The 55,303-nt window shown below is 69.6% G+C and carries 57 protein-coding genes; 23 read left to right on the forward strand and 34 right to left on the reverse strand.

All coding sequences use genetic code 11. The features are described from left to right. Positions 1 to 123: 123 nt before the first annotated feature. The gene (locus tag AU196_RS12700) at positions 124 to 1,200 is read right to left on the reverse strand and encodes an NAD-dependent epimerase/dehydratase family protein (protein ID WP_059095435.1); all 1,077 of its coding nucleotides are present in this window, start codon (positions 1,198 to 1,200) and stop codon (positions 124 to 126) included. Positions 1,201 to 1,292: 92 nt separating this feature from the next. Here AU196_RS12700 and AU196_RS12705 point away from each other — a divergent pair, with 92 nt between their 5' ends. Continuing rightward, positions 1,293 to 2,249, forward strand: coding sequence for an Acg family FMN-binding oxidoreductase (locus AU196_RS12705; protein WP_059095436.1), 957 nt, complete (start codon positions 1,293 to 1,295; stop codon positions 2,247 to 2,249). Here AU196_RS12705 and AU196_RS12710 read toward each other — a convergent pair whose 3' ends face one another. The 6 genes from AU196_RS12710 to AU196_RS12735 all read right to left on the reverse strand — a co-directional run bounded on the left by AU196_RS12710 (position 2,250) and on the right by AU196_RS12735 (position 9,855). Further along, on the reverse strand, positions 2,250 to 3,956 hold the full coding sequence (locus AU196_RS12710; RefSeq protein WP_059095437.1) for a sensor histidine kinase: 1,707 nt from the start codon (positions 3,954 to 3,956) through the stop codon (positions 2,250 to 2,252). A 9-nt stretch (positions 3,957 to 3,965) separates the two neighbouring features. Further along, positions 3,966 to 4,613 carry a hypoxia response regulator transcription factor DosR/DevR gene (gene dosR / locus AU196_RS12715; protein WP_059095438.1) on the reverse strand — a complete coding sequence of 216 codons (648 nt, stop codon included), beginning with the start codon at positions 4,611 to 4,613 and terminating at the stop codon, positions 3,966 to 3,968. Between the two features lie 92 nt (positions 4,614 to 4,705). Then, positions 4,706 to 6,019: an RNA 5'-3' helicase PhoH2 gene (phoH2, locus tag AU196_RS12720; protein WP_059095506.1), complete on the reverse strand. Its 1,314-nt coding sequence runs from the start codon at positions 6,017 to 6,019 to the stop codon at positions 4,706 to 4,708. Between the two features lie 200 nt (positions 6,020 to 6,219). Next, the gene (locus AU196_RS12725) at positions 6,220 to 7,047 is read right to left on the reverse strand and encodes an acyl-ACP desaturase (protein WP_059095439.1); all 828 of its coding nucleotides are present in this window, start codon (positions 7,045 to 7,047) and stop codon (positions 6,220 to 6,222) included. 56 nt (positions 7,048 to 7,103) lie between these two features. Next, a complete protein-coding gene (locus AU196_RS12730; RefSeq protein ID WP_059095440.1) occupies positions 7,104 to 8,582 on the reverse strand; it encodes a glycine hydroxymethyltransferase in 1,479 nt (492 codons plus the stop codon). A gap of 61 nt (positions 8,583 to 8,643) precedes the next feature. Continuing rightward, complete coding sequence (locus tag AU196_RS12735) at positions 8,644 to 9,855, reverse strand: hypothetical protein (protein ID WP_059095441.1); 1,212 nt, start codon at positions 9,853 to 9,855, stop codon at positions 8,644 to 8,646. Positions 9,856 to 9,920: 65 nt separating this feature from the next. Between AU196_RS12735 and coaA the strand changes: the two genes are divergently transcribed. Next, positions 9,921 to 10,859, forward strand: a complete 939-nt coding sequence (coaA, locus tag AU196_RS12740) for a type I pantothenate kinase (protein WP_059095442.1) — start codon at positions 9,921 to 9,923, stop codon at positions 10,857 to 10,859. 78 nt (positions 10,860 to 10,937) lie between these two features. Here coaA and AU196_RS12745 read toward each other — a convergent pair whose 3' ends face one another. The 4 genes from AU196_RS12745 to AU196_RS12760 form a co-directional block, all read right to left on the reverse strand. After that, positions 10,938 to 11,336, reverse strand: a complete 399-nt coding sequence (locus tag AU196_RS12745; RefSeq protein WP_059095443.1) for a hypothetical protein — start codon at positions 11,334 to 11,336, stop codon at positions 10,938 to 10,940. Between the two features lie 95 nt (positions 11,337 to 11,431). Beyond that, positions 11,432 to 11,839, reverse strand: a complete 408-nt coding sequence (locus AU196_RS12750) for a hypothetical protein (RefSeq protein WP_059095444.1) — start codon at positions 11,837 to 11,839, stop codon at positions 11,432 to 11,434. Between the two features lie 125 nt (positions 11,840 to 11,964). Beyond that, the gene (locus tag AU196_RS12755) at positions 11,965 to 13,317 is read right to left on the reverse strand and encodes a hypothetical protein (protein WP_059095445.1); all 1,353 of its coding nucleotides are present in this window, start codon (positions 13,315 to 13,317) and stop codon (positions 11,965 to 11,967) included. Positions 13,318 to 13,338: 21 nt separating this feature from the next. Continuing rightward, on the reverse strand, positions 13,339 to 14,136 hold the full coding sequence (locus AU196_RS12760) for a (2Z,6E)-farnesyl diphosphate synthase (protein WP_059095446.1): 798 nt from the start codon (positions 14,134 to 14,136) through the stop codon (positions 13,339 to 13,341). Between the two features lie 55 nt (positions 14,137 to 14,191). Between AU196_RS12760 and trhA the strand changes: the two genes are divergently transcribed. Further along, positions 14,192 to 14,935, forward strand: a complete 744-nt coding sequence (trhA, locus tag AU196_RS12765) for a PAQR family membrane homeostasis protein TrhA (protein WP_059095447.1) — start codon at positions 14,192 to 14,194, stop codon at positions 14,933 to 14,935. 48 nt (positions 14,936 to 14,983) lie between these two features. Here trhA and AU196_RS12770 read toward each other — a convergent pair whose 3' ends face one another. Together AU196_RS12770 and AU196_RS12775 are read right to left on the reverse strand one after the other, a co-directional pair. Next, complete coding sequence (locus AU196_RS12770) at positions 14,984 to 15,343, reverse strand: nuclear transport factor 2 family protein (protein WP_059095448.1); 360 nt, start codon at positions 15,341 to 15,343, stop codon at positions 14,984 to 14,986. 39 nt (positions 15,344 to 15,382) lie between these two features. Continuing rightward, positions 15,383 to 15,988: a TetR family transcriptional regulator gene (locus AU196_RS12775; protein ID WP_059095449.1), complete on the reverse strand. Its 606-nt coding sequence runs from the start codon at positions 15,986 to 15,988 to the stop codon at positions 15,383 to 15,385. 229 nt (positions 15,989 to 16,217) lie between these two features. Here AU196_RS12775 and AU196_RS12780 point away from each other — a divergent pair, with 229 nt between their 5' ends. Genes AU196_RS12780 through AU196_RS12795 form a run of 4 tightly spaced genes read left to right on the forward strand, consistent with a single transcriptional unit; the run spans position 16,218 to position 18,581 of the window. Next, the gene (locus AU196_RS12780; protein ID WP_059095450.1) at positions 16,218 to 16,961 is read left to right on the forward strand and encodes a hypothetical protein; all 744 of its coding nucleotides are present in this window, start codon (positions 16,218 to 16,220) and stop codon (positions 16,959 to 16,961) included. Beyond that, positions 16,958 to 17,704, forward strand: coding sequence for a hypothetical protein (locus tag AU196_RS12785; protein WP_059095451.1), 747 nt, complete (start codon positions 16,958 to 16,960; stop codon positions 17,702 to 17,704). The genes AU196_RS12780 and AU196_RS12785 overlap by 4 nt, the downstream gene beginning before the upstream one ends. Before the next feature lie 59 nt (positions 17,705 to 17,763). Beyond that, complete coding sequence (locus AU196_RS12790) at positions 17,764 to 18,282, forward strand: cytochrome c oxidase subunit 3 (protein ID WP_082695708.1); 519 nt, start codon at positions 17,764 to 17,766, stop codon at positions 18,280 to 18,282. Then, the gene (locus AU196_RS12795) at positions 18,279 to 18,581 is read left to right on the forward strand and encodes a cytochrome C oxidase subunit IV family protein (RefSeq protein ID WP_082695704.1); all 303 of its coding nucleotides are present in this window, start codon (positions 18,279 to 18,281) and stop codon (positions 18,579 to 18,581) included. The genes AU196_RS12790 and AU196_RS12795 overlap by 4 nt, the downstream gene beginning before the upstream one ends. Here AU196_RS12795 and AU196_RS12800 read toward each other — a convergent pair. From AU196_RS12800 to mca, 3 genes are read right to left on the reverse strand one after another with little or no spacing between them, the layout of a single operon-like run. Beyond that, positions 18,569 to 20,575, reverse strand: coding sequence for a thioredoxin domain-containing protein (locus AU196_RS12800; RefSeq protein ID WP_059095453.1), 2,007 nt, complete (start codon positions 20,573 to 20,575; stop codon positions 18,569 to 18,571). The two genes, AU196_RS12795 and AU196_RS12800, sit on opposite strands and share 13 nt — an antisense overlap. Continuing rightward, entirely contained in the window at positions 20,559 to 20,864 is a 306-nt protein-coding gene (locus tag AU196_RS12805; RefSeq protein ID WP_059095454.1) for a hypothetical protein, read from the reverse strand. The genes AU196_RS12800 and AU196_RS12805 overlap by 17 nt, the downstream gene beginning before the upstream one ends. Further along, positions 20,861 to 21,733 (reverse strand): mycothiol conjugate amidase Mca, encoded by an 873-nt coding sequence (gene mca / locus AU196_RS12810; RefSeq protein WP_059095455.1) that lies wholly within the window; start codon positions 21,731 to 21,733, stop codon positions 20,861 to 20,863. Before mca ends, AU196_RS12805 begins: the two co-directional genes overlap by 4 nt. Before the next feature lie 150 nt (positions 21,734 to 21,883). On the opposite strand from mca, the gene AU196_RS12815 reads away from it, so the two are divergent. The 3 genes from AU196_RS12815 to AU196_RS12825 all read left to right on the forward strand — a co-directional run bounded on the left by AU196_RS12815 (position 21,884) and on the right by AU196_RS12825 (position 23,706). Next, positions 21,884 to 22,306, forward strand: a complete 423-nt coding sequence (locus AU196_RS12815; RefSeq protein WP_059095456.1) for a DUF4307 domain-containing protein — start codon at positions 21,884 to 21,886, stop codon at positions 22,304 to 22,306. 236 nt (positions 22,307 to 22,542) lie between these two features. Then, on the forward strand, positions 22,543 to 23,037 hold the full coding sequence (gene greA, locus AU196_RS12820; RefSeq protein ID WP_011561522.1) for a transcription elongation factor GreA: 495 nt from the start codon (positions 22,543 to 22,545) through the stop codon (positions 23,035 to 23,037). Positions 23,038 to 23,043: 6 nt separating this feature from the next. Next, positions 23,044 to 23,706 carry a GOLPH3/VPS74 family protein gene (locus AU196_RS12825; RefSeq protein ID WP_059095457.1) on the forward strand — a complete coding sequence of 221 codons (663 nt, stop codon included), beginning with the start codon at positions 23,044 to 23,046 and terminating at the stop codon, positions 23,704 to 23,706. Here AU196_RS12825 and AU196_RS12830 read toward each other — a convergent pair. Next, positions 23,698 to 24,864: a cystathionine gamma-synthase gene (locus AU196_RS12830; protein WP_059095458.1), complete on the reverse strand. Its 1,167-nt coding sequence runs from the start codon at positions 24,862 to 24,864 to the stop codon at positions 23,698 to 23,700. The two genes, AU196_RS12825 and AU196_RS12830, sit on opposite strands and share 9 nt — an antisense overlap. 42 nt (positions 24,865 to 24,906) lie before the next feature. Between AU196_RS12830 and AU196_RS12835 the strand changes: the two genes are divergently transcribed. Then, a complete protein-coding gene (locus tag AU196_RS12835) occupies positions 24,907 to 26,076 on the forward strand; it encodes an acyl-CoA dehydrogenase family protein (protein WP_157546290.1) in 1,170 nt (389 codons plus the stop codon). A gap of 6 nt (positions 26,077 to 26,082) precedes the next feature. Here AU196_RS12835 and AU196_RS12840 read toward each other — a convergent pair whose 3' ends face one another. The 3 genes from AU196_RS12840 to AU196_RS12850 form a co-directional block, all read right to left on the reverse strand. After that, on the reverse strand, positions 26,083 to 27,042 hold the full coding sequence (locus AU196_RS12840) for a DUF2189 domain-containing protein (protein ID WP_059095459.1): 960 nt from the start codon (positions 27,040 to 27,042) through the stop codon (positions 26,083 to 26,085). Positions 27,043 to 27,157: 115 nt separating this feature from the next. Next, positions 27,158 to 28,552 (reverse strand): cystathionine beta-synthase, encoded by a 1,395-nt coding sequence (locus AU196_RS12845; protein WP_059095460.1) that lies wholly within the window; start codon positions 28,550 to 28,552, stop codon positions 27,158 to 27,160. 57 nt (positions 28,553 to 28,609) lie between these two features. Further along, positions 28,610 to 29,662: an alpha/beta hydrolase gene (locus tag AU196_RS12850; protein ID WP_059095509.1), complete on the reverse strand. Its 1,053-nt coding sequence runs from the start codon at positions 29,660 to 29,662 to the stop codon at positions 28,610 to 28,612. Positions 29,663 to 29,843: 181 nt separating this feature from the next. Here AU196_RS12850 and AU196_RS12855 point away from each other — a divergent pair, with 181 nt between their 5' ends. Further along, positions 29,844 to 30,794 (forward strand): SGNH/GDSL hydrolase family protein, encoded by a 951-nt coding sequence (locus AU196_RS12855; RefSeq protein WP_059095461.1) that lies wholly within the window; start codon positions 29,844 to 29,846, stop codon positions 30,792 to 30,794. 31 nt (positions 30,795 to 30,825) lie between these two features. Next, positions 30,826 to 32,043 carry an acetyl-CoA C-acetyltransferase gene (locus AU196_RS12860; RefSeq protein WP_059095462.1) on the forward strand — a complete coding sequence of 406 codons (1,218 nt, stop codon included), beginning with the start codon at positions 30,826 to 30,828 and terminating at the stop codon, positions 32,041 to 32,043. Positions 32,044 to 32,106: 63 nt separating this feature from the next. On the opposite strand, the gene AU196_RS12865 is transcribed toward AU196_RS12860, so the two are convergent. Together AU196_RS12865 and AU196_RS12870 are read right to left on the reverse strand one after the other, a co-directional pair. Continuing rightward, entirely contained in the window at positions 32,107 to 32,952 is an 846-nt protein-coding gene (locus AU196_RS12865) for a DUF559 domain-containing protein (protein WP_059095463.1), read from the reverse strand. A 156-nt stretch (positions 32,953 to 33,108) separates the two neighbouring features. After that, the gene (locus tag AU196_RS12870) at positions 33,109 to 33,957 is read right to left on the reverse strand and encodes a Bax inhibitor-1/YccA family protein (RefSeq protein ID WP_059095464.1); all 849 of its coding nucleotides are present in this window, start codon (positions 33,955 to 33,957) and stop codon (positions 33,109 to 33,111) included. Between the two features lie 168 nt (positions 33,958 to 34,125). Between AU196_RS12870 and AU196_RS12875 the strand changes: the two genes are divergently transcribed. From AU196_RS12875 to AU196_RS12885, 3 genes are read left to right on the forward strand one after another with little or no spacing between them, the layout of a single operon-like run. Further along, positions 34,126 to 35,163, forward strand: a complete 1,038-nt coding sequence (locus tag AU196_RS12875; RefSeq protein WP_059095465.1) for an enoyl-CoA hydratase/isomerase family protein — start codon at positions 34,126 to 34,128, stop codon at positions 35,161 to 35,163. A gap of 10 nt (positions 35,164 to 35,173) precedes the next feature. Next, positions 35,174 to 35,947, forward strand: a complete 774-nt coding sequence (locus AU196_RS12880) for an enoyl-CoA hydratase (RefSeq protein WP_059095466.1) — start codon at positions 35,174 to 35,176, stop codon at positions 35,945 to 35,947. 9 nt (positions 35,948 to 35,956) lie between these two features. Next, positions 35,957 to 37,642, forward strand: coding sequence for an alpha/beta hydrolase (locus AU196_RS12885; protein ID WP_059095467.1), 1,686 nt, complete (start codon positions 35,957 to 35,959; stop codon positions 37,640 to 37,642). Here the strand turns inward: AU196_RS12885 and AU196_RS12890 are convergent. Continuing rightward, entirely contained in the window at positions 37,639 to 38,013 is a 375-nt protein-coding gene (locus AU196_RS12890; RefSeq protein WP_059095468.1) for a rhodanese-like domain-containing protein, read from the reverse strand. The two genes, AU196_RS12885 and AU196_RS12890, sit on opposite strands and share 4 nt — an antisense overlap. Before the next feature lies 1 nt (position 38,014). Beyond that, entirely contained in the window at positions 38,015 to 38,545 is a 531-nt protein-coding gene (locus AU196_RS12895; protein WP_059095469.1) for a cysteine dioxygenase, read from the reverse strand. Between the two features lie 110 nt (positions 38,546 to 38,655). Here AU196_RS12895 and AU196_RS12900 point away from each other — a divergent pair, with 110 nt between their 5' ends. Together AU196_RS12900 and AU196_RS12905 are read left to right on the forward strand one after the other, a co-directional pair. Further along, the gene (locus tag AU196_RS12900) at positions 38,656 to 39,093 is read left to right on the forward strand and encodes a lipoprotein LpqV (RefSeq protein ID WP_059095470.1); all 438 of its coding nucleotides are present in this window, start codon (positions 38,656 to 38,658) and stop codon (positions 39,091 to 39,093) included. Between the two features lie 40 nt (positions 39,094 to 39,133). Further along, positions 39,134 to 40,171 (forward strand): patatin-like phospholipase family protein, encoded by a 1,038-nt coding sequence (locus AU196_RS12905; RefSeq protein ID WP_059095471.1) that lies wholly within the window; start codon positions 39,134 to 39,136, stop codon positions 40,169 to 40,171. Here the strand turns inward: AU196_RS12905 and AU196_RS12910 are convergent. Next, positions 40,162 to 41,028: a patatin-like phospholipase family protein gene (locus AU196_RS12910; protein WP_197415778.1), complete on the reverse strand. Its 867-nt coding sequence runs from the start codon at positions 41,026 to 41,028 to the stop codon at positions 40,162 to 40,164. The genes AU196_RS12905 and AU196_RS12910 overlap by 10 nt on opposite strands. A 56-nt stretch (positions 41,029 to 41,084) precedes the next feature. On the opposite strand from AU196_RS12910, the gene AU196_RS12915 reads away from it, so the two are divergent. Beyond that, positions 41,085 to 41,735 (forward strand): MOSC domain-containing protein, encoded by a 651-nt coding sequence (locus AU196_RS12915; RefSeq protein WP_059095473.1) that lies wholly within the window; start codon positions 41,085 to 41,087, stop codon positions 41,733 to 41,735. Position 41,736: 1 nt separating this feature from the next. Here AU196_RS12915 and AU196_RS12920 read toward each other — a convergent pair whose 3' ends face one another. Next, a complete protein-coding gene (locus AU196_RS12920; protein ID WP_059095474.1) occupies positions 41,737 to 42,792 on the reverse strand; it encodes an NAD(P)H-dependent amine dehydrogenase family protein in 1,056 nt (351 codons plus the stop codon). Between the two features lie 83 nt (positions 42,793 to 42,875). On the opposite strand from AU196_RS12920, the gene AU196_RS12925 reads away from it, so the two are divergent. Next, entirely contained in the window at positions 42,876 to 44,066 is a 1,191-nt protein-coding gene (locus AU196_RS12925) for a lipid-transfer protein (protein ID WP_059095475.1), read from the forward strand. A gap of 136 nt (positions 44,067 to 44,202) precedes the next feature. Continuing rightward, entirely contained in the window at positions 44,203 to 44,517 is a 315-nt protein-coding gene (locus AU196_RS12930; RefSeq protein ID WP_059095476.1) for a hypothetical protein, read from the forward strand. A gap of 55 nt (positions 44,518 to 44,572) precedes the next feature. Here AU196_RS12930 and AU196_RS12935 read toward each other — a convergent pair whose 3' ends face one another. Then, on the reverse strand, positions 44,573 to 45,946 hold the full coding sequence (locus AU196_RS12935; protein WP_059095477.1) for a cation:dicarboxylate symporter family transporter: 1,374 nt from the start codon (positions 45,944 to 45,946) through the stop codon (positions 44,573 to 44,575). A gap of 100 nt (positions 45,947 to 46,046) precedes the next feature. Between AU196_RS12935 and AU196_RS12940 the strand changes: the two genes are divergently transcribed. Both AU196_RS12940 and AU196_RS12945 read left to right on the forward strand, forming a co-directional pair. Beyond that, on the forward strand, positions 46,047 to 47,603 hold the full coding sequence (locus AU196_RS12940) for a sensor histidine kinase (RefSeq protein WP_231737542.1): 1,557 nt from the start codon (positions 46,047 to 46,049) through the stop codon (positions 47,601 to 47,603). Further along, positions 47,600 to 48,301, forward strand: coding sequence for a response regulator (locus AU196_RS12945; protein WP_059095479.1), 702 nt, complete (start codon positions 47,600 to 47,602; stop codon positions 48,299 to 48,301). The genes AU196_RS12940 and AU196_RS12945 overlap by 4 nt, the downstream gene beginning before the upstream one ends. Before the next feature lie 3 nt (positions 48,302 to 48,304). Here the strand turns inward: AU196_RS12945 and AU196_RS12950 are convergent, their stop codons facing one another. The 7 genes from AU196_RS12950 to AU196_RS12980 all read right to left on the reverse strand — a co-directional run bounded on the left by AU196_RS12950 (position 48,305) and on the right by AU196_RS12980 (position 55,284). Beyond that, positions 48,305 to 49,369 carry an MmpL3/TtfA transport complex stabilizer gene (locus AU196_RS12950; protein WP_059095480.1) on the reverse strand — a complete coding sequence of 355 codons (1,065 nt, stop codon included), beginning with the start codon at positions 49,367 to 49,369 and terminating at the stop codon, positions 48,305 to 48,307. Between the two features lie 455 nt (positions 49,370 to 49,824). Further along, the gene (locus tag AU196_RS12955; protein ID WP_197415774.1) at positions 49,825 to 50,646 is read right to left on the reverse strand and encodes a peptidoglycan recognition protein family protein; all 822 of its coding nucleotides are present in this window, start codon (positions 50,644 to 50,646) and stop codon (positions 49,825 to 49,827) included. Next, positions 50,634 to 51,089, reverse strand: a complete 456-nt coding sequence (locus AU196_RS12960; RefSeq protein WP_059095481.1) for a cupin domain-containing protein — start codon at positions 51,087 to 51,089, stop codon at positions 50,634 to 50,636. The genes AU196_RS12955 and AU196_RS12960 overlap by 13 nt, the downstream gene beginning before the upstream one ends. 18 nt (positions 51,090 to 51,107) lie before the next feature. Further along, entirely contained in the window at positions 51,108 to 52,187 is a 1,080-nt protein-coding gene (locus AU196_RS12965) for an esterase family protein (RefSeq protein ID WP_059095482.1), read from the reverse strand. 91 nt (positions 52,188 to 52,278) lie between these two features. Then, positions 52,279 to 53,634 (reverse strand): hypothetical protein, encoded by a 1,356-nt coding sequence (locus tag AU196_RS12970; RefSeq protein WP_231737546.1) that lies wholly within the window; start codon positions 53,632 to 53,634, stop codon positions 52,279 to 52,281. Between the two features lie 60 nt (positions 53,635 to 53,694). After that, on the reverse strand, positions 53,695 to 54,423 hold the full coding sequence (locus AU196_RS12975; protein ID WP_231737548.1) for a helix-turn-helix domain-containing protein: 729 nt from the start codon (positions 54,421 to 54,423) through the stop codon (positions 53,695 to 53,697). Positions 54,424 to 54,462: 39 nt separating this feature from the next. Continuing rightward, positions 54,463 to 55,284 carry a class I SAM-dependent methyltransferase gene (locus tag AU196_RS12980; protein WP_059095484.1) on the reverse strand — a complete coding sequence of 274 codons (822 nt, stop codon included), beginning with the start codon at positions 55,282 to 55,284 and terminating at the stop codon, positions 54,463 to 54,465. Positions 55,285 to 55,303: the final 19 nt, after the last annotated feature.

Here is a 55,303-nt window from a genome sequence, read left to right on the forward strand (position 1 = left end):
AACCCTCCCCCCCCCCCCCACCCCCCCCCCCCCCCCCCCGCGCCCGTCTGGCTTCGTTAACCCCCCGGCCACTTGTGTTTGCGCTTCTGCCGCCCCCCCCCCCCCCCCCCCACTACACCGAAATCACGGGACTTTGCGGTCGGTGATCGGCCCGGCGCGCAGATCCCGCAGCATGCTGGTCAGCGGGCCCCGGTAGGACAGCACCGGGCTCTCGGTGTCGGCGCAGTGCTTGAACCCCTCGCCCATGTCCGCCATGGCGTCGAGCGACGTGCGGGCCGGCTTCCACCCGAGTTCGGACTGGGCCCGGCCGGTGTCGAGCAGCGGCACGGTGAACGCCATGTCGAGCCAGCCCTCGTCGATCGGTTGCAGCCGCGCCCGCCACGACAGTGCCACCGCCGGTCGCAGCACGCTCGACGGCACGTGCACCGGATACGCGCCCAGCGCATCGGCCAGGTCGGCACGGCGCACCGGGGGTTCGGCCATCAGGTTGAACGGGCCTGCGGCGCGCTGTTCGACGGTCCGGGCGATCGCGTCGGCGACGTCGTCGGCGTGGACGATCGGCACGACGAGGCTGCGGTCCAGCGGCAGCACCGGCAGGAACCGGAGCCACCGCGGCTCGATGAATGCGGGCAGCGTGTACCGGCGCAATCCCCCTGCGGCACTGCGCTGGACGATGAACCCGGGCCGCATCCGCGCGATGGTGAGACCGTCGTGGTGGCTGCGCTCGTAATCGTCGAGCAGTGACTCGGCGGCGGATTTGGCGCGACTGTAGGCCGAGGTGTCCACACCGGCGGTCGACCAGCTCTCGTCGACGTACTGCCCGTATCGGCCGGGCGCGTACGTGCCCACCGACGACATGTGGACCAGCTGACCGACGCCGGCGACGTCGGCCGCCCGCAGCACCGCCCGGGTTCCCCCGACACCGACCGCGTCCAGGTACTGCACGTTGCGGGTCGGCTGAAATCCCCAGGCCAGGTGGACGACCGCGTCGGCGTCACGCATGACGGCCTGCAGCACGGTGGTGGCCTCGTGATCGGCCAGGTCGAGCTGACGCCACTGCGCGGAGCGGTAGATCCCGGTCTCCGGGGGTCGACGGCGCGTCACCCCGGTCACGGTGTAACCGCCTGCCTCGGCGAGCCGGTGCAGCAGGGCGGTTCCGACGTTTCCGCTGGCTCCGGTGATCACGACGCGTGTGGACATACTCGGTCAGTACCCGGACCGCACGGGTCCAATCAACGCGTTCGGGCCTTTGTGCCCTACCGCCCGGCGGGCCGGCGCGTGAACCTGGCAGGGTGACCACGTTTCCCGACGCCGAGACGCTGCGCGCCGCGCTGGCGTCGGCCGTGCGGGCCCCGTCGGTGCACAACAGCCAGCCGTGGCGCTGGCAGGTCGGCCCCGACCGGCTGGACCTGTTCGCCGAGCCCGACCTGCATCTGCACCACATCGACCCCGACGGACGCGATTTCCTGCTCAGCTGCGGCGCGACGCTGCACCACGCCGTCGTCGCGCTCGCGGCGCGGGGCTGGCAGGCTCGCGTGCACCGATTCCCGGATTCGTCGGATCCGAACAAGGTTGCCACGCTTGCGCTCTCGCCGCACCGGCCGACGGATCTCGACCTGGCGCTCGCGGCGGCGATACCGCGACGGCGCACCGACCGCAGGCGCTACAGCGATCGCGAGGTCTCCCCCGCCGACATCGCGGTGATGGGCGCCCGCGCGGCGCGGGGCGGTGTGTCGCTGCGACGGGTGGAATCGCTGACCGGGCTGCGGGCCGCGGTGGACCGGGCGGTGCGCGAACACCTGCACGACGACGCCTACTTGCGTGAACTCACCACGTGGAGCGGCCGGTACGGATCGGTGGCCGGCGTCCCGGCGGCCAACGTCCCGCCCGCCGACGGCGCCGCCGCCATCCCCGCACGGGTGTTCGCCGGCACCGCGACGGCTGCTCCGTCGGCGGTCGGCGACGGCAAGGACAACGCGGCGGTCCTGGCCCTGGGCACCCGGAACGACGACGCACTGGCCCGGTTGCGCGCCGGCGAGGCCACCAGCGTCGTGCTGCTCACGGCGACGTCGATCGGCCTGGCCAGCTGCCCGGTCACCGAACCGCTGGAGGTCGCCGACACCCGGGCGGCGTTGCGCGAGGAGATCTTCGAGTCGCAGGCCCACCCGCAGATGCTGCTGCGCATCGGGTGGGCGCCCCCCGACGCGGCCGAACTGCCCGCCACACCGCGACGCCCGCTACCGGGCTGATCAGGGCAGCGGCGCACGCCACCGCAGCAGCGTTCCGCCGCCCGCCTGCGCGCCGACGGTGAACGTGCCGCCGGCGTCCTCCGCCCTGGCGCGTAGATTGCGCAGTCCGCTCTCGGTGATCGACCCGTCGATGCCGCGGCCGTTGTCGGCCACCTCGACGCACAGGTCGTCGGCGACGGTGACCCGCACCGTCAACTCGGTGGCACGGGCGTGGCGGACGGCGTTGCTGACCGCTTCGCGCACCACCGCCTCGGCGTGGTCGGCCAGCGTCGCGTCGACCACCGACAGGGGTCCGACGAACTGCGTGGTGGTGTGCAGCCCGGCGCCGGCGAACTGGCCGATCGCCTCGTCGAGGCGCTGACGCAGGCGGGTGGCTCCCGGCGCGCCCCCGTGCAGGTCGAAGATCGCGGTGCGGATCTCCTGGATCACCGCCTGGAGGTCGTCGACGTTGCCCGCCAACCGCTGCTGGACGTCGCCGTCGCGCACCCGGGCCAGCGTCCCCTGCAGTGACAGGCCGACGGCGAACAATCGTTGGATGACGTGGTCGTGCAGGTCGCGCGCGATGCGGTCGCGGTCGGTGAGGATCTCGAGTTCCTGCATCCGGCGCTGTGAGCTGGCCAGCTGCCAGGCCAGCGCCATCTGGTCTGCGAACGCGGCCGTCACGTCGAGTTGTTCCGCGGTGAACACCCGCGCACCAGGCGGCCGCGCGGCCACCAGGACACCGGCCACCGTATCGGCGGCACGCAGCGGAAGCACAAGGGCCGCACCGTATTCCGATGGCCCCAGGGTGAGTCGATCGAGCCGCATGGGTGTGCGGTTGCGGAACGCGAGCCCGATCGGCGAGTCGTCGAGCGCGATGGTGCGGCCGTCACCGGTGAACGCGCCCGCGGCCTCGACGACGACCAGATCGGCCACCGCGTCGGGCGGGGCCTCGGTGTCGCCGGGCACCGCGACCAGCGTGCCGTCCGCACCGGTGAGCGTCAGCGCCTGGTCGACCACCCGGCGGAAGACGGTGGCGGGGCTGGCCCCGGAGAGCATCTCGGTGGCGATGTCGCGGGTCGCGGCGATCCACGCCTGCCGCGCCCTGGCCTGTTCGTAGAGCCGGGCGTTGTCGACCGCGATACCCGCCGCGGCGGCGAGCGCCTGCACCAGTACCTCGTCGTCCTCGGTGAACGGCTGCCCGCCGACCTTGTCGGTCAGGTAGAGGTTGCCGAACACCTCGTCGCGGATACGCACCGGCACCCCGAGGAAGGTCCGCATCGGCGGATGGTGGGCCGGGAAGCCGACGGACGCGCTGTGGTGGCGGATGTCGTCGAGGCGGATCGGCTGCGGGTCGTCGATGAGCACGCCGAGCACGCCGCGGCCCTCCGGCAGGTGGCCGATCAGCTCGCGGGTGCCGGCGTCGATGCCCTCGTGGACGAATTCGACGAGATCGTGGCCGTGTCCGCGCACCCCGAGCGCGCCGTAGCGCGCGTCGACGAGCTGGATCGCGGTGTGCACGATGGTGCGCAGTGTGACGTCGAGATCCAGTCCGGCGGTGACGACCAGCATCGCGTCGACCAGCCCGTCGAGACGGTCGCGCCCCTCGACGATCTCGTCGATGCGGTCCTGCACCTCGGTGAGCAGTTCGCGCAACCGCAGCCCGGACAGCGTGTCGCGCAGGGGACGCTGCCCCCGCGGCTGATCGGGACTGACCGGCTCGGTCACCCCACCAACTTAGCCGTCACCCTGCCCGGGGCGATCCAGCTTCGACACGAAAACCGCCGCCTGGGTGCGCCTCTCCATCCCCAGTTTGGCCAGCAGCCGTGACACGTAGTTCTTGACCGTCTTCTCCGCCAGGAACATCCGGGCCGCGATCTGTTTGTTGGTCAGACCCTCCCCGAGCAGATCGAGCAGCACCCGCTCCTGGGCGGACAGGCCCGAGAGCGGATCGGACCGTTCGACGTCGCCACGCAGCTTGGACATCAGCGCCGCGGCGGCCCGGTTGTCGAGCAGTGAGCGTCCGGCCCCGACGTCCTTGATCGCCTGCGCCAGTTCCATGCCCTTGATGTCCTTGACGACGAACCCGCTCGCGCCGGCCAGGATCGCGTCCAGCATCGCCTCGTCGGAGGTGAACGACGTCAGCATCAGGCAGCGCAGGTCGGGCAGCCGGGACAGGAGTTCCCGGCACAGCTCGATGCCGTTGCCGTCGGGCAGCCGCACGTCGAGCACCGCGACGTCGGGTTGCAGCGCGGGAATCCGGGCCAGCGCCGAGGCCACCGAATCGGCTTCGCCCACGACGTCGAGTTCCGGGTCGGCGCCGAGCAGGTCGATGAGCCCACGACGCACCACCTCGTGGTCGTCGACGAGGAAAACCCGGACCATGCTGCCAGTCTCACAATCGCCGCTCCGGTCCGCAAGAGACTTCGGCGTGCGTGGTCGCGCCCGACGCGGCCACGCACGCCGAAATCACCACGTCACGGCAGGGCGCCGGGGCTGATCTCCTCGAGCATCTCGGTGACCAGCGCGGCGATCGGCGAGCGTTCACTGCGCTGCAGCGTGATGTGCGCGAACAGCGGGTGGCCCTTGAGCTTCTCGATCACCGCCGCCACGCCGTCGTGACGCCCGACCCGCAGATTGTCGCGCTGGGCGACGTCGTGGGTGAGCACCACGCGCGACCCGGCGCCGAGCCGGGACAGCACCGTCAGCAGGACGTTGCGCTCCAGCGACTGCGCCTCGTCGACGATGACGAACGAATCGTGCAGCGAGCGGCCGCGAATGTGGGTGAGCGGCAACACTTCCAGCATTCCGCGCGAGAGCACCTCTTCGAGGACCGCGGGGCTGGCCAACCCTTCGAGGGTGTCGAAGACGGCCTGCGCCCACGGACCCATCTTGTCGCTCTCGCTGCCCGGCAGGTAGCCCAGATCCTGTCCGCCGACGGCGTAGAGCGGCCGGAACACCACGACCTTGCGCTGCGTGCGCCGCTCGAGCACTGCCTCGAGTCCCGCGCACAGCGCCAGCGCCGACTTGCCCGTGCCTGCCTTGCCGCCCAGCGAGACGATGCCGACGGATTCGTCGAGGAGCAGATCGAGGGCGACGCGTTGTTCGGCGGACCTTCCCCGGAGGCCGAACACTTCGCGATCGCCTCGCACCAGCTGCACCCGCTTGGCGGCGTTGACCCGACCGAGCGCGTGCGAGTTGCCGCCCAGCAGCCGAACACCGGTGTGACACGGTAGATCCCGCGCCGGTGCCAGATCGATCTCACCGTCGGAGAAGAGCGCGTCGACCTCATCGGCGGTCACGTCGATCTCGTCCATCCCGGTCCAGCCGGAGACCACGACGTCCTGGGCGTGGTATTCGTCGGCGTCGAGGCCGACTGCACCGGCCTTGACGCGCAACGGAATATCCTTGCTCACGAGCGTGACCCGTTTGCCCTCGGCGGCGAGATTGGCTGCCACCGTGAGGATCCTGGCGTCGTTGCTGTCGTTGCGGAACCCGGCGGGCAACACGGACGGGTCGCTGTGATTCAGCTCGACGTGCAGCGTGCCGCCTTCCGTCCCAACGGGAATGGGTTGATCGAGGCGTCCGTGCTCGAGTCGGAGGTCGTCGAACAGGCGCAACGCCTGCCGGGCGAACCAACCCAACTCGTGGTGATGCCGTTTGGCTTCCAATTCACTGATGACCACCAGCGGGACAACCACCTCGTGCTCGGCGAACCGTGTGGTGGCCCAGGGATCGGACAACAACACGGAGGTGTCGAGCACGTAAGTCCGGAGAGGCGAATCGGTCACGTAGCGCTCCTGGTATCCGCGGGTCCCCCGCGAACCTGTCGGCGGACACTGCGGCACCAGGGCCGGGGCCGGCCCTCTCGTGATCGCAACGATCGGGTACCGCCCGGACAGCAGAGCAATTCGCTAGCCATCGGAGCCGACGCTACTCCCGTCGCGGGGACTGCGCCCTGCAGGCGCGCCGGTGTGCGGCGCGCGTCAGGTTAAGCGTTCGTGAACTCCTGCAACGACGGTTCGCCGGCCAGATTCCAGGCGGTGATCCGGTCGGAGATGACGCCGCGCAACCTGGCCTTGTCGAAGATGCCGTGCTCGGCCATTGCGGCGATCTTGTCCTGGTAGGCGTCGATGTCCGCGCCGACCACGTCGAGCTCGGCCGCGCGCTTGGCGATCGCGTCGACGGTCTCCTCGCGGTGGGTCTGCAGGCAGTGCGCCACGAGGTTCGAGAAGAACACCTCGTGGCGTTCTTCGTCGGCGGCGATCCGGCCGACGAGCGCCTTGAGCACGGGCTCGCCGATCTGCGCCTCGAGGTTGCGGGTGAACACCGCGTGGGAGCGCTCGAAGAACCCCATGAACACCAGCGTCTCGATCTGGCTGAAGCGGTCGGCCCGGTAGCCCTTCATCACGTGCTCGACGCGCACGTCCTCGTTCGCGGTCGGGTCGACCTCACGGGTGACGACGAGGTAGTTGCGCAGCGCGACGGCGTGCAGGTGCTCCTCGGCGGTCCAGCGGCCGATCCAGCGACCCCACTTCTCCTCGAGGATGAAGTGCTCGACGAGTTCGCGGTGGTAGCCGGCGAGGTTGTCCTTGGTGATCAGCAGGATCTCGAGCGCGTCGGTGACGTGTTTGGGCAACGTCACCTGCGACGCATCCCAGTCCCGACCACCGAGGAACGCGAAGTTCTCCCCCTGGTCGAACGGCACGTAGTCGTGCGCGAACCAGAGGTCCTCGGAGTCGAGGTGGCGACGCAGCTCGTCCTTGACGACCGGCTCCAGCTCGACGGTCAGCGCATTAGGAACAGGTTTCTGTGCCATGCGGTTACAGTAACCTAAATCTGTGGGAACCGTAAAATTCCCGCGGCGCGTCGCCGCTACAGCGTGAGACCGGGATACAGGGGGTTGGCCGCGAGCATCTCGGCCGAGGCGGCGTGCACCCGTTCGGCGGTGCCGTCGGCCAGCGTGTACTTGGCCTTGGAGAACCCAGTGGGGCCGGTCGGATTCGGCTGGGTGTTGTTCAGCACGTCGACCACCAGCTCGGCCACCCGGTCGAACTCCGCGGCGCCGAAGCCGCGGGTGGTCAGCGCGGGGGTGCCGAATCGGATGCCGCTGGTGTACCAGGCGCCGTTCGGGTCGGCCGGGATCGAGTTGCGGTTGGTGACGACGCCGGCGTCGAGCAGCGCGGACTCGGCCTGGCGGCCGGTCAGCCCGAAACTTGTCACGTCGAGCAGCACGATGTGGTTGTCGGTGCCGCCGGTGACCAGGCGGGCGCCGCGCTTGAGGAACCCCTCGGCCAGCGACTTGGCGTTGTCGGCGACCCGCTGAGCGTAGGCCTGGAACGACGGCTGCCGCGCCTCGGCCAGCGCGACCGCCTTGGCGGCCATCACGTGCGACAGCGGTCCGCCGAGCACCATCGGGCAGCCCTTGTCGACGGCGTCGGAGTACTCCGGCTGGGCCAGCACGAGCCCGCCGCGCGGTCCGCGCAGCGACTTGTGCGTGGTGGTGGTGACGACGTGGGCGTGCGGCACCGGATCCTCGTCGCCGGTGAAGACCTTGCCCGCGACCAGACCGGCGAAGTGGGCCATGTCGACCATCAGCGTGGCGCCGACCTCGTCGGCGATCTCGCGCAGCGTGGCGAAGTTCACCCTGCGCGGGTAGGCCGAGTACCCGCCGACCAGGATCAACGGCTTGAACTCACGCGCGGCGGCGGCCAGCTTGTCGTAGTCGAGCAGCCCGGTCTCCGGATCGGTGCCGTAGCTGCGCTGGTGGAACATCTTGCCGCTGATGTTCGGGCGGAAGCCGTGGGTGAGGTGACCGCCGGCGTCGAGCGACATACCGAGCAGCCGCTGATTGCCCAGCTTGTTGCGCAGGCTCTCCCAGTCGGCCTCGGACAGGTCGTTGACGTGCTTGGCGCCGAGTTCGGCCAGTCCGGGCGCCTCGACGCGGGTGGCGAGGATGGCCCAGAAGGCGACCAGGTTGGCGTCGATGCCGGAGTGCGGCTGCGCGTAGGCATACGGCGCGCCGAACAGCTCGCGGGCGTGTTCGGCGGCGACGGACTCGACCACGTCGACGTTCTGGCAGCCCGCGTAGAACCGGTGGCCGATCGTGCCCTCGGCGTATTTGTCGGACAGCCAGGTCCCCATGGTCAGCAGGACGGCCGGCGAGGCGTAGTTCTCGCTGGCGATCAGCTTGAGCGAATCACGTTGATCGGCCAGCTCTTTGCGGGTGGCCGCGGCGATCCGGGGTTCGACGGACTCGATGACCTGGAGCGCGGCCCGATATGCGGCGCTCGCGGTGTCGGCGTACTCGGCGCCTGGAGCGGCCGCCGACGAGGTCACGGGGTCTGCAGTCATGCTGTCGAGGGTAATCGCGCACGGCCGTGCGGCAGAAATCAGCCACCATCAGCGGCGACGGTCAGGCCACGCGCAGCGCCGAGGGGATCAGCGGTTCGTCGAGCAGTCGGCCGAACCGCTCGGTCAGCCCGACGCCGGCCGGTCGCGCGTCGAGCCACCCGCGCAGCAGCCGGTAGCCCTCGACGTAGGTCGACGTGTACGCCCGCCACAGCGGCGACGACAGGAACCGCAGCATCTGGCGCGCCCGGTCGTCGTCGACCAGCAGCCACCGCTTGAGGAACGCCACGACGTCGTCGACCGGGCGGTGTTCGTCGTGCAGCATGATCGCGGCGTCCTGGCGCACGTCGGCCAGCGCCGTCGTGGCCGCCGACACCGCCTCGGCGCGTGCCCCGTCGAACCGCAGCCCGAGGTCGGCGTAGATCTCGGCCGCCCAGCTCCCCCAGTTCGGTCCGATCGCCGCGTACAGCGCGAGGTCGGCCAGCCCCTCGGCCATCAGGCACTGCGGCGTGTTGACCAGGAAGATCGTCTGCTCGGCCTGGCCGAGTGTCGCGACCAGCCCCGCTTCCTTGCGGCAGTGCTCGGTGTGGTGGCCCGGGTAGGACTCGTGGGCCACCAGTCGCGGCAGGTTGGCCATCTGCTGTTTGAGGTCGGCGTTCACCGCGACCGTCGAGCGGTAGTCGCCCAGGTAGTAGTTGAACCCCGACCACGGTTTGTCGGTGACGACCTCGTAGGTGATGGTCTCGGTGTCGGGCAGCGGATACGTCGCCCGCACCCGGTCGCGCAGCGCGCTCGAGAACGCGTGGATGCACACTTCGAGCCGCTCGGGCGGGATCTCGTCGGCGGTGCGGTGCGCCTGGATCCGATCGGCCAGCGGCCCGGTGCCGCCGAGCGCCTCGTCCAGCGCGACGTGCGCCTGCCGGTACGCCTCCGGGTCCCCCTTGGCGATCCGCACGTCGAAGTACGCCTCGACCTCGTCGACGAACCCGACGTCCTCACCGGCGAACTTGCGGCCCGCCAGCGCCAGCGCCCGCAGGTGCGCGGTGAGGTAGTCCGCGCGCGCCTCGTCGAACCCTCCGGTGCGCGGGGTGTCGGGCAGCGCCGCGATCAGTCGCTCGGCCTGACGGGCCAGATCTGCGGGGTCCGGCGCGGGCTCGTCGGCCACCATCCGCCGCAGCGCGGGGTCGCCGGTGAAGGAGTCGACGTAGCCGTCCTCGATGCGGTCGAAGCGCAGACCGAGGAGCAGATATTCGCGGATCAGGGTGTCGGGCTCCATGCCCGACACGCTAACCGGGTCGCCCCAGGCGTACACCCCGGAGCCCGTACTGCAAGACTGGCCCCATGGCGCGGCTGAGCGAACCGAGCCCCTACGTCGAGTTCGACCGCACCCAGTGGCGTGCGCTGCGAATGTCGACGCCGCTGAAGCTGACCGAAGACGAGCTGAAGAAGCTCCGAGGTCTCGGCGAGAAACTCGACCTCCTCGAGGTCGAAGAGGTCTACCTCCCGCTGGCCCGGCTGATCCATCTGCAGGTCGCCGCGCGGCAGCGGTTGTTCGCCGCGACGTCGGAGTTCCTCGGCGAACCGCAACAGAACCCGGACCGGCCGGTGCCGTTCATCATCGGCGTCGCGGGCAGCGTGGCCGTCGGCAAATCCACCACCGCCCGTGTGCTGCAGGCGCTGCTGGCCCGCTGGGGCAACCACGCCCGCGTCGACCTGGTCACCACCGACGGCTTCCTGTACCCGAACGCCGAGCTGGCGCGTCGGAACATCATGCACCGCAAGGGTTTCCCGGAAAGCTACGACCGCAGGGCGCTGATGCGGTTCGTCACCGCGGTGAAATCCGGCGCCGACTACGCGTGTGCGCCGGTCTACTCACACCTGCTCTACGACATCGTCCCCGGCGACAAGCAGGTGATCCGGCATCCCGACATCCTCATCCTCGAGGGTCTCAACGTGCTGCAGACCGGGCCGGCACTGATGGTCTCGGACCTGTTCGACTTCTCGGTCTACGTCGACGCCCGCCTCGAGGACATCGAGGGCTGGTACATCTCCCGGTTCCTGACGATGCGGTCCACGGCGTTCGCCGACCCCGCGTCGCACTTCCACCACTACGCCACGCTGACCGACGAGCAGGCCGTGTTCGCTGCTCGCGACATCTGGCACTCGATCAACCGGCCGAACCTCATCGAGAACATCCTGCCGACCCGCCCGCGGGCGACGCTGGTGCTGCGCAAGGACGCCGATCACGCGATCAATCGGCTACGCCTGCGCAAGTTGTGAGGTCCCGTTCCCGCGCGAGCAGACACAGAATCGCCCTGGAACTGGAGTTCCAGGGCGATTCTGTGTCTGGTCGCGAGGTCAGAGCCGGCGCCAGCCGACGTACTGCAGTTCGGCGAACACCGCGGTGTAGACACCGGTCGCAAGAGTGAGCACCACGCCGACGGTCGTCATCGTCCACACGTCGGTGGCGACGACCACGACGGCGGCGACGGTGTAGGCGAGGTTGGCCACGATCACCGCGAGTCCGGCACTGCGCAGCGACGGCAGCATCGACAGACCGAACACCACGAGCCCGTAGACGATGAAGAACGCGGCCAGTGAGTATTCGATCGTCGTCGTCGTGCCGGACCAGTCGGCCATCCGTGCGGCGAGCGGCAATGCGGCAACACCGGCCAGCCCGGTCAGCACGGCGTCGGCGCGCATGGCCATCCGCAGGAAACGGTCCCGGGTGGTGGTGGGGGCGGTGACAGCGGTCATTCTCTTCTCCTTCGTGGGAACAACGGGGACAACCAGGGGCCGGATGCGGGGCGACACGCCTTCGAACAGCGGCGCCCCGCACCGGCAGGAGGGAGTCACGCCAGACGGCGCACCCCGAGGTACTGCAGATAGGCGAAGGCCAGCGTCACCACGGCAAACATGACGGTCATGACGACCCCCGCGGCGGTGAGCGGCAACCAGCCCCCGATGAGCACCACTGCGGTTATCACGGCGAAGCCGACGTTGCCGGCCAGCACACCTGCCCCGACACGGCGCACGTCGGGCACGGCCGCCAACACGTAAAGCAGGGCGCCGTACGCGACCAGCAACGCGCCGCCGATCCACTCGGCCGTGGACGAGAGGCCCGAGAGCCGCGACAGCGGGTCGGCGGCCATCGCGACGAACAGGCCGAGCGCCGCGCACAGGGTCGCGTCGGCGCGCAACGCGAAGCGCAGCAGCGAGTCGGTGGAATCGGACAGTGGGCGGGTGACGATTGCGGTCATGTCGGCTCCTCGGCGGTGAGGTCTCCGGTGAATCTGTGGACACCACCGATGCTGCGGAGAACGCACTGCCAGATCGACCCCGGACGCTGCCGACTACTGCCAGCCGCAGGTCAGCGCGCTGCCGGTCAGTTGCGGGCGCTGACCAGATCGCTGCGCAGATCGGCGGCGATCACTTTGGCCGCGGCGGTCTGCCAGTTGTGCAGCGAGCGCTGCGGCACCTCGGTGACCAACCACTGCCAGGCCCGCCGGGCGACGGGATCCAGCCCCGCCGGCGTCGCGTTCTGGGCATAGGCGCGCACACCGGCCACGTACGGGAAGTACAGCGAGTTGTAGTGCCGCCACTGTTCGGTGGTGCCGAAGTCGCCGCCGTCGCGCGGTTTGAGCCGGGCGATCCGGTCGGCCAGCAACGCCCGCAGCTCTGTGGCGCGTTCCAACGGCTGATCGGGGGCGCCGCGGGCGGCGAGGCGTTCGTCGATGACGGGCAGCGCCGTCAACGGGTTGGCCATGAGCTTGGCGAGGTCGCCGTAGTGCCCGAGCGCACGACGCGTCAGCCGGGTGAAGGTCTCGTCGTCGACGTCGTCGAGGGGGTTGGTGGCCCGCCGCGGCAGCGCCGCCTCGGTGCGGCGCAACGCGGCCCGGTCGGCGCGCAGATCCGGCGAGCGGGAGAACGCCAACCGGTCCAGCACCCCGGCCAGCGGATCGGCGAGCACGTTGACCGCGATCGCGAGCGCGAGGCTGGTGAACAACAGCACCGCCAGCGCGGTCCCCGTGCCGGCGAACGCCATACCCAGGAGCACCTGACCGCCGAACAGCAACGCGACCACCGTCGTCGCGACGAACGAGCGCCGCATGTCGGCGCGCAACGCCTGCCCCTCGTCGAACGCATCCCAGATCGCCACCGCCACGCCGAGCAGCGCGACGTCGAACCCCGTCGATGCCAGCGCCAGCCAACTCGGGACGAGGCCGAGCGGGATCACCAGGATCGCGTTGCCCAGTGCGAAGAACAGGGTCGCGATGACCAGGAACCCCACCACCGGAACGGGTTTCACCCCGCGGCGCACCGCGAGCACCATCGCGGCGAGCGCGGACACCGAGACCGCGGCGAACATCACCCAGTGCCCCGTCCGCAGTGGGCCCTCGACGCTGCCGGCCATCGCGGCGCCGGCCAATGCCAACGCCGCGACGCAGGCGACCGCGATCCGCTCACCGGCCCGCCCACGCGCCGTGTCCGGCGGACGTGACAGTTCGAGCAGTACCGCGAACCATGCGACGCCCGGTACGACGACGAGGTAGATCTCGACCCGGCCGAGCATGTCGGCGCCGCTGAACACTCGCACGGCGTCGAGAGCCACCACGACGGCGAACCCGGTCAACCCGAGCGCGGCCGACACGAGGACGGGCTTACGCGGGTTGCGCGCGAGCAGATATAGACCCAGCCACCAGCTCAGCGCGAAGACCACGGCGGACAGCGCAGCCATGGCACAAGTGTGGCACGCGTCTCAGACGCCGTAGCGGCGATCCCGGCGCGTGTAGTCGCGCAGTGCGCGCAGGAAGTCCACCCGCCGGAACGCGGGCCAGTACGCCTCGGTGAACCACATTTCGGAGTAGGCGCTCTGCCACAACAGGAATCCCGAGAGACGCTGCTCGCCGGAGGTGCGGATCACCAGGTCCGGATCGGGCTGACCCGAGGTGTAGAGGTTCTCGGAGATCGCTTCGGCGGTGACCGCCTCGACCAACTGGTCCCCGGAGACGCCGTCGGCCAGCTTCTTGCCGAGCAGGGCGCGCACCGCGTCGACGATCTCCTGTCGGCCGCCGTAGGCGACGGCGACGTTCACGTGGAGGTATCCGGCGGTCGCCTCCGTCTGGGTCGATTCGACGGCGTCGCGCAGCCGTCGCGCCGGTTCCTCGCCGAGCAGCGAGAGATCTCCGACGGTGCGCACGCTCCACCGGTTGGCCGGTGCGCAGATCTCCTCGACAACACCGGTGATGATCTCGAGGAGTTCGGCGAGTTCGTCGGGGTCGCGCCGCAGATTCTCGGTCGACAGCAGATACACGGTGGCCATCTCGATGCCCGCGGCCTGACACCACCGCAGCATCTCGGCGATCTTCGCCGCGCCGACCCGATAGCCGTAACTGACGTCGTCGTGACCGGCGTCACGCGCCCAGCGGCGGTTGCCGTCGCAGAGCACCGCAATGTGGCGCGGCAGTTGTGATTTGGACCGCATCAGTTCCTGACGCAACCGCATCTCATAGAGCCGGTATGCAGGCTCCTTGAGACCGCGGGGAATGATGTCCATGGGTATTCAGACTACTGTGGCGGCCGAGTGCCCCAACCGACTTGACGGAGGTGACATGACGACCCCGTCCACGCCGATCGACGCCAGCAAGCCGAGCCCGGCCGGTGAGCCCGAGGACTTCCCCGAGGCGGTCGCCGAACGGGTCGCCCAGTTCATCGGCAAGCCACGCGCCCGCGGCTGGATCCACGTCTACTCCGCGATCGTCGCGGTGATCTGCGGGGCGACGCTGGTGTCGGTGTCATGGGCGGTCGTGTCGACCCGCGCGGGCATCGCAACGCTGATCTACACGCTGACGATCGTGGCGATGTTCGCCGTCAGCGGGACCTACCACCGGGTGAACTGGCGATCGCCGGTCGCGCGCAAGTGGATGAAGCGCGCCGACCATTCGATGATCTTCATCTTCATCGCGGGCAGCTACACACCGTTCGCCCTGCTGGCTCTGCCGGAGGGCAAGGGCATGGTGCTGTTCTGGATCGTCTGGGGCGGCGCGCTGGCCGGCGTGCTGCTCAAGATGTTCTGGCCGTCGGCCCCCGCATGGGTGGGTGTGCCGCTGTACCTGTTGCTCGGCTGGGTGGCGGCGTGGTTCATCGGCCCGATCATGGACGGCGCGGGCGTCGCCGCGGTGGTGCTGCTGATCGTCGGCGGCGCGCTGTACAGCATCGGCGGGGTGCTCTACGGGCTGAAATGGCCGAACCCGTGGCCGACGACGTTCGGGCACCACGAGTTCTTCCACGCCTGCACCGCGGTCGCGGCGATCTGCCACTACATCGCGATGTGGTTCGCGGTCTTCTCCGGGTAGCGGTTTCGGCGTGTGCGGTCGCGCTCAGCGCGACTCCGCACGCCGACATCACAGCTGGGCGATGTTCTCCGGACCCCAGTAGGCCTTCATCGAGGCGATCTGCCCGTCGGCGGTGAACGTCATGATCTCGATCGGTTCGATGCGCATGGCGCCGCCGACGGTGATCGCGAACAGGAACGCCGCCTCGTTGCCGCCGACGCGGATCGTCAGCAGCTCCGTGCTGATCTCCGCCCCGTCCATGTTCTTGTAGAACCCCGCGATCGCGTGCCGTCCGATGTGCACCTCTCCCCCGCCAACGGGGTCCTCGAGCGTGGCGTCCTCGGCGTACAGCGCGGCGACGTCGTCAGCGGTGCCGGAGGCGACGGTGTCGAGGTAACGCTGAACCAGGGCTTTGGGGTCGACGGCCATGTGCCGCAGGCTACACCGCGACCGTCCGGGCGCGCCCGGTCACCCTTTCACCCGCAGCCCGTACAGGTAGGTGGTGAGGTACTCCTCGATGACCGGAGTGCGGATCCCGCGGTCCTCGGGCAGTGTGATCAGCAGGGCGTACAGGCCCACCAGGAACGACACCCCGTTGTTGAGGACGTCGACGCCGGCCGGGATCTCACCGCGGTCGCGGGCACGGCCCAGTTCCTCGACGACGGCGAAGACGACGGGATGGGCGGTCGATTCCTCCGACGGCGGACGCGTGGTGGAGAAGTGCAGCGCCAGGAAGTCCTTGAACAATCGGCTGCCGAGCCGGTTCTCGAGGGTGCCGAGCAGCTCGACCATCTTGGCCAGCGTGGCCCGCACGTCGTGCGGTCGGGCGAAGAAGCGGCCCAGTTCGGCGGCCATGCGCTCCTCTTCGCGACGCTCGAGTTCCAGCAGCACGTGCTCCTTGGTCGGGAAGTGGAAGAAGAACGTTCCGTGTGCGACACCGGCCGACGCGACGATCGCGCCGATGTCGGCGCCTGCGATCCCGCCACGTTTGAACTCCGCGATCGCCGCGCCCAGCAACCGCTCCCGGGTCTGGGCGCCCTTTCTGCCGCGCTCCGACGGCGTCTGCTTCAGCAACTTCGATCCGCTCTGACGTGGTGACGCTGCAGCGATCGTACGGGAGAAACCATAAAACTGACTGAAATCAAAAATCTTCTTCTCCGCGGGGCGCAGACCCGCTACGGTGAGCCCAACGGTAAAGGCGTATACGCGGCCGTCGTTCGCAGCACGGCACGGACAACGACCGTTTCGACATCTGGGCGGCCGGCGTCCCAGTCAGCTGACTCGAGTCATACGGAGGCCAACGGTGCAGATCCTCGAGCAGGTCCAGGACCTGCCGAAAGCAGGAAAGATCAAGGCGCAGTGGGTCTGCCTGTGGACGGGACCGGCGGTCGGCGCGGTACTGCTGCTCGCGCTGCTGGCCTTTCCCGGCTTCTGGCCGCCGATGTCCCCCACCATGAGCGCCGAGCAGGTCGCCGCGTTCTACACCGAACACACCGCGTGGATCCGCCTGAGTCAGGTGACGTTCAACCTCTGCGGGATCATGGTGCTGCCGTTCTTCATGGTCATCGTCATGCAGATGAAGCGGATGCGAACGCAGACGGGCGTGTTCGCCTACTGCTACCTCACCGCGGTCGTCAGCGGCGCAACGACTTTCGCGCTGTCCAACATCCTCTTCCTGGTGGCGGCCTTTCGACCGGACCGCGATCCGGCGTTGGTCATGGTGCTCAACGACCTGGCGTGGATCGTGTTCATCGCGCCGGTCGGAATGGTGGTCACCCAGTTCGTCCTGCTGGCACTCGCGGTGCACTTCGACGACGGACCCGATCCGGTGTTCCCCCGCTGGGTCGGCCACTACTCGCTCGCGACCGGGCTGGCGATGATTCCCGCGGCGGGGGCAGCGGTGTTCCACACCGGCCCGCTGGCCTGGGACGGGATCCTGTCGTTCTGGGTGCGCAACGGCGCGTTCGCGGTGTTCGTCATCGTCATGTTCTTCGTGCTGCGCACCGCGGTGTTGCGCGAGGCGCGTGACGAGGGCGTCCTGCGATGAGCGTGCTCGCACCCGCGGAACGGCTCCGCAGCGCGGGCCGCGTGCCCCCCGGCAGGCGGGACGTGCGATGGGTCTGCTGGTTCTTCCCGGTGTGGTACGCGGTGTTCGGGGTGATCATCTGCATCCTGGCCCGGGTGACCCCACCGCCCCGGCCCGATGTCACCGCCGAGGACAAGGTGGCGTTCTTCGTCAGCAACGGTGCGACCATCCAGATCGGTTTCACCGTGCTGCTCATCCTGCTCGGCGGCGCTGCGGTGACCAACGGCCTGGTCGGCTACCACATGTCGCGGATGTCGACGGGGCCGATCTTCGCCTACGGCTACATCGGCGGCATGGGGGTCGGTGCGCTGCCCGGCTTCCTGCTCGTCGCGGTCTGCTTTCTGACCGCCACCTTCCGCACCGATCGCGACCCGAAAATCGTCAGCCTGCTCTACGACCTCGGAATGCTGTCCTACAACGGGTCGCTGGGCTGCTTCTCCGCGGCCTACCTGGTGTTCGCGATCGCGATCCTCTACGACAAGAACGACATCTTCCCGACGTGGTTCGCTTACGTGAGCATCTGGCAGATCGTCACCGAGGTGATCGCCACGCAGATGTTCGTCGCGCAGTCCGGTCCGTTCGCCTGGAACGGATCGCTGGCCTTCTGGTGGTCGGTCGTCGTGTTCAGCCTGTGGCTCGGGGCGCTGATCGTATTGCTGCGCAGGGCCACCGCCCGCGAACTCGATGAGGTGACGGCACCGTGACGCAACTCGAGGTCGACGCCGGCCGGAAGGGCGACGGCCACCTGCCCGGCGACGGGCACATGTGGGTGATGGTGCTGGGTGACCTGATCATCTTCGCGGGGTACTTCGTCGTCTTCATGGTCTACCGCGCGATGAACCCCGAGGAGTTCCTGCGCGCGCAGCAGCACCTCGACATCGACATCGGTGTGCTCAACACCGTTGTGCTGCTGACCAGTTCGCTGTTCGCCGCACGCAGCGTGCTCGCCGCGCGGGCGGGTAGGCACGAGCGCGCGATCGTGCTGCTCTACGCGGGCGGCATCGCCGGACTGCTGTTCGTGGTCTTCAAGGGCTATGAGTGGTATGTCAAAATTGCGGCGGGGCAGACGAATTCGCAGCTGTTCTACTCCTTTTACTACGTGCTGACCGGTGTCCACCTGGTGCACGTGTTGATCGGCCTGATCGTGCTCGGTGTGCTCGTCCGCGAACTGCGGAACCCCGGGCGGCGCAGGACGTCGGTGGTCGAATCCGGTGCCGTGTACTGGCACATGGTCGACCTGCTCTGGGTGATCATCTTCGGACTGCTCTACGTGATGAGGTGACCGTGACCGATACCGCGGGGGCCGGTGCCCACACGACCGGCCGGACGTTGACGTGGGCGTGGGCCGCCCTGACCGCGATCACGGTGGGGTCGTGGTGGCTGGCGCCCGCGCACTTCACCGACACCGTGGCCGCGAGCACGCCGATCACCGCGCTGGTGCTGGCGTTGACCTTCGTCAAATCCCGTCTGATCGTCCGGTTCTTCATGGAGGTGCGCACCGCGCCGCGCTGGCTCAAGCGGGCCTGTGACTGCTGGCTGGCCGCGTTGTTCGCGGCGGTCTTCGTGATCTATCTCGTCTGAGCGGGAGCGAGCGCGGCAGCCAACTGCTCGTCGGTCGTCACCGGCAGGTCGCACACCCGGCCGCGGCATACGTACGCGGCGTCGGCGTCGTGCACGCGGTCGCGGCCGATCAGCAGTTCCGAGGAGTCCACGGGACCGCCCACCACGATCGCCCCACCCGGCGCGAGTGTCCGTGCGGCGCGCAGCAGTCCGGAGTGCGCCGGATCGCAGGCCACCGCGATCTGGATGGGCCCTCGGACGGCGGCCTCGGCCACCGCGAGCCAGTGGCCGCCCGATCGTGGCGCCCGGTCGAGGATCAGCGCCGCGGTGGCCAGCGTGGCGTCCGCGGCCGCCGCGTAGCGCCCGGCGCGTTCGGACGGGGCCAGATGCGCGGCCAGTTGCAGCGCCTCCGCGATCAGAGAGGCACCCGACGGTGTCGCGCCGTCGAACGGGTCGGCGGGGCGCAGTACCAGTGCCTCGGCGTCGTCGGCGGTGTCGAACCAGTGGCCCGCGCGCTGCGGGTCGGCGAAGTGCGCGAGCGCGACGTCGACCAGGTCCAGACCCGCCTGCAGCCACTGCACCTCCCCGGTCGCCTGGTGGAGGCCGAACAACCCGGTGGCCAGCGCGGCGTGGTCCTCGAGGATCGCCGCGCTCTCCCCCACCCGGCCGCCGAGGCTGGCGCGGCGCAACCTGCCGTCGACGATGTGCAGACCGATGACCGCGCGTGCGCATTCCGTTGCGGCAGAGAGCAGTTCGGGCTGGTCGAGGGCGATCGCGGCCTCGACCAGCGCGGTGATCGCCAGCCCGTTCCACGCGGTGACGACCTTGTCGTCACGGCCGGGCTGCGGTCGGGTCGACCGCGCGGCCCGCAGCGCCACGCGCACGCGCCCGAAACGCGCAGGGTCGTCGGGGTCGGCGGGCAGCTGCAGCACCGACGTGCCGTGTTCGAACGTCCCGGCGTCGGTGACGGCGAAAAGCGCTGCGGCCCAACGTCCGTCCTCGTCGCCGAGCACCTCCCGCAGCTGGGCGGGCGTCCAGGCGTACGTGAGGCCCTCGACGCCGTCGGCGTCGGCGTCGAGCGACGAGGTGTACATCGCGTCGGCGCCCAGACCGTCGATGAGGAATCGGGCCGTCTCACCGGCCACCCGGCGCGCGAGCGGATCTCCGGTGCGGCGCGCCCAGTGCGCGTACGCCCGCAACAGCAGCGCGTTGTCGTAGAGCATCTTCTCGAAGTGCGGCACCAGCCATTCGGCGTCGACGCTGTAGCGCGCGAAGCCTCCGGCGAGCTGGTCGTAGATGCCGCCGCGGGCCATCGCCGCCGCGGTGCGCTCGACGGTGGCGAGCGACTCCGGCGACCCCGTGCGCTCGTGGTGGCGCAGCAGCGCCTCCAGCAGCGCGGAGGGCGGGAACTTGGGCGCTTCCCCGAACCCGCCGCGGGCGGTGTCCTCGTCGCGCAACACGGCCGCGACGGCGGAGTCGCACAGTTCGGGACGCACCGGCGGCCCGCCACCGGGCAGTCCGCCCGCCATGTTCCGCAGCTCGCCGGCGATCCGGTCGGAGGCCTCCTCGACCTCGTCGCGACGCGCCCGCCAGGTCTCGGCGACGGCGGCGAGCAGTTGCAGGAAGTTCGGCTTCGGGTAGTAGGTGCCGCAGAAGAACGGCCGTCCGTCGGGGGTGAGGAAGCACGTCATCGGCCAACCGCCCTGACCGGTCAGCGCGACGGTGGCGTTCATGTACACCGCATCCAGATCAGGCCGCTCCTCGCGGTCGACCTTGATGCACACGAAGTCCGCGTTCGCGGCCGCGGCGACCTCGGGGTCCTCGAACGATTCGTGGGCCATGACGTGGCACCAGTGGCAGGCCGCGTAGCCGATCGACAGCAGGATCGGCACGTCGCGCTCGGCCGCCTCGGCCAGCGCCGCCGCAGTCCACTGGCGCCAGTGGACCGGATTGTCGGCGTGCTGGCGCAGGTAGGGGCTGGTGGCCCCGGCGAGCTCGTTAGCCCCCGGACTCACGCGGGGGGTTCCCGTTCTCGGCCACGATGCCGGGGTCGGTGCCGGATTCCCGGCCGAGGTCGACGGTGCCGTCGTCGACGGCCTGATCGGGCTCGGGGTGCTCGGGGTCGAACGACTCCGGCAGCCGTTTGAGGTGGCGGTTCATCGACCACACCAGCAGGAACACCGAGACCAGCAGCATGGCGACGATGAGCAGGCCGAACGGGCTGGCCTTGCCGAAGTCCGGACCGGTCTCCCGTGGCTGCTCCTGGGCCAGCCATTCCGTCGCCAACATCACGGTGTCGATCATCGGTCCACCTCGAGACCTTCGAACAGGTCGGTCTCGGGCAGGGTGACCGGGACGCGGGAGCGCGCCAGTTCGAACTCCTCGGTCGGCCAGAGCCGTTCCTGCCATTCGAGCGGCGCGGCGAAGAAGAAGCTGTTCGGGTCGATCTGGGTGGCGTGTGCGCGCAGCGCATCGTCACGCTGCGGGAAGTACTTGGCGCACTCCACCCGGGTGGTCACCCGCTTGGCGAAGATGTCGCGGTCGGGGTTCCAGTGCTCGAGCCACTTCGCGAACGGCCCCTCGAGCCCGTGTTTGGCGAACTCGTCCTGCAGGGTCTGCATCCGGTCCCGCAGGAATCCGTGGATGTAGTACAGCTTCGAGACCGTCCACGGTTCGCCGGCATCGGGGTACCGGCGGTAGTCGCCCGCCGCTTCGTACGCCGCCACCGAGACCTCGTGGCAGCGGATGTGATCGGGGTGCGGATATCCGCCCGTCTCGTCGTAGGTGGTCATGACGTGGGGTTTGAACTCCCGGATCACCCGCACCAGCGCTTCGGTGGACTCCTCCAGCGGCGCCAGGGCGAAGCACCCGTCGGGCAGCGGCGGCAGCGGATCACCCTCGGGTAGGCCGGAGTCGACGAACCCGAGCCAGTGGTGTTCGACACCGAGGATCTCGGCGGCCCTGGCCATCTCGTCGCGCCGGATCTCGGCCATCCGGCCGTGCACCTCCGGGATGTCCATCGCGGGGTTCAGGATGTCGCCGCGCTCGCCACCCGTCAGCGTCACCACCATGACGCGGGCGCCGGCGTCGGCGTATTTGGCCATGGTGGCGGCACCCTTGCTCGACTCGTCGTCGGGGTGCGCATGCACCGCCATCAAGCGCAGTTCACTCATCTCATCTCATCTAACTACGGCGTCGTCGCGACTATGCCCCGGGCCGTCCCCGGTCCGTTTCGCGGCCGGGCTCGTCTTCGAGGTCGCACCCGTTGCGCTCTATAGTCTCAGTCCTGACAGAGCCGACCGACCGACGGGCACCCGAAACGCATGATCGAACGTCCAGCCGCCCGTTACGGGCGGCAGCGGGTGTCGCGCCGGACGCGTCGGCTCGTGGTGGCCGTCCTGGCCGCGGGCGTCGTCGTGGCCGGGGTGATCCTGGCGGTCGTGGCCTCCCAGCGGTTGGGCACCCAGGACGTCGAGGGTGAGCTCGGCGCCTACCGGCTCATCGACGACCGGACCGTCGAGGTGACGGTCAGCGTCACCCGCGAGGATCCGTCGCAACCCGCCGTCTGCATCGTGCGGGCACGGTCCAAGGACGGCAGCGAGACCGGCCGCCGCGAGGTCCTGGTCCCACCCTCGCAACAGGCGACGGTGCAGGTCACGACGGTGGTCGAATCGAGCAGGCCGCCGGTGATCGGCGACGTCTACGGGTGCGGGCTCGACGTCCCGCCCTATCTGGTGGCGCCCTAGCGCGGCCGTACGGCGAACAACCGACAGCGAAATCGTGAACGGCCGCCGGCACGCCGGTGGTACCATCGACGGGTACACGGTTCCGGCTGGGGCCGTGTATTGCTGCATTTACACCCGTGTCGGGGGAGGCACGAGCCGGGGGTGCAGTGATACACGCCACGTGACCCCGGCCCTCGACCCCACAAGACTTCGTACGCGAACACAGCGCGAGACAACGACGACAGGAGCGCGAAGACATGACCGACACTCAGGTCACGTGGTTGACCCAGGAGTCATACGACCGGCTGAAGGCGGAGCTGGACCAGCTGATCGCCAACCGCCCCGTCATCGCCGCCGAGATCAACGACCGCCGCGAAGAGGGCGACCTGCGCGAGAACGGCGGCTACCACGCCGCCCGTGAGCAGCAGGGTCAGGAAGAGGCGCGCATCCGCCAGCTGCAGGAGCTGCTCAACAACGCCAAGGTCGGCGAGGCGCCCAAACAGTCGGGCGTCGCGCTGCCCGGCTCGGTGGTCAAGGTCTACTACGACGGCGACGAGAAGGACACCGAGACGTTCCTGATCGGCACCCGCGAACAGGCCGTCAACGACGGCAAGCTCGAGGTGTACTCCCCCGCGTCGCCGCTGGGCGCCGCGCTGATCGACGCCAAGGTCGGCGAGACACGCACCTACACCGTCCCCAGCGGCAGCACCGTCGAGGTCACCCTCGTCAGCGCGGAGCCGTACCACTCCTGACGGTCCATGGCGCGCATCGCCGAAGACCTGTTACTGCTGCTGCTGGACAACGCGTCCGCCCAGCCGTGCCTGGACAAGCCACGCCGTGAGCGGGTACTCGCCGCCGCGGTGCTGCTCGACCTCGCACACGCCTGCCTCATCCGGCCCGCGGTCGACGGTGATCCCGCGCCGGCGGGCCGGCTCGTCGCGCTGACACCGCGCGGCCGGCTCGACCCGGTCGCCGAACCGGCGTTCCGGCTGTTGCAGCGCCGCGCGCTGCGCCCGCCGTCGGCGATCGACCGACTGCGCAGGCACACCGAGGACGCACTGCTCGCCCACCTGGAGGGCACCGGTCAGATCGGCCGGGTCGAACTTCCCGGTAAGCGCATCGGCCACCACTACGCGTGGCCGGTGGCGAACCGCGACCGGGCGGCGCACTCCCGCTCCCAGGTCCTGTCGGCGCTGTTCGACCGCACCCCGCCCACCCCCTCCACCGCAGCGGTCATCACGCTGCTGCACGCGGTGGACGGGCTGGGTGCGCTGCTGTCCCTCAACGACCGGGGCTGGCGGTGGGTGCACGGCCGGGCCGGTGAGATCTCGCTCGGCAGTTGGGTCGACGAATCACCGACGGGTCTGGCAGAGGTGAACCTCGCCGTCACCGCGGCGGCGATCCGCGCGGCGTTAACCTAGCGCCTGCTCCAGGTCGGCGATCAAATCGGCGCGATCCTCGATGCCGACCGACAATCGCACCAGATCCTCGGGCACCTCGAGTTGCGAACCGGCGGTGGAGGCGTGCGTCATCGCACCCGGGTGCTCGATCAGCGACTCCACCCCGCCGAGCGATTCGGCGAGGATGAAAATGCTTGTGCGAGCGCAGAAGTCGCGTGCTGCCTTCGGCCCGCCGCGCAACCGTACCGACACCATGCCGCCGAATCCGCTCATCTGTCTGGCCGCCACGTCATGGCCGGGATGGCCGGGCAGACCGGGATAGAGCACCGAGTCGATCGCCGGGTGACCGTCGAGGAATTCGGCGACCGCCGCGGCGTTCTCGCTGTGCCGCTGCATCCGGACCACCAGCGTCTTGAGCCCGCGCAGCGTGAGATAGGCGTCGAACGGGCCGGGGACGGCACCCGCTCCGTTCTGCAGGAAGGCGAACGCGGTGTCGAGTTCCTCGTCGTTGGTCAGCAGTGCGCCGCCGACGACGTCGGAGTGCCCTCCGATGTACTTGGTGGTGGAGTGCAACACGATGTCGGCGCCCAGCGTCAACGGCTGCTGCAGCGCCGGTGAGGCGAACGTGTTGTCCACCAACACCTTCAAACCCGCACCCGAGGCGATCTCGGCCATACCCGCGATGTCGGCGATCGACAGCAGCGGGTTGGTCGGCGTCTCGACCCACACCATGCGGGTCTGCGGTGTGATCGCCGCGCGGACCGCGTCGAGGTCCGACAACGCGACCGCGGTGTAGGTGACGCCCCACTGCGAGAACACCTTGTCGATCAGCCGGAACGTGCCGCCGTAGGCGTCGTCGGGGATGACGAGGTGGTCCCCCGGGCGCAGCACCGCGCGCAGTGCGCAGTCGGTCGCGGCCATCCCCGAGGCGAAGGCGCGGCCGTAGCCGGCCTCCTCCACCGCGGCCAGCGCCGACTCGAGCGACTGGCGCGTCGGGTTGCCGGTGCGGGCGTACTCGAAGCCACCCCGCAGCCCGCCGACGCCGTCCTGGGCGAAGGTGGAGCTGGCGTAGATGGGCGTGTTGACCGCACCGGTCCGGGGGTCGGGGGCATACCCGGCGTGGATGGCCTTGGTGGCAAGTCCAGTGGCGAGTCCGTGGGTGTCACGCTGTTCAGTCATATCGCCGTCGAGCCTATCGAAGCGCGGTGTAGACATGGGTCCATGACCGTACGTATCGACGATCTGCTCGACACCGACGCCATGCTCGCCCCGGAGGAACGCGAGCTGCGCCAGACCGTGCGCCGCTTCGGCGAGCAGCGCCTGCGGCCGCACGTCGGCGAGTGGTTCGAGGCAGGCGAGGTGCCGGTGCGCGAGCTGGCCTCGGAGTTCGGCAAGCTCGGCCTGCTCGGCATGCACCTGGAGGGCTACGGCTGCGGCGGTTCGACGGCCACCGCGTACGGGCTGGTGTGCCAAGAACTCGAGGCGGTGGACAGCGGGCTGCGCAGCATGGTCTCGGTGCAGGGGTCGCTGGCGATGTTCGCCATCCACAAACACGGCAGCGAAGAGCAGCGCGAGCAGTGGCTGCCCGCGATGGCCACCGGTGACGTGATCGGATGCTTCGGCCTCACCGAACCCGACTTCGGCTCCAATCCCGCGGGGATGCGCACGACCGCGCGCCGCGACGGTTCCGACTGGATCCTCAACGGATCGAAGATGTGGATCACCAACGGTTCGCTCGCCGACGTGGCGGTGGTCTGGGCGCGGGCCGAGGAGGGCATCCTCGGCTTCGTCGTCCCGGCGGGCACCGAGGGCTTCTCGGGCCGGGAGATGAAACACAAGCTGTCACTGCGGGCGTCGAACACCTCCGAGCTGATCCTCGACGACGTCCGGCTGCCCGCCGAGGCCCAACTGCCCGCGGCGCGCGGCCTGTCGGGACCGTTGGCGTGCCTGTCGGAGGCGCGGTTCGGGATCGTGTTCGGCAGTGTCGGCGCGGCCAGGGACTGCCTGGAGACGACGCTGGACTACGTCGGCAGCCGCGAGGTGTTCGACAAGCCGCTCGCGGCGTACCAGCTGACCCAGGCCAAGATCGCCGACATGGCCGTCGAACTGGGCAAGGCGCAGTTGCTCGCGCTGCATCTGGGCCGGCTCAAGGACGAGGGCCGCATCCGCGCGGACCAGGTCAGCTTCGGCAAGCTCAACAACGTCCGCGAGGCGCTGGCGATCGCACGTCAGTGCCGGACACTGCTGGGCGCCAACGGGATCACGCTCGAGTACCCGGTGCTGCGGCACGCCAACAACCTGGAGTCGGTGCTGACCTACGAGGGCACCTCGGAGGTGCACCAGATGGTCATCGGGGAGGCGCTGACCGGGGTCAGCGCCTTCCGCGGATGACCCGGACTACAGCTGCTTCGGCGCGACCTGTCCGCCGGTGAGGACGCGGTAGGTGTAGACCAGGATGAGCGTCGCGACGGGGGCTGCCACAAGCAGGCCGACACCGCACACCAGCGCCCCGACGATCACGGTCGCGACCATCACCAGCCAGGCCACGAAGACGCTCCCGAAGTGCGCCTTGCTGACGTTGAAGCTGGTCTTGACGGCCTCGATCGGCGCGAGGTCGCGGTCGATCAGGCTGACCACCGTGAACATCAGCATGATGCTCGCGATCAGGCCCGGGATGACGCACAGCAGGAAGCCGACCGTGGTGATGACCCCGACGATGAGCCCCGCGACGATGACGCCGCCGATGTTGCGCGGGCGGAAGAACGAGCCGATCGAGACCTCGCGCCCGTCGGCGATGTCGAGCATGCCGCCGAGGTAGGCGGACTGCACCGCGGCGGCGACCACGAGTGAGATCAGCCAGCCGATGAACGCGACGATGATCCCGGCCGGGCTTTCGATGGTGTAGGAGAACTCGAAGCCGCTGCCGTCGGACATGTAGTTGGTGGAGTCACCCGGATCCACCGCCGCCGACAGCGTGTTGGTCAGCGTCTGGATCACGATGATGATGAGGCCGTACGCCAGCGTGGCGACGATCAGCGGAACGGCGTTCTTGCCGAACTTGTTCCACGCCCACGAGAACGCGTCACCGACGCTGTACCCACCGGCCCCGAAGTTCTGCGGCGGGTAATTGCCTTGCGGGCCAACGGGATAACCGGCCGGCGGGTAATTGCCCTGCGGAGGTGGCGGATAGCCGCCCTGCGGCGGCGGGGGTGGCGGGTAACCCCCGGGAGGAGGCGGCGGATAGCCGCCCTGGGCCGGCGGCGGCGGTGGGTAGCCACCGGGCGGCGGAGGCGGTGGGTAGCCGCTCTGCGGCGGGGGCGGATAGTTTCCGGGCGGCGGGGGCGGTTGGTCGGTCATGGACGCTCTCCGATGTGCGGTCAGCTGGGAACGAGCGAGCTAACAGTACCGGAGATCATGATCACCGCACGGTTTTCACCACAACGGCAGAACGTATGCACGAGTGCGCATCCCGCTACCGGCGGGCGCTGCCGTCCGACAGGAAGCCGAGCAGATCGTGGCGGGTGAGCACGCCGACCGGCTTGCCCTCCTCGACCACCATCAGCGCATCGCACTCCCGCAGGGTCTTGGCCGCGGTGCTGACCAACTCGCCCGCGCCGATCAGCGGCATGGGCGGGCTCATGTGCTCGGCCACCGCATCGGCCAGCTTCGCGCGCCCCTCGAAGACCGCCGACAGCAGTTCGCGTTCGGAGACGCTGCCCGCGACCTCACCGGCCATCACGGGCGGTTCGGCGCCGACGACGGGCATCTGCGAGACGCCGTACTCGCGCAGGATGCCGATCGCGTCGCGCACGGTCTCCGCCGGATGGGTGTGCACCAGATCCGGCAGCGCACCGGACTTGCCGCGCAACACATCTCCGACCGTCGGCTGTTCGATCGACCCGTCGAGCCGGTTGCGCAGGAAGCCGTAGGACGACATCCACGAGTCGTTGAAGATCTTCGACAGGTAACCGCGGCCGCCGTCGGGCAGCAACACCACCACCAGCGCGTCCGGCCCGGCCTTCTGGGCCACCTCGATGGCCGCCACCACGGCCATCCCGCAGGAGCCGCCCACCAGCAGCCCCTCCTCGCGGGCCAGCCGGCGGGTCATGTCGAACGAGTCGGCGTCCGAGACCGCGATGATCTCGTCGGGCACCGCCGGGTCGTAGGCCGACGGCCAGAAGTCCTCGCCGACCCCCTCGACCAGATACGGCCGACCGGTGCCGCCGGAGTACACCGATCCCTCGGGGTCTGCGCCGATGACGCGCACCTTCCCACCGGACACCTCCTTGAGGTAGCGCCCCGCGCCGGTGATGGTGCCGCCGGTGCCGACGCCGGCCACGAAATGGGTGACCTTGCCGTCGGTGTCGCGCCAGATCTCCGGCCCGGTGGTCTCGTAGTGCGACTCCGGGCCCATCGGGTTGGAGTACTGGTCGGGCTTCCAGGCGCCCTCGATCTCGGTGACGAGGCGGTTGGAGACGCTGTAGTAGCTGTCCGGATCGTCCGGGGCGACCGCCGTCGGGCACACCACCACGTCCGCACCGTAGGCGCGCAGCACATTGCGCTTGTCCTCGCTGACCTTGTCGGGGCAGACGAAGATGCACTTGTAGCCGCGCTGCTGGGCGACGAGCGCCAGCCCGACGCCGGTGTTGCCTGACGTGGGTTCGACGATGGTGCCGCCCGGCTTGAGCTCGCCGCTGGCCTCGGCGGCGTCGATCATCTTGACCGCGATGCGGTCCTTGGAGCTGCCGCCGGGGTTGAGGTATTCGATCTTGGCCGCGACCGTGCCCGCCCCCGCGGGGACAACAGAATTCAGCTGAACCAGAGGGGTGTTGCCGATGAGCTCACTGACGTGCTGGGCGATGCGCATGACTCCATCGTCCCAGGCCGGTCACAGCGCAGCCAGGTGGCCTCCGGCACGTGTGCTCTACCAGGTGGCCTCTCGGATGTACTCGCCGATCTGACGCAGCGAGCGCTGGGCTTCCGAGACCACCGGCGCCCCGAGCTGGAAGACGTGCATCTGACCCGGCCACACCCGAACCTCGACCGGCACCCCGGCGGCCGCCAGCAGCCGCGCCGCCTTCCTGGCGTCGCTGATGAGCACCTCGGAGCCGGAGACGTGGATGAGGGTTCGCGGCAGGCCGGGTTCGATGTGGTCGAGCGGTTCGTACACGGGCTCGGGACGGCCGTCGACGAGGTGCTTCTCGGCGGCATGCTCGATGAGCTCGACCAGGGCGTGGAACGCCCGCTGCGGGAACATCACGTCGCTGCGGACGTTCGGATGGTTGGCGCGGGCCTCGTTGTCGAGCTCGAACAGCGGCGACATGGTGACGACCGCGGCGGGGGTCTCGTCCTCGAGCTGGAGCCGCTCGGCGAGCGCCAGCGAGAGGTAGCCGCCCGCGGAGTCGCCGGCCAGCACGATCTGGTCGGGTTCGTAGCCCTTGCGCCGCAGCCATTGATAGGCGTCGTAGCAGTCGTCGACGGCCTGACCCACCGAATGCTTGGGGATCATCCGGTAATTGACGACCAGCGCCGGACTGTCAGCGAACCGCGACAGCGCCGTCACGAGGCGGCTGTGCGAGTTGACGCCGCAGGTCAGGAACGCCCCACCGTGCAGATAGAGAATGATGCTGCGTTTGCCGTCGGCGGGCAGGACGCCGGGCGCCCGTACTAGCTGGGCGGTGCAGTTCTCCAGCCCGATGGTGGCGCGGATCGTGCCGGGGACCGGCCGCAGAATGCGGCAGGCGAAGTCGACGGCGCCCCATGGCCAGGGCATCTTCGGCGCAAGGCTACCGATCGTGAGCGTCGGCTTGATGGTCATCAACGCCGCCAGCGCCATCACCCGGCCGGCGATGCTCGGCCCGTCCTCGATGACCTCGACCGGCGCACCGTCGCTGACCGGGAAGCGCCGCGGCCGGTGCGGCCTGCCCGCCCGCAGTCCAGCAAACGAGGAGCTCGGGACCCTGCTCGGTGCCGTCATCGCCATCACCTTCTACGCCGTTGTAGTGCCAGGTGCTCAGCTACTCAGTCCATCTCCGTAACTCAGCTTCGCACTTGTAACCGATATCACAATGGTTCAAACAAAGTTCGTTCCGGGTTTGATACCGCACCGTGATCGCCGGCACGGGATCGCCACGCGGTCGGTCCCTAAACTGTTCGTTGTGCGCGCATCACGCGGTGCCCTGGCGGTGGCGGCCACGCTCGCATCGACCGGCTCCGCCTACATCGGGGTGCGCAACCTGCTGACCGGACAGGCGCACCAGGCGCGTCAGGTCATCCCCAAGTCCTGGGACGTCCCGCCGCGCGCCGACGGCGTCTACTCCCCCGGCGGCGGGCCCGTCGAGCGATGGCACCGCGGCGACCCGTTCGACCTGCACCTGATGGTCTTCGGCGACTCCACCGCCACCGGCTACGGCTGCCGCACCGCCGACGAAGTGCCCGGGGTGCTCATTGCGCGCGGGCTCGCCGAACAGTCCGGGAAGCGGATCCGGCTGAGCACCAAGGCGATCGTCGGCGCCACGTCCAAGGGGCTGGAAGGCCAGATCGACGCGATGTTCGTGGCGGGGCCGCCGCCGGACGCGGCGGTGATCATGATCGGCGCCAACGACATCACCGCCCTCAACGGCATCGCGCAGTCGGCCCGCCGGCTGGGCAAGGCCGTCGCCCGCCTGCGGTCCAGCGGCGCGGTCGTCGTTGTCGGCACGTGCCCGGACTTCGGGGTGATCACCGCGATCCCGCAACCCCTGCGCACGGTCACGCGCACGCTGGGGCTCCGGCTGGCGCGGGCCCAGGCGTCGGCGGTGCGCGCCGAGGGCGGCGTGCCGGTGCCGTTCTCCGACCTGCTCGCGCCGGAGTTCTACAAGCAGCCGGAAGTGCTGTTCTCCGAGGACATGTTCCATCCGTCGGCGGCGGGGTACGCGCTGGCGGCGAGCCAGTTGCTGCCCGCGCTGTGCGAGGCGCTCGGCGAGCGGTGTCCGGAGGGCGCACCGGAGCAGGCGCTGCGCACCCGCGCCGCCGACGTCAGCACGCTGCTGGCCAAGATCGGTGGCGTCACCCGGCTGTGGCGCCGGACGACCGGGGTGCCCGCACCGGTCATCGCGCCCGCAGGCTAGCGTTCTGCTCACCAGCGATTGAGGAGCCGTCATGCCTGAAGCCGTCATCGTCTCGACCGCGCGTTCGCCGATCGGCCGCGCCAACAAGGGGTCGCTGGTCGACATGCGGCCCGACGACCTCGCCGCCCAGATGGTGCGCGCCGCGCTGGACAAGGTGCCCTCGCTCGACCCGCACGACATCGACGACCTGATCATGGGCTGCGGCCAGCCGGCGGGCGAGTCCGGTTTCAACATCGGCCGCGCGGTGGCCGTGCAGCTCGGCTACGACTTCATGCCGGGCACCACGGTCAACCGGTACTGCTCGTCGTCGCTGCAGACGTCGCGGATGGCGTTCCACGCGATCAAGGCAGGCGAGGGCCATGCCTTCATCTCCGCGGGTGTGGAGACGGTGTCGCGTTTCGCGAAGGGCAACGCCGACGGCTGGCCCGACACCAAGAACCCGAAGTTCGCCGAGGCGCAGGAGCGGTCCGGCCAGTCCGCGGCCGGCGGCGACGAGTGGCACGACCCGCGCGAGGACGGCAACCTGCCGGACGTCTACATCGCGATGGGCCAGACCGCCGAGAACGTTGCACTGCACACGGGCATCAGCCGCGAGGACCAGGACCACTGGGGCGTCCGCTCGCAGAACCGCGCCGAGGAGGCCATCAACAGCGGCTTCTTCGAGCGCGAGATCTCGCCGGTGACGCTGCCGGACGGCACGGTCGTGTCGAAGGACGACGGGCCGCGCGCAGGCACCTCCTACGAGAAGATCAGCCAGCTCAAGCCGGTGTTCCGGCCCAACGGCACGGTGACCGCCGGTAACGCATGCCCGCTGAACGACGGCGCCGCCGCGGTGGTCATCATGAGCGACGAGAAGGCCCGGCAGCTGGGGTTGACGCCGCTGGCCCGCATCGTCGCGACCGGGGTGTCGGGGCTGTCGCCGGAGATCATGGGCCTCGGCCCGATCGAGGCGTCGAAGAAGGCGCTGGCCAATGCCGGGATGGGCATCGGCGACATCGACCTCTACGAGATCAACGAGGCCTTCGCCGTGCAGGTGCTGGGCTCGGCGCGGGCACTCGGCATGGACGAGGACAAGCTGAACGTGTCCGGCGGCGCCATCGCGCTGGGGCATCCGTTCGGCATGACCGGCGCCCGTATCACCGCCACGCTGCTGAACAACCTGCAGACCCACGACAAGCAGTTCGGTCTGGAGACGATGTGCGTGGGCGGCGGTCAGGGTATGGCGATGATCATCGAGCGCCTCTCCTAGCTCTTTTGCGTCCCGTTTCGCCGAGACTGCTGGGAGATCGCGATTCTCGCTGATCCAGCGATCTCACCGCAGTCTCGATGATCGGACACGCTCGACCCTCCGCACGATGTCGTGCTCCGGGTCGGACCTGACGACTCTGACGACCTTCCAGTCGAGCTCTGCGAGTTCCTCGGCGCGCTTGATGTCCTTTGCGTAGCGCACAGGGTCCGTCCGGTGGTGGTCGCCGTCGTATTCGACGGCCAGCTTGAGGTCCTCCCACCCCATGTCGAGGTAGTACTTCGACCAGCCGTCGGTCCGCAGGACAGGGATCTGGGTTCGCGGCCGAGGGAAGCCGGCGCGGATCAGAAGCAGTCGTAGCCACGTCTCCTTCGGCGATTCCGCGCCGGGATCGTAGAGATCCAGTGCAGTCCGGAGTTGGCGTATCCGCCGTGCGCCCCGGTGTTCTGCGGCCAAGTCGAGCACGTCTCGCGTCCGGAAGCCCGTGGCGGCGCCGAGGGCGTCGAGCTTGGCTACGGCTGCGCCCAGCCCGACGCAACGGCCGATGTCGAACGCTGTGCGAGACACCGTGGTGATCGACATGCCGCGGTAGCCGGTGATCTCGTACGGCGTGAGGCTGGAATCCGACGTGCGGATCCCGCGCGGTTGCCGTGCGTTCGCCCACATCATCTCTACGGGCGCGTTGTCGTCGACCCACTTGGCACCGTGCAGCGCGGCGGCGGTGTTGCCCGCGATCACTCCCTCACGGTGTGACCACAACCATGCGGCTTTCGCCCGTCGTTGCAGCGTGAGTTCGACGTCTTTGGCGACGTAGACGTCGGGGAAGACGAGCCGGTAGCGCCGACGCAACTCGTGCTTGCGGATGCGTCCGGAAGCCACCGCAGTGCTGCCGACGAACGGTTCGGTTGTCATACCCGCAGAGTCGGCTCGGCGGCGGACACGAGGGCACATCCAGACTGCTGTCAGACCACCGCCTGTGGAGAAATCGCGATCTGTGAGCAGTTTCGGCCCCAAGACAACAAGCAGAAAGCCCGGCACCACCGGTGCCGGGCTTCCTTGGAAGGGCTGCTAGTCGTTCTGGAAGTAACTGAGCAGCCGCAGGATCTCGATGTACAGCCAGACCAGCGTGACGGTCAGGCCCAGGGCGACGCCCCACGCGGCCTTCTCCGGCGCACCGGCGCGGATCATCTGGTCGGCGGCGTCGAAGTCGATCAGGAAGCTGAACGCCGCGAGGCCGATGCAGACCAGCGAGAAGATGATGGCGATGGTGCCGCCGCTGCGCAGGCCCATGCCCTCGCCGCCGCCCACGCCGAACAGCGCGAGCACGAAGTTGCCGAGCATGAGCACCAGCACACCGAACATGCCGGCGACGATCATGCGGGTGAACTTCGGCGTCACGCGGATGGCGCCGGTCTTGTAGACGACCAGCATGCCGAAGAAGACGCCGAACGTGGCCAGCAGCGCCTGGGTGATCAGCGCGCCCGCGTTGCCGCCCGCGACGACGACGTTGCCGAACAGCCACGAGATCGCGCCCAGGAACAGACCTTCCAGGCCCGCGTAGGTCAGCACGACGCCGGGGTTGTCCTGTTTGCGCCCGAAGGTGGCGATCAGGACGACCACCAGGCCACCGATCGCGCCGATCAGGGTCAGCGGGCCGGCCAGCGCCGGGTTCATGCCGACCAGGAAGTAGGAGACGACGGCGACGGCGGTCAGCACGGCCAGCGTGATGCCGGTCTTGGTGACGACGTCGTCGATGGTCATCGGCCGGGAGACCCCGGTCTGCTGCGGGTACTGCGTCGTGTACGGCTCAGCCTGCATCTGCTGGGCACCGTAGCCGGCGGCTCCGGTACCGAATGTCGCGTATCCGCCCTGCGTCTTCGGCAGGGAGCGGAATACCGGGTTGCTGCTCTCGCGCACCGTCGGGTCCTCTCATAGGTGGTTCGATGACGAACACACGATCAACGTGCGACGGTCCGGCGTGAGTTCCCGAAATCGAAGCAAGATCTCACAGGAACTTCCCAGGACGGTCGAGCGAAACCTTACCCGTCGTGCGCGCACCTCGGGCGACGATCTACATTGCTTCCCGTGGCGGAAAACGAGGATGTCCTAGTTTCTGTGGAGAACGGCGTCGGGCTCGTCGTCCTGAACCGGCCCAAGGCGATCAACTCGCTGACCCACGGCATGGTGACCACGCTGGCGGATGCGCTGCACGCCTGGGAGACGGACGACGGTGTCCACACCGTGCTGCTGTCCGGGGCGGGCGAACGCGGTCTGTGCGCCGGCGGCGACGTGATCGCGCTCTATCACAGCGCCAAGGCCGGCGGCGACGACGCGAGGCGGTTCTGGTTCGAGGAGTACCAGCTCAACTCCTACATCGGCCGCTATCCCAAACCGTACGTGGCGGTGATGGACGGCATCGTCATGGGCGGGGGCGTCGGCGTCAGCGCACACGGCGACGTGCGGGTGGTCACCGACACCACGAAGATGGGCATGCCCGAGGTCGGCATCGGCTTCATCCCCGACGTGGGCGGCACCTACCTGCTGTCGCGCGCTCCCGGGCTGCTCGGCCTGCACGCCGCGCTGACCGGTGCCCCGTTCTCCGGCGCCGACGCGATCGCCATGGGGTTCGCGGACCACTTCGTGCCGCACGACAAGCTCGACGACTTCAAGGCGGCGGTCGTCGCCGACGGCGCCGAGGCCGCGCTGGCCGCCCACGCGATCGAACCACCCGCGAGCCCGCTGCTCGCCCAACGTGACTGGATCGACGACTGCTACGCCCGTGACACCGTCGCCGAGATCGTCGTCGCGCTGCGCGGCCACGACGCCGGCCCGGCCCACGACGCCGCCGACCTCATCGAGTCCCGCTCCCCCGTCGCGCTGGCCGTCGCGCTCGAATCGGTCCGCCGGGCGGCCCGACTCGACACACTGGAGGACGTGCTCCGCGACGAATACCGCGTCTCGTGTGCGTCGCTGCGCTCACACGACTTCGTCGAGGGCATCCGCGCCCAGCTCGTCGACAAGGACCGCAATCCGAAGTGGTCGCACCAGTCGGCCACCGAGGTCACCCGGGCCGACGTCGACGCCTACTTCGCCCCCGCCGACCCCGAACTCACGTTCCCGTAAAGGAGAAGCCATGGATTACGAGACCATCCTCGTCACCCGCGACGGCCGGGTCGGCACGATCACGCTGAACCGCCCCAAAGCGCTCAACGCGCTCAACTCGCAGGTGATGGCCGAAGTCACCACGGCCGCAGCCGAGTTCGACGCCGACGAGAACATCGGCGCCATCGTCGTCACCGGCAGCGAGAAAGCCTTCGCGGCGGGCGCCGACATCAAGGAGATGGCGAACCTGTCGTTCGCCGAGGTCTTCACCTCGGACTTCTTCGCGCTGTGGGGCAAATTCGCCGCGACCCGCACCCCCACCATCGCCGCCGTCGCGGGCTACGCGCTCGGCGGGGGGTGCGAGCTCGCCATGATGTGCGACATCCTGATCGCCGCCGACGGCGCCAAGTTCGGCCAGCCGGAGATCAAACTCGGTGTGCTGCCCGGCATGGGCGGGTCGCAGCGCCTCACCCGCGCGATCGGCAAGGCCAAGGCGATGGACCTGATCCTGACCGGCCGCACCATCGGCGCAGAAGAGGCCGAACGCAGCGGTCTGGTGTCGCGGGTGGTCCCGGCCGACAAGCTGCTCGACGAGGCCAACCAGGTCGCCGCCACGATTGCGGGCATGTCGCGCAACGCATCCCGGATGGCCAAGGAAGCGGTCGACCGCGCGTTCGAGTCCACGCTGACCGAGGGGCTGCTCTACGAACGCCGGCTCTTCCACTCCGCGTTCGCGACCGAGGACCAGAAGGAAGGCATGGCGGCGTTCAGCGAGAAGCGCCCCGCCAACTTCACCCATCGCTAATCTGCAGCGGTGACCGTCACCGAGCAGTCGCCGCCGCAGGACCGGCCACCACTGAAACGGGCGTGGTGGCTGCGCCGCTACACGTTCTTCGGCACCGCTGTCGGGCTGGTGTTCCTGTGGTTCTCGCTCACCCCGTCGCTGTTGCCGCGCGGTCCGCTGTTCCAGGGTCTGGTCAGCGGCGGGGCCGGCGCCACCGGGTACGCGATCGGCGTGTTCGGGGTCTGGCTGGTGCGCTACATGCTCTCCAGGGACACCAGTCCGGCGGCTCCGCGGTGGGCCTGGTGGGCGTTGGTGGCGGTCGGCGTCGTCGGCCAGGTGCTGATGATCGTCTACTTCCACGTCTGCCAGGACCAGGTGCGCGATGCGATGGGCGTGCCGCGGATGGGGTTCTGGGAGCATCCGCTGACCGCGGTGCTGGCCATCGTCGTGCTGTTCGCGCTCGTCGAGGTGGGCCAACAGATCCGCAGACTGGTCCGCTTCCTGGTCGGACAACTCAATCGTGTTGCGCCGCCGCGGATCTCGGCTGTCGTCGTGGTGGTCCTGCTGTTGGCGCTGACGGTCGCACTGCTCAATGGCGTCGTGGTCCGCGGGGCGATGAGCGCGATCAACAACACCTTCGAGACGGTCAACGACGAGACCGACCCCGACACCCCCGCGCCGGAGACCCCGTTGCGTTCGGGCGGTCCGCAGTCGCTGGCCAGCTGGGAGTCGCTGGGCCATCAGGGCCGGATCTTCGTCTCGGGCGGGCCGACGGTCGAGGAACTCAGCGCCTTCAACGGCGCACCCGCGACCGAACCGATCCGCGCCTACGCCGGCCTCAACTCGGCCGACGGCATCCGCGCGACCGCCGCCCTGGCCGCCAGGGAACTGCTGCGCACCGGCGGCCTGGACCGCGCGGTCATCGCGGTCGCGACCACCACGGGCACCGGCTGGATCAACGAGGCCGAGGCCTCCGCGCTGGAGTACATGTACAACGGCGACACCGCCATCGTGTCGATGCAGTACTCGTTCCTGCCCAGCTGGCTGTCGTTCCTCGTCGACAAGGAGAACGCCCGGCAGGCCGGACAGGCGTTGTTCGAGGCCGTCGACGCGTTGGTGCGCGAGTTGCCCGAGGCCCGGCGTCCGCGTCTGGTGGTGTTCGGCGAGAGCCTGGGCTCGTTCGGCGGCGAGGCGCCGTTCCTGGCGCTGAACAACCTCATCGCGCGCACCGACGGCGCGCTGTTCTCCGGCCCGACGTTCAACAACACGATCTGGACCGACCTGACCGGACAGCGCGATCCGGGCTCGCCGGAATGGTTGCCGATCTTCGACAAGGGTGACAACGTCCGCTTCGTCGCCCGCCCGGACGACCTGGGCCGCCCCGACGATCCTTGGGCCACACCGAGAGTGGTGTACCTGCAGCACGCATCGGACCCGATCGCGTGGTGGAACCCCGACCTGTTGTTCGCCCGCCCGGACTGGCTGAAGGAACCACCGGGCTACGACCGGACGGCCCGGATGAAATGGATCCCGGTGGTGACGTTCCTGCAGGTGTCGGCGGACATGGCGGTTGCCGTCGACGTTCCGGACGGCCACGGCCACGTCTACGTCAAGGATGTCGTCAACGGCTGGGCGGCGGTTCTGCAGCCGCCGGGGTGGACGCCGGAGAAGACGGAGCAACTGCGACCGGTGCTGCACTCCGACGAGAACAGTTAGACGAGTACGCCTTCGGCCTTGAGCGCGTGGTAGCCGCCGACGACATCGGTGGCCCGGTGCAGCCCGAGGTCGCGCAGCGACGCCGCGGCCAGACTCGAGGTGTAGCCCTCCGAGCACAGCACCACCCATTCGACGTCGTCGCCGACGGCCTGCGGTATCCGGGCGTCGCTGGTGGGATCACAACGCCACTCGAGCACGTTGCGCTCGATCACCAGCGCGGCGGGCACCTCGCCCTCCCGCGCGCGCTGGGCCTGCGGACGGATGTCGACGAGCACCGCGCCGCGCTCCAGCGCGGCGGGCACCGCGGCCGCGGGCATGCGCTGCAGCGTGGCGCGGGCCTCGTCGAGTACGCGGTCGATGCGACTGGCCATGTCAGCCCTCCGGCGATTCGGTGAGTTCGGTTCGGTTGCGGCGCAACGTCTGTCGATCGGTGACCTCGTAGTAGGACATCGCGGTCAACGGCGGCGAGTAGGCGTGCACGCTCAGGGTGGGCCCGCCGGTGGTGTCGGGTGTCCACACCACGTCGTGCACCCAGCCGAGCGGGAACGCGGCCTGATCGCCCGCCGCCAGGCGCCGCCGTCGCAGGCCGTCACCGTCCCACCGGGTTTCGGACAGCGACCCGGAGACCACGGTCAGCGCGCCGAGCGAACCGCCGTGGTCGTGCAATTCGGTGGACCGTTCCGGCACCCAGCTGATCAGCCAGATGTCGAGTTCGTCGTCCCCGTGCAGCCGGGTGTACCAGCGGTCGTCGGTGGGGACGCCGCCGCGGGGCAGCAGGTGGTCGTAACGCCCGCTGATCAGATCGTCGGCTCCACGGTCGGTGGCGTGCAGCAGGTCGGGCAGGCGCAACCGGGTGGGCGCGGAGACAGCGGGGACGGCAGGGGCAAGGGTGTGCACGGACATGACGGGAACTCCAGAAGGCAGACGGGTCTGAGGGTGGGCGTCAGGCCCGACAACACTCCAGAACCGCGGTCCGCTCCGTCACGGCGGCCAGTGTTGCATAGATTGGGCCCATGCGCAGGTGCCTCCCCCGCCTCTTCGCGGCCGTCGCCGTCGCCGGTGGCGCCGTCCTCACGGGCTGTTCGAGCGGCGGTGACGACGCTGCGGAAACGTCGTCGCCGCAGGCCACCGCCTCGCCGACGACCACGGCCGCCCGCACGGCGGCACCGGGTGAGGTGGGTATCTCGCCGGGAGGGGTGACGACGGCCGTCGGCGCCCCGGCCGAGTCCACCGAGGACGAGTACTTCCAGGCCTGCAACGCGGCGCGGCTGTGGATGGCCGAACGCGGTGGCGACCCCAAAGCGCAGCTCGAGCCGTATCTCGCCGACATCCAGAAGTCGGACGCGGCCGGCCCCGGCACCTTCGGGACGCCATGGTCGCGGCTCGCACCGCCGCGTCAGGCCGCGGTGATCGTCGCCGCCGAGGCCGCCGCCGACCAGTTGTGCGGCTGAGTTCGAATCACGCTGCGCGAAACGGGCGGACAATGGCGCCATGAGCAAACGCGTCGCTCTGGTACTGGGTAGTGGCGGTGCCCGCGGTTACGCACACATCGGCGTGATCGAGGAATTGCGGGAGCGCGACTACGACATCATCGGGATCTCGGGTTCGTCGATGGGCGCGCTGGTCGGGGGCCTGCAGGCGGCCGGCAAGCTCAACCAGTACTCCGAATGGGCGAAATCGCTGACCCAGCGCGCGGTCCTGCGTCTGCTGGACCCCTCGCTCACCGCGCCGGGCGTGCTGCGCGCCGAGAAGATCCTCGACGCGGTCCGCGAGATGCTCGGTGAGGTCTGCATCGAGGATCTGCCGGTGCCGTACACCGCGGTCACGACGGATCTGATCGCCGGCCGATCGGTGTGGCTGCAACGCGGTCCGGTGGACGCGGCGATCCGCGCCTCGATCGCGATCCCCGGCGTCATCACACCCCACGTGCTCGACGGGCGGTTGCTGGCCGACGGCGGGATTCTCGACCCGCTGCCGATGGCGCCGGTCGCCGCGGTCAACGCCGACGTGACGATCGCGGTGAGCCTCGGGGGCAGCGAGTCCGGCGGGTACGAACCCGACGTCAGTGAGGGGAATTCCACCGCCGATTGGCTGGACCGCCTGCTGCGCAGCACCTCTGCGCTGCTGGACACGAAGTCGGCGCGCACCGTGCTCGACACCCCCGCCGTGCGGTCGATGATGAACCGCTTCGGGACGACCCCGGTGGACGAGGACCTGGAGACCACCGACGACCAACCCGAAACGGACAGCAGCGCCGACGAACTCATCGACTCCGCCAAGGAGGTCGCGGTGCCGAAGCTGGGCAGTTTCGAGGTGATGAACCGCACCATCGACATCGCCCAGGCGGCGCTGGCCCGCCACACCCTCGCCGCGTATCCGCCCGACCTTCTCATCGAGGTGCCCCGGTCAGCGTGCCGCAGTTTGGATTTCCACCGCGCAGCCGAGGTCATCGAGGTGGGCAGGCGACTGGCCGTCCAGGCGCTCGACCAGTTCGAGCAGCCGCAGTGCGCTGCGCCGCCTCAGACCTGAGCCGCGAGGAAGCCGGCGACGTCGGCGGCCACCCGCCGGCCCTGTGCCCGGCCCGCCTTCGCGGACGGTATCCGGCACGCCGGGTCGAGCGGATTGGCGCCGAACGCCGCCAGCGCCTCATCGTCGGCGAAGACGCCGAACGTGGGGACCGGGAAGCCGTCCACCTCGGCGACCGCGCCGCTGCCGAACGGCGACGGCGACGACCGGCCGGAGGGCACCAACACCACCGCGGTGTCGCAGTCGGCGGCGACCGCCATGTTGACGGTGCTGCCGACGCCGCCGTCCATGTAGCGCCGCGTCCCGATCGTCACCGGCGGCCACACGCCCGGGACGGCGCAACTGGCGGCGACGGCGTCGACCAGGTTCACGCCCGAGGTCCGGTCGAGGGTGACGAGTTCCCCCGTTGCGGTGTCGATCGCCGTCACCCGGAGCTCACGGTCGGGCCAGTCGTGGCCGGGCAGCCGCTGTTCGATGACCGCGCGGCGCACGTCCTCGGCGACGGTCGGGGTGGACAGCGCGATCTCGCCGATGCGTTGCAGCTTCTGGGTGGTCGTCGCGTCCGGATCGGTCATCGCGGCCGTGAACACGCCCATGATCGTCTCGATGCTCACCCCGGGGTCGATCTCGGACGTGCTCGGCGCCAATTGCCGGCCGTAGAGGGCCTCGATGCCGAGCCCGCTGCCGATCTGCGCGGCCACGGTGGACCCGGCCGACGTGCCGACCAGGACGTCGGAGGCCAGCAGCGCCCGCGCGGTGTCGGGTGCCTCGTCGTGGATGCCGCACAGCACCCCGGTCTCCCAGGCGATGCCCGCGATGCCGCCACCGGCCAGCACCAGTGCTCGCTTCGTCACAGCCAGGCAGTGTGCCAGGTGGGAGCGCGGCGGGCCGCGTCGCACCGCCCTACCCTGTACGGGTGTCCCGCGTGCTCAGCGTCAACGTCGCCCGACCGCGGCCGAACCCGGCCAGGGGCGGGAAGGTCACCGGTATCGACAAGGTGCCGACGGACGACGCGGTCCACGTGCGGGCCCCCGGCCTGCTGCGCACCGGGCTCGGCAGCGGGATCCCGGGGGATGTGATCGGCAACCTCAAGCTGCACGGCGGCGACGACCAGGCGGTGTACGCGTATGCGCGCGAGGACCTCGACCGCTGGCAGACCGCGTTGGGCCGGCCGTTGACGGACGGCAACTTCGGCGAGAACCTCACCACGTCCGGGGTCGACGTCACCGGCGCGGTCATCGGCGAGCGGTGGCGGGTCGGTGGCGACGGTCTGCTCCTCGAGGTCACCTCGCCCCGGACGCCGTGCCGGACGTTCGCCGCGTTCCTCGGTGTCCGGGGGTGGATCAGGACCTTCACCGAGGCCGCCGTTCCCGGTGCGTATCTGCGGGTGATCGAACCCGGATCCGTGCGGGCGGGTGACGGCATCGAGGTCATCGAGCGGCCCGACAGCGAGGTCACGGTCGGTCTGGTCTTCCGCGCCATGTTCGGCGAGCCGGATCTGCTGGCTCTGCTACAGGATGTCGACGCGCTTCCCGACGACATCAAGAAGCGCGCCGCCCGCGTCTGAGTCAGCGCAGCGGTCCGGCCGCCAGTCCGCTGATCAACGGCAGATCGAGGTAGGTGGCGATGCCGGGAGCGGCGGCGCACACCGCGGGCACGGAGTTCACGCAGTGCGCGGCGGTCGCCACGATGCCGTTGTTGCTCTGCAGGCCGGCCTCGACGCTGTCGGGCTGAAAACCCTTGACCGTCACCGTGAAATCCGGATTGCCGCGGACCTCCATCTCGTAACGCTCCCCGGCCTCGCCGAACTCCCACGCGGGGTCGAGGTTCTCCTCCCCCATCAGCCAGTTGACCGTCACACGCACGACCACCTCTCCGTCGACGGTCGCCTCCCAGTGGAACCGCCGCGCCGCGACCTGCCCGGGTTCGATGGCGCCGATCGGTGACTCGATCGGGGCGGTGGCGACGGCGATCTCCTGCGACGAGCGGATCTTCGGGTCGGCCCGGAACCCCATCTTGTCGACGACCATGCGCACGGACTGGATGAACCCGCCGTCGAGCAGTTTCTGCATCGGCCCCGACAGCGCGTTGTCCGGGGTGTCGCCGAAGCCCATCACGTAGCGCACCACATCGGGGGCGTCGTAGGTGCGCAGGTCCGAGAACTCCTCGGCGCGCACGAACGTCACGCCCGTCGACATGATCGACATGACGAGCGGGAACTTCTCGCTGATCCCGCCCGGCGCGATCCCGGTCCCGTGCAGGGTGACGCCGCCCTCCAGCGCGGCGGCGCGCAGGGGTGCGGCCTCCTTCTCGCCGGGGTAGAACCAGCCGACGGGGGTGACCACGTTCTTGCCCGACCGCAGCAGGGCGGCGACCTCCTTCGGGTCGGGCAGCAGCGGCGAGTAGATCACCGCGTCGGCGTCGAGAGCGAGGATGTCCTCGACGCTGTCGGTGGCGGTGACCCCGATCGGGTCCGTCCCGATCAGCTCGCCGACGTCCTTGCCCGCCTTGGCTTCCGAATGCACCCAGCAGCCGACGAGTTCGAGGTCGGGGTGTTCGAGGACACCGTTGATCGCCGCGACGCCGACTCCGCCGGTCGCCCACTGCACCACCCGTAACGCCATCGGACCTCCTCTTGACCCCCGAACTAGAACGCGTTCTATTGTGGTCTACACCACTTCTTCCCATAAGCGAAGGGACCAGCGCCATGCCGCAGAGAGTGTTCGTCGTGGGTGTCGGAATGACGAAGTTCGAGAAGCCGGGCTCGCGGGAGGGCTGGGACTACCCGCAGATGGCGAAGGAGTCGGGTACCAAGGCGCTCGCCGACGCCGGTATCGATTACGCGGAGGTGGAGCACGGCTTCGTCGGGTACTGCTCGGGTGACTCCACGTCGGGTCAGCGGGCTCTCTACGAACTCGGCATGACCGGCATCCCGGTGGTCAACGTCAACAACAACTGCTCCACCGGGTCGACGGCGCTGTACCTGGCCGCTCAGACGATCCGCGGCGGCCTGGCCGACTGCGCCATCGCGCTCGGCTTCGAGAAGATGCAGCCCGGATCGCTGGGGGGCGGGGCGAGCGACCGGGAGTCCCCGATGGGTCGCCACGTCAAGGCGATGGCCGAGATCGACGAGTTCGCGATGCCGGTGGCGCCGTGGATGTTCGGCGCAGCCGGCCGCGAACACATGCGTCAGCACGGCAGCACGGCCGAGCATTTCGCAAAGATCGGCTACAAGAACCACAAGCATTCGGTCAACAACCCCTACGCCCAGTTCCAGGACGAGTACACCCTCGACGACATCCTCGGCGCGCGGATGATCTCCGATCCGCTGACCAAACTGCAGTGTTCACCGACCTCGGACGGGTCGGGCGCGGCGATCCTGGCCGGCGAGGCCTTCGTCGACAGGCACGGGCTCGCCGGCCAGGCCGTGGAGATCGTCGGGCAGGCGATGACCACCGACTTCGCCAGCACCTTCGACGGGTCCGCCAAGAACCTGATCGGCTACGACATGAACGTCAAAGCCGCGCAACAGGTCTACGAGCAGTCGGGGCTCGGCCCCGCCGACTTCCAGGTGATCGAACTGCACGACTGTTTCTCGGCCAACGAACTGCTGCTGTACGAGGCGCTGGGCCTGTGCGGTGAGGGCGAGGCCCCCAAGCTGATCGACAACGGGGACACCACCTACGGCGGGCCGTGGGTGGTCAACCCGTCGGGCGGCCTGATCTCCAAGGGCCACCCGCTCGGCGCGACCGGTCTGGCGCAGTGCGCCGAGCTCACGTGGCAGCTGCGCGGCACGGCCGACAAGCGCCAGGTCGACAACGTGACAGCGGCGCTGCAGCACAACATCGGGCTCGGCGGCGCGGCGGTGGTGACCGCCTACCAGCGCGCCGAACGCTGAGCGCCGCCTCGTCCCACTGAACCGTCCGGCCCGCCGCCTCGTATCCACAGCAGGTTCTCGTCGCCGCCGGGAAGCAATACGGCCTCGAAAGCGATGCAGGAAGAGGACAATTGCGGCGGAGGGACGGAGGTCCGTCATGAACAAGAAGTGGTTGCTCGGCGCGGTGTCCGGAGTGGCGATCGGGGTTCTCGCCGCACCGGCGGGCATTGCCTCCGCACAGGAGTCAGCACAGGAGACGATCGACCGCCTTCGCAGCGAGGGGTACACGGTCAACATCGACCGGGTCGGATCCGGGCCGCTGAGCGAATGCGTCGTCACCAACGTGCGCAACGCGAAGTCGACGACATCGTGGTCGCCGATCGACCGCATCGGCCTCGACGACGACATCACCGTGTTCGATCCGGTGGTCGTCAGCCGGTCGGTGTCGGTCACGCTGAACTGCGCGGGCTGAGACGCCGGAAGACCCGACCGGGAGAGGTCACCGGTCGGGTCGTTCCGGGCGCGCGCTACGCCGGCGCGGGGACACGCTCCTCGATGCGCCGCTCTTCGGCGGAGTGATCGTCGACCATCGTGAGCTCGTCGAAGGGATCCTCACCGCGCAGCACCGCGTCCACCCGGTCCCTGTCGATGGTCCTGGTCCACGACCCGACCAGGATGGTGGCGACCGCGTTGCCCGAGAAGTTCGTCACCGCACGGGCTTCCGACATGAACCGGTCGATGCCGACGATCAGGCCGACGCCGTCGAGCAGGTCGGGACGGTGGCTCTGCAGGCCGGCGGCGAGCGTCGCCAGCCCCGCGCCGGTCACCCCGGCCGCGCCCTTGGAGGCGACGATCATGAACACCAGCAGCCCGATCTGCTCGGTCAGGGAGAGCGGATCACCCAGTGCGCCCGCGATGAACAGCGACGCCATGGTCAGGTAGATCGCCGTGCCGTCGAGGTTGAACGAGTATCCGGTCGGCACGACGACGCCGACGGTGCTGCGCTCCACCCCCAGGTGCTCCATCTTCGCGATCAGCCGCGGCAGCGCCGACTCCGACGACGAGGTGGACACGATCAGCAGGTATTCGCGGGCCAGGTAGCGGACGAGCTTGAAGATCGAGACCCCGGCGACCGCCCGCATCAGCACACCGAGCACGCCGAAGACGAACACCGCGCAGGTCACGTAGAAGCCGAGCATCAGCGTGAGCAGTTGTGTGACTGCCGCCCAACCGGTTTGGCCGACGACGTTGGCGATGGCGCCGAATGCGCCGATGGGCGCCAGCCAGAGGATCATCACCAGGATCTTGAACACGAGCTTCTGCAGGTGTTCGACGCCGCGCAGGATCGGCTCACCCGAGCGGCCCATCGCCTGCAGTGCGAAACCCACCAGCAGCGCGACGAACAACGCCTGCAGCACGCTGCCCGCGGTCAGCGCCGACACCAGGGTCTCGGGGATGATGCCCTGGACGAAGTCCATCAGTCCCCCGGACTCGTGGGCCTTCTCGGCCAGCTCGACACCCTTGCCCGCCGCGCTCTCGGACAGGTTCATGCCGGTGCCCGGATGCAGGATATTGCCGACCAACAGGCCGATCGCCAGCGCGAAGGTGGACATCACCAGGAAGTACGCGAAGGCCAGGCCGCCGACCTTACCGACCGTGGCCGCCTTGCGCACCGACCCGATGCCCAACACGATCGTGCAGAAGATCACCGGCGCGATCATCATCTTGATCAGGTCGACGAACATGGTGCCGAGCACGCCGACGCTCTTGCCGACACCCGGTGCCAGGATGCCGACGGCCACGCCGGCCACCACGGCCACGATGACGGCGATGTAGAGCCAGTGCGTGCGGTCGCGCCGGGTCGTGGGCGCCTCGGGCGGTAAATCGAGGGCGACGGTCATGGTTTCCTCCAGGTCGACATCGGGTGCGGTCTGCAAGTAGGTTCGGCCACGACGTGAGCCAGGTCACGTTTTAGTTCATTTCGTTCAGCGGAGGTTGCGGGTGCGGAACCAGTGGCTCCGGCCGCGGTCCCTCGCGGGGCAGGCCATCGCCCTGCAGATCGTCGTCGTCGCCGTCATCGTGCTCGCCGGCAGCACGCTCGCGCTGATCGACGCGCGCCGCGACGGTGACGAGGCGGCCCGCCAGCAGGTCATCGGGATCGCCACCGCGCTCGCCGACTCGCCGTCGACCGCGCAGGCCATCCAATCAGGAAGGGCGACAGCGGTTCTGCAACCGGTCACCGAGGCCGTCCGCACACAGACCGGCATCGCGTTCATCACGATCATGGCGCCCGACGGCGTCCGGTTCACCCACACCGATCCGCAGCAGATCGGCGGGCGCTACCTCGGCACCACCGCCCCCGCCCTGCGCGGTGAGACGTTCAGCGAGTTCTACACCGGAACACTGGGCCCCTCGATCCGTGCCGTCGCGCCGGTGCGTGGCGACGACGGACGCATCGTCGGCCTGGTCTCGGCCGGGATCACCCAGCAGACGCTGGCGCAGCGGTGGCGAGCGCAGGTGCCCACGATCGCCGCGGTGACCCTTGCGGCGGTGGCGATCTCGTCGCTCGGCGCGGTGCTGATCCGGCGGCGCCTCATGCGCCAGACGCACGGTCTGCGTCCGGACGAGCTGCGCGTGATGTACGAACACCACGACGCGGTCCTGCATTCGGTGTCCGAGGGGCTCATCGTGCTCGACCGCGGCGGGGTGGCATTGGTCAACGACGAGGCACGCCGCCTGCTGGGGCTGCCGCCGGGTCCCATCGACACCGCCGCGCTGCCGTTGTTCCTGCAGACCTCCGACCCCGGGGTGCGTGACGAGGTGCACGTCACCGACGAACGGGTGCTGGTGGTCAACCGCTCGCGGGTGGCCGGCTCCGATTCGGAGGTGGTGACGATCCGTGACCGCACCGAATTACAAGGCGCGCTCGGCGAACTCAGCTCGCTGCAGGTGCTCGCCGACTCGCTGCGCGCGCAGGCCCATGAGGCGGCCAACAAGCTGCACACCGTCGTCACCATGGTGGAGATGGGCCGTTCCGAGGACGCGGTGCGCTTCGCGACCCACGAACTCGAATTGTCCCAACGCCTCGTCGACCGGCTGTCGGACGCGGTCGCCGAACCCGCCCTGGTGGCGCTGCTGTTGGGCAAGACGGCGCAGGCCGACGAACGGGGTATCGCGCTGACCGTCACCGAGGACACCCATCTGCCGTCGCACAGTGAGGCTCTGTCGGGCCAGGAGATGGTCACCGTGCTGGGCAACCTCGTCGACAATGCGATGGACGCCTGCGACCGCGACGACCCGTGGGTGGAGGTGACCGTCAACCAGGACGAGGAGCGGTTGTTGATGCGGGTGGCCGACAGCGGCGCGGGGATGGATCCGGACGCGTTCGCGCGGGCCATGCAGCGCGGATACTCGACCAAATCGGGCGACGGTCAGACCCATCACGGGCTCGGGCTGGCGCTGGTCGCGCAGGTGGCGGCCCGGCACGGCGGTACGGTCACCGCCGACGTCACCTACGGTTCGGTGGTGACCGTGACGGTCCCGCTGGGGGCCTCGTGAGCGCACCGCCGATCTCGGTGCTCATCGTCGAGGACGATCCGCTGATCGCGGAGGCGCACCAGACCTACCTGTCCCGGCTGGCCGGTTTCGTCACCGCGGCGGTCGCGCACACCGCCCGTGACGCGATGCGCGCCGCCTCCGGTGCGGCGGCGGGTGAGCACCCGATCGACCTGGTGCTGCTCGACCTCGGCCTGCCCGACGCGACCGGCATCTCGCTGGCGTCGGCCCTGTCGGGACTGCGCCCGGCACCGGACATCATCGCGATCACCTCGGAGCGGGATCTGGAGATGGTGCGCGCGGCGGTGTCCCACGGCGCACTGGCGTATCTGCTCAAACCGTTCACGTTCGCGGCGTTCCGGGATCGGCTGGAGCGGTACCGGCGCTACCGCGAGGCGCTTCCGGCGGGCATCGACGCGGCCAGTCAGGCCGAGGTGGACCGCGCGCTCGCCGAACTGAGGGGCTCCGCCGAACGCGCCGCGACCCCCAAGGGGACGGCGCCGGGCACGAACGACGAGATCGCCAGGGCCGTGCGCGATTCCGACGGCGGACTCACCGCCGACCAGGTCGCCACGCAGATCGGGGTCTCCCGTGTCACGGCGTGGCGCTATCTCGAGCGGCTGGCCGACGACGGGACCGTCACCCGCCTCACCGACTACGGCCGGGCAGGCCGCCCGAAGACCCGCTACCAGTGGCGCTGACCGTCAGACGGCGGGCGTCAGCTCACGCAGGTCGGGCCGGACGATCCGATCGGTCGCGGCGAACTGCGGACGCGTGCGCGGCGGGGCCGACGGCACGGCCAGCGAGCTCATCACCCCGGCGAAGTCGGCCACATACAGTCGACGGCCGTCGTCGCGCGTGGCCACGCGGGCCATGGCGGCGCCGCCGGTGATCTCGTCGATGACCTCGCTGGTCATCGCGTCGAACACGGCGATCCGGTCGTAGTCGACGACGTACACCCGGGCCTTGTCGGCGCTGACGGTCAACTGCGTGGGCGCACCGCCGATCGCGACCGAGTCGATGACCGCGTTCGCGCCGAGGTCGACGACGTCGATGCTGCCGCCGTGGCGGCGGTCCGAGCGCAGCACGTAGGCCAGACCGTGGCGCCCGAGGGCCAGGTCGCGAATCGGCGACGGGAGCCGCAACCGCCGGACCACGCGTGCGGTCTCGGTGTCGATCGTGAGCAGCGCGCTGCCCGCCAGGCCGGTCGTGGCCGCGTAGAGCAGGCGTCCCGTGACGTCGACCCGGACGGCGTCCACCGTGGTGCCGGGCCGGTAGCCGATGTCGATGGTGCCGAAGCGTTCGGCCGCGGTGTCGAGCACGGCGACGTCGACGTCGTGGTCGCCGACGCGGCCGATGTAGACCCGCTTGCCGTCGGGCGTGATCGTCATGGCCGTCGCCGTGAAGGCCAGCGGGTAGCGCGCGATCACGGCGCCCGCCCGCGTGTCGACCACGGTCACCGCATCGTCGTGCAGCGACGACGTGGTCACGTAGGCGCGGTCCTCGGCCACGGCGACGAGGCCGGGGTCACCGCCCACCGCCACCACCTTCGCCGAACCGAGGGTGTCGGCGTCGATCACGGTGACCGAACGGTCCGTGGGGTTGGTGGCGACCACGAAACCGGATGCGCTGTCGACGGCGATGTCGCCGACGGGTCCGCGCGGCAGCATCGCGGCGTCGAGCACCGCGACCTGCGGGTCGTGTGCGGTCAGACCCGTCACTTCCGGGATGACCACGGGTGTTTTCTTACGCGTGAAGATATTTGCCATAGTTCTCGGCACCTCCGCCGGTATGGCGTGCACCGGCCATTGATTTCAGTCGTTCATCGCGCCGGGACGGCGCGGTCCGATCCGAGTCTAGCGACGGTGCAACCCGTGAAATCGCGGCGATTTCGCCCTCTGTCCACCCGGCTCATACAGACTCTCAGAGCACGCTTAGGAAACTCTTCGTTACTCAGCCGTGACCTTTTCGTGGCGAATTTCCCGAGTTTTGTGACCTGCACATTAACAATCTCCGCAAAGCCCCCATGATCAAACATCCCGATGCCCGAAATCGCGTGTTCTTATCCTTCCCCCCGAAAATGAGCGGCAGATCACACCGGGACACGCCAGCAAATTCGTCGACGACGCCCCGGCGGAGCCCCCCGCCCCCCGCACTCATCCACGGGGTGCAGCGAGCGCCTCGGCGACCGATCGCCCGGCATTCGCTGGGCGACACGCCCGGGCTACCGAACCTCCAGCCGCAGCGCCGCGGCGGTGGCCGGCCCGACGATCCCGTCGACCCGCAGACCGGGTGTTCTGCGCTGGAACTCGCGAACCGCCTCCTCGGTCTGCGGACCGTAGACACCGTCGATGTCGAGGTGTCCGGCGTAACCGCGGTAGGCGTGTTTGAGCCGGCGCTGCAACGCCGCGACGTGCGTGCCCTCCGACCCGCGGGACATCTCGATGGGCACCGGAGCCGCCGCCGGACCGCGCATCGCCGCGATCCGGGCCTGGATATCGGCGCGCAGCAGATCCATGTCGATGGCGCCGGGGTCCCACTTGCCCTGCGCCGTGCCCGCGTACTCGCGGTGGCCGATCGTACGGGCGGCGCCGAAGCCCAGACACCGCATGATCACCGCACAGCTGCGCACCAGTGCGAAGTACTGGGCATCGGGCCAGTTCGTGCGGTGGGGTGCGGCGGGGCCGGTTCCGCTGTTGGCGCACTCGATGCCGATCGTGTGCCGGTTCCCCGTGCCGGCAGGCAGCCACGGGTACCGCCCGGCGCCCGCATGCCAGGCGACCCCGGCGGCGACGGCGGTCACCGTGCCGTCGCGGGCGACGTGCAGCTGGGACAGCGGTCCCGGAAGGTCCGGTCGACCGTCCGCGATCGAGGCGGCGGTGGCGGTGTCCGACCCGGTGTGGTGCACCATCACGCCGCGGATGTCGCGGAAATCGCCGTGGCCGCGCCGCAACCACCCCGGATGCTCGACCACCGGAACGCCCTCGGCACGGAGGGCGTCGGCGAGCCAGACCGGATCGCCGGACCGCAGGTCTACTTGTGGCACACGTCGGGCGAGTCGCCACGGACCGGCGCACCGGTGGGCACCGTGTACGTGGCGACGACTCCGGCGTCGTGCGGCCCGGTGTTGGCCACCCGATGCGCCAGGCCGGCGGGGATGAACACGGCCTGCCCGGCCCCGTACGGCACGACGGCGCAGTCGGCGGCGGTCTGCAACTCGACCGTCCCCTCGGTGATCACCGAGTGCTCCGGACCGGGATGGGTGTGCCAGCCACTGCTCGAGCCGGGACGCAGCTGCAGGTCCTGCACGAGCAGCGTGCTCTGCTGACCGGGCGCGGTGCTGATCGACACCGGCTGTCCCGTCTCCCCCTTTGCGAGGTCGGTGCGCACCACGTCACCTTCCGGTGGTGTGGCGGCGGCCGAGCCCGGCAGCGCCGCCAGGCCGATCACCGCCGCGGGTACGACACCCCAGCTCCGACGTCCGTCCATCACTTCCCCCTTCGGCGGTCAGGCTCCGGGCAGCGCGGGCGCCGGTAACGCGCCGGCCGGCGGGACCGCCGGCGGGACGGCCGGTGCCGGCAGCACCGGGGCGGCGGGGGGTGGCGGCGGCGGAGCGACCCCCACCCCGAGCACCCGCAGCAGGTCCGGTTTCATCGCCTGCAACTGCGAACCCCAGTATCCCCAACTGTGGGTGCCCTTCGGGGGGAAGTTGAACACCGCGTTGTGGCCACCGGCAGCCAGGTACTTCTGCTGGAACTCCTTGTTGGTCGACAGCGTGATGTTCTCCAGGTACCCCGCGCTGAAATTGCCGCCGAAGTCGGTTCCGGTGTCGAGGTCCGAGGCCACGCCGCCGCCGCAGTAGACCCACAGCGCGGTGCCGTTCGCCGCCAGCCTGCCCACGTTGACCATGGGATCGTTTCGGCGCCAGGCGACGTCGCTGGTGGGCCCCCACATGTTCTTCGGGTTGAAGCCGCCCGCATCCCTCATCGCGAAGCCGATCAGCGTGGGCCACAACCCGGCGGACGGATTCAGGTAGCCCGACAACGAGCCCGCGAAGATGAACTGGGCCGGATACCAGGTCGCCAGGTTCAACGCCGCACCACCCGACATCGACAGCCCCACAACGGCATTGCCGCGCGGATCCTGACCGCGGTTGGCCGCCAGCCAGCCCGGCAACTCCTGGGTCAGGAAGGTCTCCCACTTGTAGGTCGTCGTTCCTGCGCTGTTCGCGGCGGGCTCGTACCAGTCGGCGTAGAAGCTCGACTGGCCGCCGACCGGCATCACCACCGACACGCCCGACTCGTGGAACCACTCGAACGCCGCGGTGTTGATGTCCCAGCCGTTGGCGTCCTCCTGGGCCCGGAGGCCGTCGAGCAGGAACACCGAATGCGGTCCGCCACCCTGGAATTGGACGCGGATGTTCCGCCCCATCGACGGTGACGGCACCTCGAGGGTCTCGATGGGCAATCCGTCACGGGAGTACGCGGTCGCGCTCGGCACCGCTGTCAACGACACCGGCAGCAGTGCGGTGAGCAGCACCGCACCCAAGACCCGTGTCCATCTCCTGCCACTGATTCGCTGCACCACCGCTTCTCCATCTCGTCTCCGGACGTCGGCGACGCTAACAGCGGCCCGGCGAGGCACCGCCGGTGAAGCGCGGGCCTTGACCCGCTTGTTATCAGACCTTGCGGAGACCGTGAGGTTGCGGTTCGACGGTGCCGGTCAGGCCGAAGTCACCCAGCGCCTCGGTGACGACCTCGCGCAGTGCGTCTTTCGTGTTGCGCCCGCCGGGGCGCCAGGCCGCTACCGTCACGGTGACCAGGCCGTTCAGCCGGCTCGAACCGAGGAACAACAGTCCGCCCGACTTGTCGAGGATCGTGGTGGTGATCTTCGGTTCGACGATGCGCGGAGCCATGAAGGCGGCGTCCGTCCCGTCCGGCCGGTTCACCGCCGGGTCGATGTCACCGAGGTTCGAGCACCCGATCGGGGCGCCCCGTTCGACGATCATCGATTCGAGTCTGCGCACGAGCAGCCGAGGTGTGAGCGGCGTCAGCGGAAGCGGTTCGAGCAGCTCGTTCGGCTTCTCGCGCAGCGCGGCGAATTCGCGTTTCATGGTGGCGCGCAGTTCGGTCAGATCGGTGGTGACCCGCGTGGGGTCCGCCTTCATCCGCGCCTCGGTCAGGGCGTTGCCGCGGGTGTCGCCCGCGACGCGTTCGCTGACCGGGTAGGACAGCGTCACGTGACCGGCGTCGTCGGTGCGGCCCAGCAGGTGCCCCAGCCGTGCCGCGAAACCGGCCAGGAGCGAATTGCTGTTGCCGCCCAGCTCTTTTGCGCGCCGATCCCACTCGTCGATGTCGACCAGCGTCACCACGCACGGCGCCACCACGGTGCGCGTTTCACCGGTGACCGTCTGCGCGCGCGCCGACGACATCGAGGACGCCAGGTCGTCGCGCTGCGACCGGGCCACCCGCACGGTCGCGGCCACCGCCCGCCCCATCTCGGGGATCGCGCGGACCGCCTGTCGGGCGTCCTCGGCCATCGCCTGGCTGCGGGTACGCGATGACGGCGGCGGGTATCCGAGATCGCGCCGCACACCGGTCACCGCGTCGGTGACCGCCTCGCAGATGGCCAACCCGTCACCGGTGGTGTGCGACACCACCAGGCTGACCGCCGCACCCCCGCCGACCAGCGGCTGGACCCCGAGGTGCCACTGCGGTCCGAATTCGGGGTCGATGGGCATGCCGGCCCGCTCGTCGGCCCACGTCCACACCTCGTGGCGCGGCAGGTCGTCGGCGGCGATGTCGAGGTCGACGGGTCCGGTGGACGCCACCCAGCGGTGCCGGCCGAACGGCAGCGGCGAACGTTCGACGCGGCGACCCAGCAGACCGTGGCCCAGGTTGCGGTGGAACCGGCGGAGGCCGTCGATGTCGACGGGGCGGTCGTAGACCCAGGTGAACTGGATGAGCGGCCCCCGGCCGAGCGCCCGCAGCCCGAGAAACGATGCCTGGTCGATGTAGGCGAGCGTGTTGTCCACCCACGTCACTCTAATCACGGCGGCTCAGCGATAGTCGAACATCACCTGACGACGCGCCAATCAGGTTGCGCCGCTTGGCCTCAGGACGAGGCCGACTTCGCAGGAGCCGCGGCCCGGATCGGGTTGCACCGCCACCGAGTACCGGCGGCCCGTCGGAGCCGCGTTGGCGTCGACGACCTCCTGGATCAGTCCCTGTTGGATACCGCGCACCACCTCCGGGGAGTCGACGGCGATCTCGGCCAGCGGGCAGGTGCAGATCTGGATCGTGACCACGCCGAACGCGTCGGTGACCGAACGGATCTGGAAGCCGAGTTGGCCCAGCGCGCCCACCACGACGTCCACGACGGACTCTTCGCCGCCGATCTCGGTGAGCCGCACCCGACGGGCGAGGTCCGCGCCGATGCGCACGGCGCGTTCCTCCCGCTCGCCGGGGGTGCCGCCCAGGTGGGTGGCGAACAGGGCGACGATGTCGGCGTAGTCGAGCCTCGGCGCCAGTTCGTAGGTGAGGCGGGGACGTCCGACGCCTCCGCTGCGCGCCCCTCCCCCACGGCGGATCGCGCCCTGCCGCTCCAGCGTGGTCAGGTGGAACCGCGCTGTGGTGACGTGGATGTCGAGGGCGTCGGCCACCCGTCGGGCGTCCACCGGACCCCCCGCACTGCGCACCAGGCTCAGAACCCGCTTCCGTTGGAGACCGGCGGCGCGTTCCGACGCCGACTCACTCGACTGTCTGTCGACGCCGCTGCCGGGCAATCGCTCTCCTCGGTCGCGCACCAGGAATGCCGGAGACATCCTCCCACGCCGGGCGGCGGTTCATCGGGGCTGCAGAGGTCACGGCGTGCGGGGCTGCCCGGCTTCGGGCTTGACGGCGATCACGCCGACGGCGGTGAGGTGGTCGCGGTACGCGGTGAACGTGCGCCTCATCGACAGGACCCGTTTGCGCGCCGCACCCCGGGCGATGAGGTTGCCGACGATGCGCAGGACGCCGATGGGCCCCTCGTCGGCGAGGACACGGGCGGGCTGCAGCAGCGCCATCGGCGCCCGGTCCACGGTGATCACCCGGAACCCGGAGGCGGTGAGCAGGTCCGTCCACTCCTGGACCGTCAGCGGCCGGGCGTTGACCTTGATGGACCGCGCGAGGTCGCGCCGAATGGCCTCCTTGGTCTCGACCGCGAGTGTGTCGGGAGTCAGGCCGAGTTCGTGGATGGCGTACCGGCCGCCGGGCCGCAGGATCCGAAAGGCCTCGTCGAGGATCGCCTTCTTCGCCTTGTCACCCTGCATGGTCAGCATGGCCTCGCCGATCACGACGTCGGCGCTGCCGTCGTCGAGTCCGGTCGCCGCCGCGTCCGCCACCACGACCCGGCCGCCGGCGGGCGCGACGACCGCTTCGACCGTCGAGGTGGAGGCGGCGTTGTCGTCGACGCCGACGTAGGACTTCGGGTTCGACGCGACGATGTCGCGGGCGGTCCGGCCCAGCCCGGGACCGAGTTCCACCACATCGGCGCCGGTGATCTTCGCCGCGGCCAGCACCCGCGAGGTCAGCTCCAGGCCACCGGGACGCAACACCCTCTTGCCCAGCCGCGCCAACAGCCAGTGCCCCGGGACGTCGGCGTCCGAGCGCTGGGCCAGGGGAAGCGAGTTCTTCTCCGTCATGGAACGACCACCTTCTTGT

Source organism: Mycobacterium sp. IS-1742, from assembly GCF_001500125.1.
In the GTDB taxonomy this organism is placed as follows: Bacteria; Actinomycetota; Actinomycetes; order Mycobacteriales; family Mycobacteriaceae; genus Mycobacterium.

Excerpts from the sequence above, each read along its gene's own strand:
- AU196_RS12700 (WP_059095435.1), bottom strand. The coding sequence starts at position 1,200 with ATGTCCACACGCGTCGTGATCACCGGAGCCAGCGGAAACGTCGGAACC.
- dosR (WP_059095438.1), bottom strand. The coding sequence starts at position 4,613 with ATGGTCCGGGTTTTCCTCGTCGACGACCACGAGGTGGTGCGTCGTGGG.
- AU196_RS12725 (WP_059095439.1), bottom strand. The coding sequence starts at position 7,047 with ATGGCACAGAAACCTGTTCCTAATGCGCTGACCGTCGAGCTGGAGCCG.
- AU196_RS12730 (WP_059095440.1), bottom strand. The coding sequence starts at position 8,582 with ATGACTGCAGACCCCGTGACCTCGTCGGCGGCCGCTCCAGGCGCCGAG.
- AU196_RS12735 (WP_059095441.1), bottom strand. The coding sequence starts at position 9,855 with ATGGAGCCCGACACCCTGATCCGCGAATATCTGCTCCTCGGTCTGCGC.
- coaA (WP_059095442.1), top strand. The coding sequence starts at position 9,921 with ATGGCGCGGCTGAGCGAACCGAGCCCCTACGTCGAGTTCGACCGCACC.
- AU196_RS12745 (WP_059095443.1), bottom strand. The coding sequence starts at position 11,336 with ATGACCGCTGTCACCGCCCCCACCACCACCCGGGACCGTTTCCTGCGG.
- AU196_RS12750 (WP_059095444.1), bottom strand. The coding sequence starts at position 11,839 with ATGACCGCAATCGTCACCCGCCCACTGTCCGATTCCACCGACTCGCTG.
- AU196_RS12755 (WP_059095445.1), bottom strand. The coding sequence starts at position 13,317 with ATGGCTGCGCTGTCCGCCGTGGTCTTCGCGCTGAGCTGGTGGCTGGGT.
- AU196_RS12760 (WP_059095446.1), bottom strand. The coding sequence starts at position 14,136 with ATGGACATCATTCCCCGCGGTCTCAAGGAGCCTGCATACCGGCTCTAT.
- trhA (WP_059095447.1), top strand. The coding sequence starts at position 14,192 with ATGACGACCCCGTCCACGCCGATCGACGCCAGCAAGCCGAGCCCGGCC.
- AU196_RS12770 (WP_059095448.1), bottom strand. The coding sequence starts at position 15,343 with ATGGCCGTCGACCCCAAAGCCCTGGTTCAGCGTTACCTCGACACCGTC.
- AU196_RS12785 (WP_059095451.1), top strand. The coding sequence starts at position 16,958 with ATGAGCGTGCTCGCACCCGCGGAACGGCTCCGCAGCGCGGGCCGCGTG.
- AU196_RS12790 (WP_082695708.1), top strand. The coding sequence starts at position 17,764 with ATGTGGGTGATGGTGCTGGGTGACCTGATCATCTTCGCGGGGTACTTC.
- AU196_RS12805 (WP_059095454.1), bottom strand. The coding sequence starts at position 20,864 with ATGATCGACACCGTGATGTTGGCGACGGAATGGCTGGCCCAGGAGCAG.
- mca (WP_059095455.1), bottom strand. The coding sequence starts at position 21,733 with ATGAGTGAACTGCGCTTGATGGCGGTGCATGCGCACCCCGACGACGAG.
- AU196_RS12815 (WP_059095456.1), top strand. The coding sequence starts at position 21,884 with ATGATCGAACGTCCAGCCGCCCGTTACGGGCGGCAGCGGGTGTCGCGC.
- greA (WP_011561522.1), top strand. The coding sequence starts at position 22,543 with ATGACCGACACTCAGGTCACGTGGTTGACCCAGGAGTCATACGACCGG.
- AU196_RS12825 (WP_059095457.1), top strand. The coding sequence starts at position 23,044 with ATGGCGCGCATCGCCGAAGACCTGTTACTGCTGCTGCTGGACAACGCG.
- AU196_RS12830 (WP_059095458.1), bottom strand. The coding sequence starts at position 24,864 with ATGACTGAACAGCGTGACACCCACGGACTCGCCACTGGACTTGCCACC.
- AU196_RS12835 (WP_157546290.1), top strand. The coding sequence starts at position 24,907 with ATGACCGTACGTATCGACGATCTGCTCGACACCGACGCCATGCTCGCC.
- AU196_RS12840 (WP_059095459.1), bottom strand. The coding sequence starts at position 27,042 with ATGACCGACCAACCGCCCCCGCCGCCCGGAAACTATCCGCCCCCGCCG.
- AU196_RS12845 (WP_059095460.1), bottom strand. The coding sequence starts at position 28,552 with ATGCGCATCGCCCAGCACGTCAGTGAGCTCATCGGCAACACCCCTCTG.
- AU196_RS12850 (WP_059095509.1), bottom strand. The coding sequence starts at position 29,662 with ATGACGGCACCGAGCAGGGTCCCGAGCTCCTCGTTTGCTGGACTGCGG.
- AU196_RS12860 (WP_059095462.1), top strand. The coding sequence starts at position 30,826 with ATGCCTGAAGCCGTCATCGTCTCGACCGCGCGTTCGCCGATCGGCCGC.
- AU196_RS12865 (WP_059095463.1), bottom strand. The coding sequence starts at position 32,952 with ATGACAACCGAACCGTTCGTCGGCAGCACTGCGGTGGCTTCCGGACGC.
- AU196_RS12880 (WP_059095466.1), top strand. The coding sequence starts at position 35,174 with ATGGATTACGAGACCATCCTCGTCACCCGCGACGGCCGGGTCGGCACG.
- AU196_RS12890 (WP_059095468.1), bottom strand. The coding sequence starts at position 38,013 with ATGGCCAGTCGCATCGACCGCGTACTCGACGAGGCCCGCGCCACGCTG.
- AU196_RS12895 (WP_059095469.1), bottom strand. The coding sequence starts at position 38,545 with ATGTCCGTGCACACCCTTGCCCCTGCCGTCCCCGCTGTCTCCGCGCCC.
- AU196_RS12900 (WP_059095470.1), top strand. The coding sequence starts at position 38,656 with ATGCGCAGGTGCCTCCCCCGCCTCTTCGCGGCCGTCGCCGTCGCCGGT.
- AU196_RS12905 (WP_059095471.1), top strand. The coding sequence starts at position 39,134 with ATGAGCAAACGCGTCGCTCTGGTACTGGGTAGTGGCGGTGCCCGCGGT.
- AU196_RS12920 (WP_059095474.1), bottom strand. The coding sequence starts at position 42,792 with ATGGCGTTACGGGTGGTGCAGTGGGCGACCGGCGGAGTCGGCGTCGCG.
- AU196_RS12925 (WP_059095475.1), top strand. The coding sequence starts at position 42,876 with ATGCCGCAGAGAGTGTTCGTCGTGGGTGTCGGAATGACGAAGTTCGAG.
- AU196_RS12930 (WP_059095476.1), top strand. The coding sequence starts at position 44,203 with ATGAACAAGAAGTGGTTGCTCGGCGCGGTGTCCGGAGTGGCGATCGGG.
- AU196_RS12935 (WP_059095477.1), bottom strand. The coding sequence starts at position 45,946 with ATGACCGTCGCCCTCGATTTACCGCCCGAGGCGCCCACGACCCGGCGC.
- AU196_RS12950 (WP_059095480.1), bottom strand. The coding sequence starts at position 49,369 with ATGGCAAATATCTTCACGCGTAAGAAAACACCCGTGGTCATCCCGGAA.
- AU196_RS12960 (WP_059095481.1), bottom strand. The coding sequence starts at position 51,089 with ATGGACGGACGTCGGAGCTGGGGTGTCGTACCCGCGGCGGTGATCGGC.
- AU196_RS12975 (WP_231737548.1), bottom strand. The coding sequence starts at position 54,423 with ATGTCTCCGGCATTCCTGGTGCGCGACCGAGGAGAGCGATTGCCCGGC.
- AU196_RS12980 (WP_059095484.1), bottom strand. The coding sequence starts at position 55,284 with ATGACGGAGAAGAACTCGCTTCCCCTGGCCCAGCGCTCGGACGCCGAC.